Source organism: Bosea sp. 685, assembly GCF_031884435.1.
Taxonomy (GTDB): domain Bacteria; phylum Pseudomonadota; class Alphaproteobacteria; order Rhizobiales; family Beijerinckiaceae; genus Allobosea.
Genome location: NZ_CP134779.1, coordinates 2,349,096 through 2,404,534 on the forward strand (window position 1 = coordinate 2,349,096; position 55,439 = coordinate 2,404,534).

Sequence of the window (55,439 nt, forward strand, 5' to 3'; positions counted from 1 at the left end):
AAGCCCTTCCTCCGCTGCTCGGCATAGAGGCCAGCCTGCGCCGGAGTCGGCGCAGCTGTGGCGGCGGCGTCGATGACCTGTCCCGGGGCGTGCATGGGCGCGACCATGCCGCCGACTATCTAAAACTCCGTTTGGGCATGCAGTGGATTTGTCGGCTTTGGTTTAAGGTTTCCTCATGATACTCGCCGGATCCGGCGTGATCGGACCCATGCAGGGCGGCCGAGGGGAAGGCTTGCTGCCAGCCCATCGCGGGTCGCGCAACACCAATGTCGTGGAGCACTGGCAAGAGGGGCGTTCGGGAGGCAAGAGGGCCTTCAGGAGAATCGAACGGTGCTGAGCTACGGCTATTGCGAGCGGCTGAGCGGCGCGTTCTGGGCTGAGCCCTGGAATGCTCTGACGAACGGAGCCTTCCTGCTGGCGGCTGTCGCGGCTTTCCAACTCTGGCGGCGCAGCGGCGGTCCGGATCGGCCCACGCTGGCGCTCATCGCGCTGGTCTTTGCGATCGGGATCGGCTCCTTCCTCTACCACACCATGCCGCGGGGCTGGACGCTGGCCGCCGATGTCGTGCCGATCCAGGTCTTCGCCTTCTCCTATTTCGGGTTGGCGCTGACGCGCTTCTTCGGCTTGTCCTTGCGGGCGACAGTGCTGGGCACGCTCGCCTTCCTCGCCTTCGCTCTGCTGCTTTCGGGTGGGGTTGGCTCCTTGCTGCCGCAGCCGGCGCGCGGCTCGGCCGGCTATGCCGCCTTCCTGCTGGGGCTCATTGGCGTCACTGGAGCCTTGCTGCGCCGGCCGGACGGCCGGGAGACGGCGCGGCTGGTCGGTTCGGCGGGGCTGGCATTCGCGCTGTCATTGGCCTTTCGGACGCTGGACGGAGCGCTCTGTGGTGGCTGGAGCATGGGCACGCACTGGCTCTGGCACCTGCTCAATGCCGGCGTGCTCTATCTGCTGCTGAGGGCTGCGATCCTGCGCTAGAGCATCGGCCCGAAAAGTGGGAACCGGTTTTCGGAACAAGCCGATACAAGATCAAAACACGACAGCATCAGACCGAATACGATATTCGGTCTGATGCTGTCGTGACGGGCAACCTCGTGACGAGCAGCCGAGCTCACTTATGCGGGGCCATTTCCAGGCAGGTCAGCACCTGAACATAGCTCGGCGGGCCGCCGAGCCCCGCGCCCTCGACGCAGGTGGCGCGCTGTACGGGCGGATATTTTGTCCATTGCTGCTGCAGATCGGCCGCCGCCTTGCTTTCATCGTCGCGGCAGGCCTGGTTGGGCCGGCCGACGCCGGTCACGGGCTCGCCGGCATGGCGACAGGCCTGTTCGATGTTGAAACGGGGCGGGCTGTCGGCGACCGGCAGCACCATGCCAGACGACAGTGATAGTGCGACGAGACCGGCGATTATCATGGCATGAACCTCCGCAAAACCACGCCCCGCGCATGGAACGCAAGGTGTGCGGGGGGCGTTCCATGCGCTGGGCGTGGGGCTGCCTTGCGGCGCGAGAGTAGGCTTCAGTTCAACTTCACCAGCTCGACGCGGCGGTTCTGGCTGCGGCCCTCTTCGGCGTCGTTGCTGGCGACGGGAGCGACCATGCCGACGCCCGCCGCGCGGAAGCGCTTGGCGTCCAGTTTGTAGTCGGCCGCCAGCGCCTTGATTACGGCATCGGCGCGGCGACGCGAGAGATCGACATTGTAGTCGTAGCCGCCCTGATTGTCGGTGTGGCCGACGACGATGACGGCGAGCTTCGCGTCCGACTTCATCAGTGCGGCGATCTCCTGCAGCGTCGCGGCCGATTCCGGCTTGATCTCGGTCTTGTTGGTGTCGAACAGGATGCCGTAGAGCGCGATCCTGCCGGTCGAGCCCAGGGAGCGCGCCATCTCCTGCGCCTTCACCTCGGTCATCTTCTTTTCGCGTGATCTCGGCTCGACGATATGGACGACGGCGACTGTGCGGCCGGTCAGCGCCGTGCAGTAGGTGTTGTCGCCGAGCTGATAGGTCTGGACCGTGACATAAGCCTCACCGCCGGGGCGCGGCAGCTTGGCCGCAAAGAAGCGCTGGTCGCTGATCGTGCTGGTGACGGCGCAGGCGCCGTTCGAGAAGCTGCCATCCTTGATGTCCGCCTCGTGGAAGAAATACATCATCAGGCTGGATTCGCCGCCGCCGCCGCTCGACGAGCGGGTGTGCGCGCCGCCGCAGCCCTCGGTCTTGCAGGCAAACAGCACCGAGCCGCCGGCCGCCTCGATCTCGTCCTGGTAGTTGCGCAGCACCTCCAATGGCGAGCGATTGGCCGGCGTGACATAGACTAGGCGGGTGAAGGCGCCTTCGACCTCCTGCTCCTGCTTGGGCGCGAACAGGACATTGTTCATCGTGTCGCGCTTGTCGGTCTGCTCCAGCTTGGAGAGCGGAACCTTGAAATCGGTGAAGGCCGAGCTCGCGCCGCTGACGATGAAGGAGCCCTCATAGCGCTTCAGCATGGGGTTATCCTTCACGCCGGCGATGTCCTTGGTCGGGATCGTCGCATCCGCATGGGCTGCGCCGGCAAAAGCCATCAACGCCAACGCAACACCAGCCAGTCGAGCCCAGGACATCACCGCTTCTCCCGTTCGGATATTTGGGAGCGGGACCGTATCGACCTTTCTGGGGTGACTCAATGCCGTGTTCGCGTTGGGGAAGGTCGCTTTCCGTCTCCGCGAGAGAAGAAGGCTGCGCAGCTCGAAGTCCAGCAGGCGCGGGGAACCCGCGCCCGCTAGCTCGCGAGAATGCCCTCGACGATCTCCTGGACGTTCAGCGCCTCTGCCAGCGTCGCCAAGTGATGCGGCTGGCCCTGGGTGAGGCGCACCACGCCTTCGAGCTGGCGCTTGAGGGCGAGCGGGCGGGCCTGCTCGTTCGACATCGCGCCCGGCGCGCGCTGCCAGCTGCCATCGGGCAGGCGGCGTTCGGCGATCGACCAGTCGCAGAGCCGGACCGCGCCCTTGTCGCCTTCCAGCATCCAGATGTTGTGATCGTCCTTCGCGGTGGTGCCGACGCTGCCCTTGAGCAGGACCGGCACCTCGCCGGCGAAAAGTCGGGCCTCGATCGCGCGCTCCGCCTTGCCGGCTTCCGGGAAACTCGCGCTGGCCGAAAGCCCATGCAGCGGGCCAAGCAGCCGGCGGCTGAGGAACAGGAAATGCGACACGACCTCGCGGGTGAAACCGCCCTGGGCCGGCTTGTCGAGCCAGGCTGCGGCGTCGGCCTGCCAGGAGCGCGGCCAGGTCGCGAAGGCGACCTCGATCGTGATGCGCGAGACCTGGCCGATCTCGCCCTGCGCGACCCAGTCCCGCAGGGTCGCGACCGCAAGCGAGGAGGCGAAGGGGAAGTTGACCGCGCCCCGCTCGCCGGCGCTGGCGACGAAGGCGCGCGCATCAGTGACATCGACCGCAAGTGGCTTCTCCGCGAAGACGCTTTTGCCCGCCGCCAGCGCAGCACGGGCATGGTCGAGATGCGAGGCCGGCGGCGAGGCGATGTAGACGCAGTCGCTGGCCGCGATGACCGCGGCGGCATCAGTCAATTGTGGAACGGTGGGGAAAGTGGCGGCGATGCGCGCCATGGCGGCGGGCGCTGGGTCCCAGATGCCGCTGACCTGCAGGCTGTCGGGCGCCTGTTCGAGGATGGCGCGCAGCAGGCGCTCGCCCATGATTCCGGCGCCGATAATCCCGATCGAGAGTGTGGCCTGCGGCATGGCGGTCAAGGTCTCAAGCTGTGAGGGCAGGGCGGGATAGCAGGATTCGTGGGGGTCGGTCACTGTCCGGCGCCAGGGCGCTCCGGATCGCCGGGGGCGTCATCGTTCACGGCGTCGGCGAATTTGCGCATGAGCCGCACCAGTTCCACGACATCACGCTCATCCCAGCTGGCGAAAATGGCGCGGCCGATCCGGTCGCGTGCCTTGTCCACGGCCTCGGTCATGGCCTTGCCCTTCGGCGTCACGATCGCTTCCCGAACGCGACGGTCAGCGGCTCCGGCCTGGCGCGCGACGAGACCGAGGCTTTCCAGTTTGGCGACCTGCCGGCTGACGGTGGTGTAGTCGCGCCCGACGCGGTCGGCGAGATCGACGACCCCGATCGGGCCGCGCCGTTCGATGCCGACGAGCAGCGGGAACAGAGCGCGATCGAGCGAAATGCCGGCTTCCCGAACCATCATCTCGTCACGCTGGGGGCGGTTCATGATGCTGACGATGTCGATCAGCGCTCCGTGCAGAACCCTGAGCTGTTCAGATATATGTGTATTTTGCACATTTTGTCTTGACGGCATGCCGACCCTCCAATTATGTGCATACTACACATAAAGAGATGGCGATGACAGAGGATTTCACAGCGGAGGTGTTGATTTGTGGCGCGGGGACGGCCGGCCTCACACTCGCGATCGAACTTGCACGTCGCGGTCTATCCTTCCGCTTGATCGAGAAGATGGACGGGCCTTTCCGTGGTTCGCGCGGCAAGGGCATCCAGCCGCGAACACAGGAGGTCTTCGAGGATCTCGGCATTCTCGACCGCGTCGTCGCGGCCGGAGGCCTCTATCCGCGGCAGCGGGAATATCGCGACGACGGCAGCTATGCAGAATCCTATGTCACGGCGCATGAGGATCCGACGCCTGCCGAGCCCTACCGCCTCCCGCTCATGGTGCCGCAATTCCTGACCGAGGGCGTGATGCGCGAGCGCCTCGTCGAGCTCGGACATCGGCCTGAGTTCGGCTGCGAGCTGGTCGGATTGGAGCAGGACGAAGATGGCGTGACGGCGCGGCTGGTCTCCGGAGCCGGCGAAGAGGTCATGCGTGTGCGCTATCTCATTGGCGCGGATGGCGGCCGCAGCTTCGTGCGCCACGCGCTCGACATCGGCTTCCCGGGCAAGACGCTCGGCGTTCGGGCCGTTGTCGCCGATGTCGTCCTGACAGGCCTGGGACGCGATGCCTGGCACCGCTTCAGCGAAGGATCGATGGAGCGGCAGGTGTCGCTATGCCCGCTCGCCGGGACCGAGCTGTTCCAGCTGCAGGCGCCGATCCCGCTCGAAGGCGATGTCGATCTTTCCACTGAGGGCCTCTCCGCAATGGTGGCCGGGCGCACCGGCCGCGACGATATTCGTATCCAATCCGTGTCCTGGGCATCGGCCTTCACGATGAATGCGCGGCTGGCCGATCGCTACCGTGTCGGTCGCGTGTTCCTGGTCGGCGACGCCGCGCATATTCATCCGCCGACGGGCGGCCAGGGGCTCAATACGAGCGTCCAGGACGCCTATAATCTCGGCTGGAAACTGGCGGCGGTCGCCGCCGGCGCTCCCGACGCATTGCTCGACAGCTACGAGGAAGAACGCCGACCGATCGCAGCGGGCATGCTGGGATTGGCCACCAGATTGCTTGATGCGGCCAAGCGCGGCGAGATGCGGCGCGGCCGCGAAGTCCACCAGCTCGACCTTGGTTATGCGGGGGCGTCGCTTGCGCTGGAAAAGCCGGAACGCGGCGGCGGCCTGCTCGCGGGAGACCGCGCGCCCGATGCGCCGATCCGCGGCGCTGCCGGACAAGCGACGCGTCTGTTCGAACTGTTCAAGGGCGCGGACTGGACGCTGTTGGGCTATGAGGTCGAGCGCGATGCCGTGCCGTCGCGTCCCGGGCTCAGCATCCATATGCTGGGTCCGCGCGGCGATATCCTCGATGAGGGCGGCCATCTGCGCGACGCCTATGCTTTGACACCAGGCGACTGGGTGCTCGTGCGTCCCGACGGCTATGTCGGGGCGATCGTCTCGTCCAGCGAGGTCGGCGGGCTGGAGACCTATCTTCGGAATGTGGGTCTCGAGCGCGGCCGGTTCTAAAGCGTTTTCGAACGAAGTGGACACCGGTTCGCGTGAAGAAAACGCATTAAAACAAAGAGCTAACGCAGCCTGGCGGGTGGCGCGCCGGTCGTGTCCCTGATGACCAGTTTGGTTGGCAGCAGGACGGTCTCGACGGGCGCATCAAAAGCCTCGATCCGGCGCAGCAGCAACTGGGCGGCGGTCCGGCCCACGGTCTGCCGCGCCACGGCGACGGTGGTGAGTGCCGGACGCCACAGGGTCGCCTCGGCGATGTCGTCGAAGCCGATGACGGAGAAATCCCGCCCCGGCGTCAATTCGCGCGAGCGCAGGCCGAGCATGGCGCCAAAGGCGACGACATCGTTGAAGCAGGCGACCGCCGTGGGCGGTTCGGGCAGATCGAGCAAGGCGAGCACATGGGCCATGCCGGTGTCGCGCGTCGCCGAGCCGGAGAGCACGAGGCGCGGCTCGAGCGCGATCCCGGCATCGAACAAGGCCTGCCGATAGCCCTCGAACCGCTCGCGGCCGGTCGAGATGTTCTCGTTGAGGCCGATCATGCCGATCCGGCGATGGCCGAGCTCGATCAGGTACCTTGTGGCCTCGATCATGCCGGCGCGGTGATTGGCCTGGACGAGATCGACCTCCGCTCCCGGAACCGAGCGCGAGACCATCACGCAAGGCAAACGCCAGGATCGGAGCAGGTCGACGAAGGCGGCGTCCGTGCCCATGGCGGGCACGACAAGCAGGCCTGCTACATTATATTCGCGCACGGCCGAGACGAAGGCGCTTTGGCGCGCGACGGATTCGGCGGTGTTCGACATCAAGACGATGCGGTTCTGCTCCGTCAGCGCGTCTTCCATCGCCGCGACGATCTCGGCGAAATAAGGGTTGATCAGATCGTTGACCGCCATGGCGATCAGGCGGGACTCTGTCGAGCGCAGGCCCGCGGCGCCGCGGTTATAGACATAGCCGAGGTTTTTCGCCGCCTCGAGCACGCGCTCATGAGTGCGCTTGGGGATGGTCGGACTGTTGCGCAGCACGAGTGAGACGGTGGCCTTCGAGACGCCGGTCGCATTCGCGATATCCACCAGAGTGGGCCGCAGATTCGCTTGCGATTGCGCCTTGCGATGCTCGAAATCTGCCACGGATTCGTCTGTTTCTGCCTCTGGATGGATGATCTGATCGCGGTGGACCGGCCCGTCAAGCCTGCGGCATCAGGCGACGCCATGGAGGGCGAGGACATGCCCCATCCGCTGCGCCGCCCGGTCGGGGTCCAAGAACAGGCCGAGTGTCGCGGCGTGACGGAAGACGCGAGCGAGATGCAGCACCGAGCGGGCGCCCTGCTGGGCACCGAGCATGGTGAAATGCTCCTGATGGCCGCCGAGGTAAGCGAGCAGGACGACGCCGGTCTTGTAATACTGCGTCGGAGGCTGGAATAATTCGCGTGAGAGTTCCACGGTCGGGTCGAGGATGTCCCGGAAGGGCGCGACGCCGCCTTGCGTCAAGGCCTTGAGGGCGGCCGATGCGATGGGTGCGATCGGATCGAAGATGCCGAGCAAGGCGTGGCTGAAGCCCTGCGCGTCTCCCGTGATCAGTTCGGGATAGTTGAAGTCATCGCCGGTATACATCGCGACGCCCTCAGGGAGGCGGCGGCGCATCGCGATCTCGAGCCCCTTGTCGAGGAGCGAGATCTTGATGCCGGCGATCCTGCCGGCATTGTCGGCGATCATGCCGAGGCAGGAATCCATCGCGGCATCGATGTCGCGACCGCCCCAATAGCCGGCGAGCGCCGGATCGAACATGTCGCCGAGCCAGTGCAGGATTACCGGCTGGTCCGCCTCGGAGAGGACGCGGGCATAGACGCGGGCATAATCGGCGGGGGATCGTGCCGCCCGGGCGAGAGCCCGGCTCGCCATCAGGATGACGCGCCCGCCGAGACCCTGGACATAGGACAACTGCTCGAGATAGGCGGCGATGACGCTCTCGATCGTCGCGTCCTCGGGCGTGAGTTGTTCGGTCCCGACGCCTGAGAAGACCACTGCGTCGGGCCGCTGGCGGGCGCTAGCGAGGGTGTTGCGGATCAGGATTTTCGCGGAGGGCCAATCCAGCCCCATGCCGCGCTGGGCGGTATCCATCGCCTCGGCGACGCCGAGGCCGAGATCCCAGAGATGCTCGCGGAAGCGCTGTGTCGCGTCGAAATCGATCGCGATCTCGCGCATCGGCGCGATATCGGCCAGCGGATCGGCGACGACATGGGCGGCCGAGAGGACGGCGCGCGCCAGCGTTTCGCCGGGACGGGCGGTGTCCCAGCGGACAGGATCGGGCAGGGCGAAGCGTTCCAGAGAGCGGTCTGCGCGGGGAAGAGCGAGCGTGATCATCAGGGCGACCGTTCCGAGGCTTGAGGGCGCAGGCGGGTGAGGAGCGTGGTTTCGCCTTCCTGGGCGATCTCGCCGCCGCGTTTCACCACTTCGAAAGCCAGCGTGACGATGCCTTGGCCCTTGCTGGACAGGCGCTTGCCGGCGACGCGGATTTGCGCGCCGATGCGGTCGCCCGCGAAGATCGGGGCCCTGAAGCGCCAGTTCCAGCCGAGCGAGGCGATTGCCATGATGCGCACCGAGGCCCGGTTCTTCAGCCCGTCGGTCAGCGCCAGGCCGAGCAGGCCATGGGCGACCCTGGCCGGAAAGCCCTGCGAGCGGGCGAAGTCATCATCCATGTGGATGTCGAAGAAATCGCCGGAGAGGCCGGCAAAGGAGACGATATGCGCCTCGGTCACGACCAGGAAGCCGGTCTGGTAGCGATCGCCCTCCTCAAGGTCCTCGAACCAGTATTCGCCCGGGGGAAGCTCTCTGCCGCTCATGATCGTCACAGCCTGCGCACCGCCAGGCCGCCATCGACCCGCACCACCTCGCCGGTCGAATAGGGCAGGGAGCCTGAGGCCAGCATCGCGGCCGCCTTGCCGATATCCTCGGGCTCGCCCCAGCGGGCGAGCGGGGTGAGGCCTTCAGCGAAAAGCGCGTCATAACGCTCCTTCGCCACGGCGGTCATGTTGGTGCGGATGATACCGGGGCGGATCTCGTAGGCATTGATGCCGTCCCCGGCGAGGCGCGCCGCGAAGAGCTGCGACATCATCGCGAGCCCCGTCTTGGAAATGCAGTACTCGGCCCGGTCGGCCGAGGCGAACTCGACATTGATCGAGGAGATCGTGACGATGCTGCGGAAGCGGTCTGACGGGGCTTGCACCATCTTCCGCGCGACGGCTTGCGTCAGGAAGAAGGGGCCCCGCAGATTGACCGCCATCAAGCGGTCATAGCTCTCGGGCGTGACCTTCAGGATGTCATCGCGCCTGGCGACGGAGATGCCGGCATTGTTGACGAGGCAGTGCAAGCCGCCGAAGGCGGCCCAGGCCTCATCGACCAGGGCTTGCTGGCTGGAGAGGTCGCTGATGTCGCCAGGCAGCGCCACGGCCTTGCCGCCGCGCGCCTCGATTGTGGCGATGGTCGCGGGCAGATCATCGGATTCGGCCAAGTCGTTGGCAATGATGTTGAAACCGGCATCCGACAGGGCAAGCGCGATGGCGCGGCCGATGCCGCGGCCTGCGCCCGTGACGAGGGCGTTTCCGAGCTGTGGTCGATCCATCCCAGCGTTTCCCGGCTTCATTTTTTCAGTTGCGTGGCCTTGTTGATCCCTGTAGTAAATCGATCTACTAGAACGATCAAGTCAGTTTTTAAACTGCGTCTTTTGGGAGTGGAACGATGAGGCTCACGGTGAAACGTCGCGCCTTCGATGGCGGGGACGGCCTCGCGCTGCCTTGGCTTCGCGGGCCCATCGTCGCCTGCGCGCAGCAGCCAAATGCGGACATATCCGGCTCCGATCCGATGAGAACGCCATGATGAACAAGATCATTTCCGCGACTGAGGCGGCGCGATTCATTCCTGATGGGGCGGTTCTGGCGATCGGCTCGTCGGCGGGACTCAACTGCCCCGACCACATGCTGAGGGCGGTCGGCGAACGCTTCGCTGGGGAGGGGCATCCGCGGAATTTGACGGTGTTCTCGCCGATCGCGGCCGGCGACATGTATGGCGTCAAGGGTATCGACCATCTGGCGCGCAAGGGCCTGCTCGAAACCATCCTCGCCGGCTCCTTTCCGAGCGGGCCGTCCTCGCTGCCGTCGCCGGCGATCTGGGAGATGATCGAGCGCGACGAGGTTGCGGCCTATAATTTGCCGTCGGGCGTGATGTACGACATGGCCCGCGACGCGGCGGCCAAGCGTCCGGGCGTGCTGACCAAGGTCGGCCTCGACACCTTCGTCGATCCGCGCCTCAACGGGGGCAAGATGAACGCGGCCGCGGCGAAGCGCGGCGAGGTGGTGCAGGTCGTCGAGTTCGGCGGCGAAACCTGGCTGCATTTCCCCAATCATTTCCCGCAGGTCGCGATCATTCGCGGGACGACGGCCGATGAGCGCGGCAATATCTCGATGGAGCAGGAGGGGGCCGTGCTCGGCATGGTCGACCTCGCGCTGGCTGCCCGCAATTCAGGCGGGATCGTGATCTGCCAGGTCAAGCGAACGACGGCTGCAGGGACGATTCCCGCCCACAGAGTCCATATCCCGTCGACGCTGGTCGATTACGTCGTCGTCGACCCCGACCAGGCCCAGGCAACGGAGATCCTCTATGATCCCGCGATCAGCGGGGAAGTCCGCCGTCCGATCAGCAGCTTCAAGCCAGAGCCCTTCAGCGTCGACAAGGTGATCGCGCGGCGCGCCGCGATGGAGCTGATGGATGACGGTGCGGTCAATCTCGGCTTCGGAATCTCGGCGCTGGTGCCGCAGATCCTGATCGAGGAAGGCCAGGCCGAGGCGGTGACCTGGGTGATCGAGCAGGGCGCCGTCGGCGGCGTTCCCCTGACGGGCTTCGCCTTCGGCTGCGCCGCCAATGCGCAGGCGATCTTCCCGACCCCGCAGCAATTCACTTACTTTCAGGGCGGCGGCTTCGACTGCTCGCTGCTCTCCTTCCTCGAGGTCGACGCCTTCGGCAGCGTGAACGTCTCGCGATTGCCGTCACGGCCCTATCTCACTGCCGGTTGCGGCGGCTTCGTCGACATCACGACGCGGGCGCGCAAGATCGTCTTCAGCGGCTATTTCACGGCGGGCGGCTTGCAGGTGGCGGCCGAGGATGGCGGTTTGCGCATCCGGCAGGACGGCAAGATTTCCAAATTCGTGCCTGAGGTCGGCCACGTCACCTTCAGCGGCCGAAACGCGGTCGAGCGGGGGCAGGACATCACCTATGTCACCGAGCGCTGCGTCCTCAAGCTGCGCCGCGAGGGTTTGACCGTGGTGGAGATCGCGCCGGGCGTCGATCTCGAACGCGACATCCTCGCCCGGGCGGGCACGCCGCTGCAGGTGGCGAGCGATCTCAAGCTGATGGATGTGCGCTTGTTCCGGCCGGAGCCGATCGGGCTCAGCCTGGCCCGCAAACCCGCCCCAGTCATTCGGACCGGCCTGCAGGCTGCGTGAGGGGCAAACGATGACTGACAGCCTTCTGAAGAACGATGTTTTCGAGGCGGTGCTGGCCGCGCCCGGTGTCGTCCTCATCCGCATCATCTCCAAGCCGCTCGGCGTGTTCACCATCGCGGCGCGGCGGGCGTTGACCGCCTTTCTGGAAAGCGTGCAGCGCGATCATGGCGCCCGCTGCGTCGTGCTGATCGGCAGCGGGCAGGCCTTCTCCGTTGGCTCCAATATCCGCGAATTCGAAGCCACAGCCGCCTGGATCGAAGAGGCGCGCCTGGTGGAGACGAAGCTCAACGAGACCATCGAGCGCGGCCCGGTTCCAGTGATCGCCGCCTGCAACGGGCATACGCTGGGCGGCGGCATGGTCCTGGCGCTGGCCTGCGATTTCCGCATCGCCGGCCGCAGCGCGAGCTTCGGCGTTCCCGAGGTCAAGCTCGGCGCGATGGCGACCGCGACGGGGACGCAGCGCCTGCCGATGCTGGTGGGGCGTGGCCAGGCGCTGCGCCTGATGCTGACGGGGCAGACGATCGGCGCGGAAGAGGCCTACCGGATCGGGCTGGTCGAGGAGCTCGTTGGGGATGACGAGCTCGAAGCCCGGGCGCTCGCGGTCGCGGAGCTGATCGCCAGCCAGTCGCCCAAGGCGGTCGCGGCCTCCAGGCGCAGCGTCTCGGCCGGCCTGCGCAATGGCTATCAGGCCGGGCTTCTGATGGAGGAGGAGATCACCGTGCCGCTTGGCCTCTCCGACGACGCCATCGAAGGCAAGGCCGCCTTCGTCGAGAAGCGGCCGCCACGTTTCGTTTAGGGCTGAGAGCCCAGCGGGAAATGAACCTAGCGATTTCAAGGGCTCTGATTTGATCACCTATGCGCCGTCATTCCGGACAAGCCGCGCAGCGGCGCAGATCCGGAATCCATCGGAGGGCTCCGGAACTCTACGATGGATTCCGGATCTCCGCTTCGCTGCGTCCGGAATGACGGTGCGGGTGATGGCGAGCGATCGGAGGTCCTTGATATCGCTCGATGCATTTCAGGTTGGCCTCCTGGGATGAGGGCTCAGGGAGGCAAGAAGCCTCTCAGTTGGCTCCTCCTTTTTCGATGATGGCATGATGACGGAACGCCACGGGCTTGCGCCCTTGTCTCTGGATCGCTGCTCGATCAACACGGCGACGCTCGGCCATCGCCTGCCGATCGAGGAGGTCGTCGATCTCGTCGCGCGCTTCGGCTTCGGGGCGATCGCGCCCTGGCGGCGTGATCTCGAGGGGCGCAGCGTTGCCGCCATTGCACGGCGCATTCGTGAGGCTGGCCTTGTGCTCAGCGGCTATTGCCGCAGCACCTATCTCCCGGCCGCGACGCAGGCGCAGTTCAAGGCGAATGTCGCGGATAATCTGCGCGCGCTGGACGAAGCGGCCCTGCTCGGAGCACCCTGTTTCGTGCTTGTGGTCGGTAGCCTTCCGGCCGGCGAGCGAGATCTCGATGCGGCTCGCGCGCAGGTCGCGGAAGGGCTGGCGCTGCTCCTCGAACAGGCCCGCACTTGCGGCGTCGCCCTGGCGCTGGAGCCGCTGCACCCGATGTATGCCGGCGACCGCTCCTGCGTGACGAGCCTGGCGGAAGCGCTCGCCATCTGCGAGGCGCTCGATCCCGAGCGGCGCGGCGGCATCGGGGTCGCCATCGACGTCTACCATGTCTGGTGGGATGCGCGGCTGAGTGAGGGAATCCGCAAGGCCGGGGAGGCGGGCCGGATCAGCGCCTTCCATCTCTGCGACTGGCTGGTGCCGACGCGCGATCTCCTGCTCGATCGCGGCATGATGGGCGACGGCGTGATCGATATTCCGAAGATTCGGGGGCTCGTGGAGCGGGCGGGATATCGCGGATTCATCGAGACCGAGATCTTTTCGCGGGACTGGTGGGGGCGGCCCGAGCGTGAGATCCTGGCCACCTGCGCGGAGCGCCTGACGATCCGTTGCTGACGTCAGGAGGCGAGTAGGGGCATAACTTCCGTCCATCGGATCGACGGGCAACGTGAATGGAAAACGCGCCAGATGGTCGCCAGCCAGGGCTTCGCTGAATTCCTGCGTGAGCAGCTTGCGCCGCTCGGCCGTGTCACGCTGCGGCGCATGTTTGGCAAGACCGGTGTGTTTTGCGACCAGGTGATGTTCGCGGTGGTGGCGGAGGACACGCTCTATTTCCGGGTCGACGCTCACAACCGGGCGGAGTTCAAGGAAGCCGAAGCCTCTCCGCCGCTGAGCTATGAGAAGCAGGGGCAGGTCATAGACCTTTCCTTCTGGCGTGCGCCTGAGCGGCTGCTGGATGAGCCGGACGAGCTCGTCACTTGGGCGCGGTCGGCGCTGGCCGCGGCGCGCCGGGTCGCAGTGAAGCGTGTGTCGCCGCGCCGGGTATGATTCTGGATCGACCGCCGTCAAGCATCCCGCTGCCCTTGCGGGAGCTCCCGCGACAGGCTCGGCGCCGCGCGCTCCGCGCAGGTCGGTGCCGTGATTTTGCCGGCTTGTCTCATGTCGTGACATCCACCATGACGGACACGTCCGGGCCGTTGCGACAAAACGCCCCGGCAACGACATGAGAACACGGCGATGAATCTCAATAGTCCGGTCAGCGTCTCACAGCGCGCCGCCATGCCCGTGCTGATCGCGCTCAGCACGACCCATCTGCTCAACGACATGATGCAGTCGCTGATCCCGGCGATCTATCCGATCATCAAGACCGCCTATGCGCTGGATTTCGGGCAGATCGGGCTGATCACCCTGACCTTCCAGATCGCGGCGTCGCTGCTGCAGCCGCTCGTCGGAGCCTATACCGACAAGCACCCGATGCCCTATTCGATGGTCGCCGGCATGGGCTTCACGCTCGCCGGGCTGATCGGGCTCGCCTATGCCGGCAGCTATCCGCTGCTCCTGCTGGCGGCGGCCTGCGTCGGCATCGGCTCTTCGATCTTCCATCCCGAGGCGACGCGGATGGCACGCAGTGCGTCCGGCGGGCAGCACGGGTTGGCGCAGGGCATCTTCCAGCTCGGCGGGCAGACCGGCGGCGCGCTCGGGCCGCTGCTGGCGGCGTTCGTGATCGTGCCGCGCGGCCAGACCAGCCTCGCCTGGTTCTCGGCCGCGGCGCTCCTCGCGATGATCCTGATGACCTGGACCGCCGGGCGCCATGCTCAGTTGCGGAGCCAGCAGGCGGCCGCTCCGGTCGCGGTCAAGCTGGCGTCGGTGGCCGGGCCGCCGACCCGCCGCGTCGCGAGCGTCGTCCTGCCGATCACGATCCTGGTCATCCTGCTGTTTTCCAAGAACGCCTATTCGCAGAGCTTCAGCTCGTTCTACACCTTCTACCTGATCGGGAAGTTCGGTGTTTCCGTGCAGACCTCCCAGGTGATGCTGTTCCTCTTCCTGGTGGCCTCGGCGGCCGGGGCGGTCGGCGGCGGCATGCTGGGCGACAAGATCGGCCGTAACAAGATCATCTGGTTCTCGATCCTGGGGGCGCTGCCCTTCACGCTGATGCTGCCTTTCGCCAACCTGTTCTGGACCGGCGTGCTGACGGTTGTGATCAACCTGATCATGTCGAGCGCTTTCGCGGCGATCCTGATCTACGCGATGGAGCTTCTGCCCGGCCGCGTTGGATTGATCGGTGGCCTGTTCTACGGGCTGTCCTTCGGTCTCGGCGGAGTCGCCGCTGCCATGCTGGGCGAACTTGCCGACTGGGTCGGCATCGAGACCGTCTACCGGATCTGCGCGTTCCTGCCGGCGATCGGCCTGCTGGCCTGGTTCCTGCCGAAGATGACGGAGCATCCGGCGCGATAAGCCTGATGCCGTCATCAGGAGGGGGCTGCCTGCATGGCCGCGCCGGCGGGTGCGACCGAAACAACAAAGCCAGTTGACAAACAGTCCCCGTAATCGAACTATTCCACTATAGCGGAATTGTGGGGGCCCTTGATGGACATCCGAGACCGGTCCGGGGTTCCACGCGACGCCGCTGCGACGGCATGAACTATCGCTGGAACTGGTCCATCCTGCTGCAGGAGCCCTATACGGAGTGGCTCTGGAGCGGCTTGCAATGGACCGTTGCGATCAGCCTCGTCAGCTGGGCCATTGCGCTCTCGGTCGGCCTCGTCGTCGGCGTGGTCCGCAGCCTGCCGAGCGGCATTCTTCGGATGATCGCCGGCATCTATATCGACGTCTTCCGCAACATCCCGCCGCTGGTCCAGCTCTTCCTGTGGTATTTCGTCCTGCCGGAGATCGTGCCGGAGACCATCGGCCTCTGGATCAAGCGGGATCTACCCTATCCTGAATTCGTCACCGCCGTGGTCGCGATCGGGCTGTTTGCGGGCTCGCGGGTCGCCGAGCAGGTCCGTGCCGGCATCGAAGCCGTCGGCAATCATCTGATGCCGGCTGCGCTGGCGACGGGCTTACGTCCGATGCAGGCGTTCCGGCTGGTCGTGGTGCCGCTGGGCCTGCGCGCCATCGTCGGGCCGCTGACCTCGGAGTTCCTGGTCACGGTCAAGCTGTCGTCGCTGAGCCTGACGATCGGCGTGCTCGAACTGACGGCACAGAGCCGCCATATCGAGAACTACACCTTCCAGGGCCTGGAAGCCTTCACCGTGGCCACCATCGGCTACCTCGTCATCGGGCTCTGCGTCACCGGCCTGATGCGCCTGATCGACGACAGGGTCGGCGGCGCAGCCCTGCGCAAGGCCGGCTCATGAGCGATTTCGACTGGGGCGTCATCGCCAGATCATGGAGCTTCCTGGCCGAGGGCATGGCGCTCAGCGCCTTGCTGGTCGCGGTCGCGACCAGCGGCGGATTGGTCATCGGCTTTGGCCTTGCCTTGATGCGATTGTCGTCGAACCGGCTGATCGCGGGGCCGGCCGCGGCTTACGTCACGGTGATGCGCTCGCTACCGCTCGTCCTGGTGCTGTTCTGGTTCTATTTCCTGGTGCCGCTGGCGATCGGCCGGCCAATCGGCTCGCTCGCCTCGGCGCTGATCGCCTTCGTGATGTTCGAGGCGGCGTTCTACTGCGAGATCATTCGCGCCGGCATCAACAATGTCCGCCAGGGTCAGGCCGAGGCCGGGCTGGCGACGGGCCTGCGGCGCTCGCAGGTGATGCGCCATATCGTCATGCCGCAGGCGTTGAAGGCGATGACGCCGCTGGTGCTGAACCAGATCATCATCGTCTTCCAGGACACCTCGCTCGTCTATGTCGTGGCGCTGCATGATTTCCTGACGACGGCGAGCATCGTGGCCGCACGCGATGGGCGGCCGACGGAAATGTATACGCTCGTCGCCGTGGTCTACCTGATCATCTGCCTGTCATCGACCAAGGCGCTGGAATTCTACCGGAAAGGCCGCGCGGGATGATCGTTCTCGAGGACGTGCACAAATCCTATGGCAAGCAGAAGATCCTGCGCGGCTGCTCGGCTTCGGTGAAGCTCGGCGAGGTCGTGGTGGTCTGCGGCCCGTCGGGCTCCGGCAAGAGCACGCTGATCAAATGCGTCAACGGTCTCGTGCCGTTCGAGCAGGGCTCGATCACGGTCGATGGCGTCTCGGTCTCGGACAAGAAGACCGATCTTCCGATGCTGCGCGCGCGGATCGGCATGGTCTTCCAGAATTTCGAGCTCTACCCGCATATGACCGCGCTCGAGAATGTCAGCCTGGCGCAGATCCATGTGCTGAAGCGCTCGCGTGCCGAAGCCGACGCCCGCTCGGAGAAGCTCCTGGCCCGGGTCGGGCTCGGCGGCAAGCTGGCGAGCCGCCCGAGCCAGCTATCGGGAGGCCAGCAGCAGCGCGTCTCGATCGCTCGCGCTTTGGCGATGGACCCCAAGGCGATGCTGTTCGACGAGCCGACCTCGGCGCTCGACCCCGAGATGATCAACGAGGTGCTGGAGGTGATGCAGGCGCTGGCGCTGGAAGGCATGACCATGATGGTGGTGACGCATGAGATGGGCTTCGCCCAGCGCGTGGCCGACCGGGTGCTGTTCATGGATGGCGGCGAGATTCTCGAGGACTCGCCCAAAGCGCAGTTCTTCACCACCCCTGCGACGGAGCGCGCCAAGCAGTTCCTGACCAAGGTCCTGACCCACTAGAATCGATGTGATGACCGAGCTCAGCGCCCCGCAGATCGGCCCGATCATCCAGCGCCAGCGCAAGGCGCGCGGGCTGACGCTGCTGCAGCTTTCGGGCCTCTCGGGCGTGTCAAAATCGATGCTGTCGCAGATCGAGCGCGGGCAGGCCAACCCGACCTTCGCCGTGCTGTGGGGCCTGACGCAGGGGTTGAAGATCGATTTCGCGGCGCTGCTGCAAGGTGGGCAGGCGGTGCCAAGCGATACGACGATCGAGATCGTCCCGTCCGAGCACACGCCGGAGATCCGCAGCACTGACGGCTCCTGCCGGCTGCGCATCCTCAGCCCTCCAAGCCTGGCGGGCACGACCGAATGGTACGATGTCGAGATCGCCGGCGGCGGCAGGCTCGACAGCGCGCCACATGCGGCGGGCGCGTGCGAGCACTTCACGGCGCTGTCGGGGCAGTTCCTGATCACGAGCGGCGCATCGACCTATCCGGTCAAGGCGGGCGAGACGGCGCGCTATCCCGTCGACGTTCCCCATTCCATCAGCAATGCCTCGCACCGGCCGGCCCGCGGCCTGATGGTGCTGCTCTACGGCAAAACCGGACAGGGCAGGCCAGCTTGACTCATTTCCGCTATAACGGATCATCTCTGCAAGCGGAGATGTCCGCACCGCCCAAGGCATTCACCACTGCCAAGGGATTCACGGCCGCGCGGCTTCGTTGCGACCGTTCTTCCCCTCAGGATCGAGCAAAGGCATCTTTCCCATGCGCGTAAGCATTCTCGGCGCTGGCGGCGCGGCCTATGGCGCTGCTGCCCAACTCTTCGTCGGCGGTCACGACCCGATGCTGTGGTCGCCGTCAGGCCAGAGCACCCGCGAACTGGCGACTGGGGCTCCGTTGCGGGCGACGACTGCGATCGAGACGAGCTTTCAGCCCCGGATCGCCTCCAGCGCCAAGGAGGCGGTGACCGAGTCCGACGTGGTGATGCTGGTGATGCCCGGCAATGCCCATAAGATGGCGCTGGAAGCCACGGCCGCGCATCTGCGCGAGGGGCAGCCCGTCATCATCAGCTCGCACGCCTCGTTCGGCGCGCTCTATCTCTCGAAGCTGCTCGCAGCCCGTGGCGTTCGCGCGCCGATCATCGCCTGGGGCACGACGCTGACGACCGGCCGCAAGACCAGCCCGACCGTGGTCGGCGTCAACTCGCTGCGCTCCAAGATCGATATCGCGACGGTGCCTGAAGCGGGGCTCGATGAGGGCCATGCGCTTTGCACGGCCCTGTTCGGCGAGCGTTTCGTCAAGCGCGACGGGCTCCTGGCGATCGCGCTCAGCAATCTCAACCCGCAGAATCATCTTGCGATTGCGCTGTTCAACCTGACGCGGATGGAGCGCGGCGAGAGCTGGGGCCAGGCCGAGAACGTCACCCCGGCTGTCGGCCGCGTGATGGAGGCGCTCGACGCCGAGCGGCTGGCGATCGCCGAAGCCTTCGGGCTTTCGGTGCGAACGATCAAGGAGCACTATGCCTTCTCCTATCAATTGCCGGTCGCCAGCATCGCGGAGATGAACGCCAATCTTCATGGCCAGGGGCGCGGCGGCTTCGGTCCGACGACGCTGGAGAGCCGCTATGTGCTGGAGGACGCGCCCTTCGGCCTGTTGCCGACGGTTCTGCTCGGCCGGCTCGTGGGCCGTCCGGCGGTGCTGCACGAGGCTGGGTTGACCATGCTTTCGGGCGCCTATGGCCGTGATTTTGCTGATGACAACGACCTGCTGCCGTCTCTCGACTTCGCGCAGATGACGCGCGAGGAGCTGCAGGAACGGGCGCGCCTTGGATTTTGACGGCTCCCCGCCGGGCGGGGCGACGAACTGAACGATCACGGCAAACGGGAGAAGACCATGCGACTAAACCTTGTCACCGTCACAAGCGCGCTGCTGGCGCTCGGCATGGCGGCCTCCGCCCAGGCGCAGGAGGTCGATGCGATCGTCAAGAAGTTGCGCGACACCAAGACGATCACCATGGGCATCCGCGAGACGCTCTACCCTTACGGCTATCTCGACAATGACAAGAAGCCGGCCGGCTACGCAGTCGAGTTCTGCCAGCGCATCATCGAGGAGATCAAGGCCGAGCTGAAGCTGCCGGAGATCCAGGTCAAATACGTGCCGGTCAACATCCAGAACCGTCAGGCGCTGGTCGCCAACGGCACGGTCGATCTCGAATGCGGCGGCACGGTCAATACCTTCGGCCGCAACAAGCAGGTCGATTTTTCCTCCGTCTCCTATGTCTCGACGAGCCAGCTTCTGGTTCTCAAGGCCTCGGGCATCACCAAATACGAGGATCTGAACGGCAAGGTCGTCGCCGTCGCCACCGGCGGCAGCAGCGAACCCGACCTCAAGAAGCTCATCGCCGATAAGAAGCTCAATATCCGCATCCAGAACGTTGACGACCATGCGGCTGCGCTGATTTCGGTCGAGACCCGGCGCGCGGACGCCTATTTCAGCGACAACGGGGCGTTCTACAGCCTGATCAAGCAGTCGAAGAACCCTGATGCCTTGACCATCGTCGGCGAGGAATACGGCTATGCGCCGCAAGGCTTCATGGTGCCCAAGCTCAATCCGACGATCCTGTGGATCGTCAATCACGCCATGGCGAAGATGTTCAAATCCGGTGAGGCCGAGGCCCTGTTCGACAAATGGTTCGGGCCGTTCGGCGTCCATGTCGGGCCGAGGTTGCGGGCGGCCTGGGCGACGCAATCCTACGCTGAATGAGGACTACGGACCGGCGGGAGAGGTGGCGTTCCAGCGTCTCTCCCGCTGGCATGGGTTTGGTCAGTTCGTGCCGTATCCGGCTGCGATCCGGGCGTCGATGATGTAGCGACCGCCGACTGCTACGATGCGCGCGCCCTCGTTCAGGCGCTCCAGCAAGGCCGCGACCGATCCCGCGGGCTCGCCGCCGGCAAAACCCTGGGCGCGCGCGAGGCCGATGATATCGGCGGCGGGATCGTCGAGGCGCTGGCCGATGCCCTTGTTCTCGACCGGGCGGCCGCGCTGCAGGGCGACCCGTTCCTGATGGACCTCATCGTTGAAATAGGAGCGATTGTTCATCACCACGATCATGAGCGGCACCTTGACATGCGAGGCGCTCCAGAGCGCGTTCACGCCCATCAGATAGTCGCCGTCGCCGATGACCCCGACGGTGAGGCGCCCGCTCTCGCGCAGCGCGATCGCCGCGCCGATGCTGTGTCCGGGGCCGGTTCCGACGGCGCCGCCGCCATCCTTGCCGAGGAAATCGAGCGGCGTGCGGAAGCGGCTGGCTGAACGCGGCCAGCCGAAGGAGAGGCGCGCGAAGGTCACCTCATGCTCGCGCGCAAAGGCTGCGAGTGTGAAGGCCGCCTGCTCGGCGTCGAAGACTGCGTTAGGGTCCGCAGCCAGCGGGGCGTTGCGAGCCCAATGGTTCGTGTCCGGGACAAGTGGCGCTGGTTTTTGCCAATGCGCTTCCTCATCGAGTGCGCGCAGCAGCTGCGCGGTGAAGCGGTCGGGGTCGGCGAGGACGGGGAGGTCGGCTGCAGGCAGGGCCTGATGATCCATGCTCCAGCCATTGGCGAGATAGGAATCGAGCGAGCAGTGGATGATCCTGGCCTCGGCCGGCATTTGCGTCTGGGCTTCGCCGAGCCTGGCGCGCAAGAGCCCGGCGAGATCGTGCCAGTCGAAGCTGACGATCAGGTCGGCGCGTCTGAGAAGATCGCTTTCGGCCGGGGTGGGCCTCTCGCCGATCGGCGCGAGCGGATGCATGGCATGCTCGGTCGGGAAGCAGGAGGCGTTGTGCAATGTGGTCAGGACCGTTGCGCCCAGCGTCTCGGCCAGCCTGACGCGGCGGTTCCAATCCTCGCCATCCCGTGAGACCCGGCCGAAGAGCAGCACGGGGCTCTTCGCCGCCCGCAGCATCGCGAGGGTTTCCGCCACCGTCTCGGGTGCGGCGGCTGGAGGCGCAGGCGGGCGGAAGCGCGCGACATCGGGCACGCGGACCGGCCGGTCGAGCCTGGCCTCCTGCATTTCCGTCTCGAGGCAGACATAGGCCGGCCCCATCGGCGCGGTGCGCAGGATCTGGTTGGCGCGCAGCACCGATTCCACCGCGGCTTCCGCCGAGACCGGCTGATCGTCCCATTTGACGTAAGCCCGCACCAGGGCGCCCTGGTCCTTCGCAGTATGGATCCAGTCGATCCAGGGGCGGCGAGCATGGGCGTCGATCGGCCCGGTCGCGCCGATGATCAGTATGGGGCGACGGTCGCACCAGGCGTTGAAGATCGTCATCACCGCATGCATCAGGCCGACATTGGCGTGAAGCGCGACCGCCATCGGCTCGTTGGCGACGCGCGAGAAGCCGTCGGCGATTGCGACCGCATGTTCCTCATGCAGGCAGACGATCATCGCCGGGTCTGCATTGCCGAGATGGTTGACGAGGCTGTCATGCAGGCCGCGGAAGCTCGAGCCGGGCACCAGGGCGATGTAGCGGTAGCCCAGCGCGCGGATGGTCTCGGCGACGACGTCGCTGCCCCAGCGCGTCTGATTGGATGCCTGATCGCTCATCGCGCCGGCCGCTTCAGATTGACGTGGATGTGCTTCTCCTGGGTGTAGCTGATGAGCTCATCAAGGCATTCCTCGCGGCCCAGGCCCGACTGCTTGACGCCGCCGAAGGGCGTGCCGAGGAAGTGGCGCGCCACCTCGTTGATCCAGACGAAGCCAGCCTCGACCTCGCCGGCGAGACGATGGGCGGTGCGAATGTCATTGGTCCAGATCGAGCAGGTGAGGCCGAAGGGCACGCTGTTGACCAGCCTGAGCATCTCGGTCTCGTCCGACCAGCGCATCACGGCCAGCACCGGGCCGAATACCTCCTCGCGGGCCAGGCGCATCTGCGCGGTGACGCCTGTGTAGATCGTCGGTTCGACGAAGAAGCCGCCAGCGAGCGCGGGATCGCCCGTCCGCTTGCCGCCGCAGAGCAGCGTTGCACCCTCGCGATTGGCATCAGCGATGAAGCCCAGCACCTTGTCGCATTGTTCGCGGCTGATGAGCGCGCCCATGGTGGTCGCGGGGTCGGCAGGATCGCCCGGCTTGAACGCCCTGACCCGCTCGGCCAGTCTGTCGACGACGGCGTCGTGGATGGCGTCATGCAGGATCGCGCGGCTGGTCGAGCCGCAGGATTGGCCGCACCAGGTGAAGTTCATGCCGGCGATGATGCCGGCGGCGACCTCGTCGGGATCGGAATCGGGCAGCGCGATCAGGGCGTTCTTGCCGCCGAGTTCGAGCAGCACCGGCTTGATTGTCTCCGACGCCGCCCGCATCACGGCGCGGCCCGCATTGACGCTGCCGATCAGCGCGACCATGGCGACATCGGGATGGCCAGCAAGTGCTGCCCCGACCTCGCGCCCGCCCGGCACGACGTTGAACACGCCCGGCGGCAGCACGCCCTCGATCAGCTCGGCGAAGCGCAACGCACTCAATGGCGCCTGATCCGGCGGCTTGACGATGACGCTGTTGCCGGCGGCGAGCGGCGCCGCCGATTTGGCGGCGCAGAACATGAAGGGGTGGTTGAAGGGAATGATGCGGGCGACGACGCCGCGCGGCTCGCGCACCGAGAAATTGACCGAGTCCGGGCCGAGCGGAACGGAACTGCCCTTCATCTCGGTGACGAGGCCGGCAAAGAAGTCGAGCTGGGCTGCGGCGTTGGCGACATCGCCGGCCATCTCATGCAGCGGATTGCCGCCATCGACGGCGTCGATCCAGGCAAGCTCGCGGGCATGCTCGCGCACGATCCCGGCGATGTGCCGCAGCAGCCGGGCCCGCTCTGCCGGGCGGACGCGCTTCCATTCGTGGAACGCCGTCCGCGCGGCCGCGACGGCGAGGTCGACATCGGCGACTCCGGCCTGCGCGACCTGGCCGAGCGAGCCGCCGGTGGCGGGGTTGACAAGTTCCGCTACCCCGCCAGCGACAGGCTCGCGCCAGGCGCCGCCGAAATACAGGGAACGGCGCTGCGGCAGCTCGAAGGCGGGGGCCGTCTTGGCGTGCAGTGTCATGAAGGGAGCTCCGAAGGCGGGAGGGCGGACCGCTGTCAGCTGCGCGGCGGAATGCGGAGCAGGTCCTTGAGCTGGCCGGCGCTCAAGGGCTGATTGAGCGACTTGAACTTCACGGCGTCGGCCATGAGTGCGTCCATGCCGAACATCTGGTCGGGCAGCATCAGCGACTTCGGGAAGAATTCGTCGCGCACGCGCTTGGCGATCTCGGGCGTCTGCTTGGTGAATTCGGCATAGGCCTTGATCGCGTCGTCGCTGGTGTACATCCAGTCCAGCGTTTCCCTGTAGGCGGCCATGAATTTGTCGAGCACCGGCTTGCGGCTCTCGATGAAGCGGAGATTGGCGATCAGGGTCCGGATGCTCTGGTCGCGGATGGCGGGCACGTCGTTGGCGCGCGCGATGATGCGGATCTTGTTGCCATCGATCGCCTCGAGGCCGAAGGGCGGCGACGACCAGCCGACATCGACCTGGCCCGACATCACGGCGGTGAAGGTGCCCGGCGGTCCGCCTGTCGGCACGAGCTTCGATTTCAGGCCGAAGGCGTCGACGAAGCCCAGCACGATCGAATGCGTCGAGGAGCCGTTGGTCGAATAGGCGATCGTGGTGTCGGGGCCGGCATCCCTTATCGACTGCAATTTGCTGTCGGCGCGCGCATACCAGAAATCGGAAGCGCCGGTCGCCTGCGCACCGACGATGCGCACCGGCGCGCCCTTGGAGAAGGCGCCGAGCACGCCGAGCGTGCCGGCCGCGACACCGATATCGGCGCTGCCGGCGATGACCGCCTGCTGGGTCTCGCCGCCGCCTTGGGTGTAGAGGAGGTCGAGTTCGAGCCCATGCTTCTTGAAGATGCCGGCCTGCTTGCCGAGCTCGGGCACCGAGGTGTCCCAGTTGCCGCGCTGGCCGATGGCGATCTTGATCGCCTCCTGGGCGCTTGCCGCCAGCGGCAAGGCACTGGCGAGCAGGGCGGCGAGGATCGTGCGTCTCAACATGAGCGTTCTCCCGTTGGTTCTCGTTGTTCTCTCGCGTTCAGCGCAGCGGGCGGGCCAGCCTGCTGACCAGGGCGTTGAGCGCGACGGCGAGGCCGAAGATGATGATCAGGAGCGCGTACATGCCGGGCATGTCGAAGCGCTGGTAGTTCTGGATCACGAGGAAGCCGAGGCCCTGGTTCGAGAGCTTGGTCTCGGCCAGCAAGGTGCCGATCGTCGCGACGCCCAGGCCCAGCCGCACGCCGTTGAGAGTGGGCTCGCGCATGCCCGGCAGATAGACCTTGGTGACCATCTGCAGGGTCGAGGCGCGGAAGCTCTGGCCGACGCGGATCAGTACGGGGTTGATCTGGCGCATCCCGGCCGCGGCGCTCAGCGCGACCGGGAAGAAGCAGGAGAGCGCTCCCATCGCTATCTTCGAGCCCGGACCGACGCCGAACATCATGATCATGACCGGGAAGAAGATGATCTTGGGCGTCGGACCGAGATAATAGAGATAGGGCTCGAAGGCCCGCGACAGGAACCGGCTCGCGCCCAGCGCGATCCCGCAAGCGAGGCCAAGCCCGCCGCCGACCGCCAATCCAAGAATGATCTCGAAGCCGGTGACGGCGAGGTTGCGATAGAAGGCGGCGTCGGCAAGCGTCAGTGCGAGCGCCCGCGTGATCGCCAGGAGAGAGGGCACGACATCGCGATAGAGCAGCCCCGAGGCCGAGAGCGCCTCCCACAGCAGCAGCACGGTGGCGATGATGGCGATACGCAGCATCGTCACCGGTGACAGCAGGCTGCCGGCTCGCGGCCCGGTCACGTGGTCGATCGCAGCCATCGCTCGACCCTTTCCAGGCTGACGAAGACAACGACGCTGATCAGGATGACGAAGCAGATCGCGGCATAGGTTCCAGGCAGATCGTAGCGCTCGGCCAGCTCGTTGATCAGCGGCCCGAGCCCGCCGAAATTGATCAGGAACTCGACCCCGACGATGTTGATCAGGGCAAAGATCAGCCCCAGCCGCAATCCGACGAAGATCGTCGGCAAGGCCGCCGGCAGCAGGACGCGCCAGAACATCTGGGACGGGGTCAGCTTGAAGGAGCGGCCGACATCGACCAGCACCGGTCTGATGCCGCTCAGCCCCTCCAGCGTCTTGAGGATGACCGGCGCCAGGCCCGAGACGAAGCCCATCGCCACGATGGTCGAGGCGTTACGGCCGAAGATCACCAGGAAGAGCGGGTAGGCCAGCACCAGCGGGGCGGCGGCGAAAGCGGCGATCCAGGTTTCCGTCGCGGCCCGCAGCAGCTGGAAGCGGTAGAGCAACAGGCCTGCGGGCACGCCGACCAGAGTGAGGAGCAGGCCCGCCGCCAGCGCCTCTCCGCCCGTGATCAGGAAGCGGGAGAGTACGCCTTCCTCCAGCACCACGCGCTCGAAGGCGAGCGCGATCTGCGAGGGTGGCGGCACGACATAACGGCTGAGAATGTCGAGGCGGATCAAGAGCTCCAGGGTAAGAAGCCCGGCCAGCAGCAGGCCGAATCCGGCAATTGCCGGGCCGAGATCACGTTTGGCACGGGGGGCTGCGGCGTTCGCCATCTCAGCCTCGCGCCTTCTCGGATTCGGCGAGGCCGCGGCTCGCCTCCTCGCGCAGGTCGCTCCAGATCTGGGCGACATAGCGGCCGAAGGCCTCGCTGCCGACGATCTCGGAATTGCGCGGGCGCGGCAGGTCGATGTCGATGACGCGCTTCACCCGTCCGGGCCGGTAGCTCATGACGATGATGCGGTCGGAGAGCTGCACGGCCTCGGTGATATTGTGCGTGATCAGCAGCACCGTCTGCTTCAGCTCCTGCTGGATCTCGATGACCTTGTCGCCGAGCAGCAGGCGCGTCTGCTCATCGAGCGCTGCGAAGGGCTCGTCCATCAGGAGCAGCGTCGGCTCGGAAGCGAGCGTACGCGCGATCGCGACGCGCTGGCGCATGCCGCCGGACAGCTCGGCGGGACGGCGCCGTTCAAAACCTCGCAGCCCGACGAGATTGACGAAATGCTGAGCCCTCTCCAGCCGCTCGGTCTTGGCCATGCCCTTGATCTCGAGCGGGAAGGCGATGTTCTCGACCACGGAGCGCCAGGGAAAGGTCGATTCCTCCTGGAAGACGATGCCGATACTCGGATGGGGGCCGGCGACGGTCTCGCCATCGATCAGGACGCTACCCTCACTCGCGGGCAGCAGGCCGCCGATGATGTTGAACAAGGTGGATTTGCCGCAGCCGGAGGGGCCGATGATGGTGACGAACTCGGTCCGCGCCACCTCGAAGGACATCGCCTCGACGGCGACCACGGCGCCGTCCGAAGTCTCGAAGCGTTTCGAGACGCCCTGAACCTCAAGTGTCGGCCGGGTCTTGGCCACGGTATTATGGCCCGCGCCGTTCATGAGGGCTGCGTTGCTGGCCGCATCGGCCAGATGGCCCGCGCGCGCATCGATCGAGACCGCTGCCGTCATCACAGTCCTTGTCGCGTCGGCGGCGGATAGCGGCGCTTTGGCGACCTGCTGTCCGCTCCTCCTCCAGAAAGAGCCTCTGCGGACCCTTGAGCGCATTTGAGGCCAGCAGGGGCGCTGATGTCCAAGACATTGTTCGATGGTCTGCCCATATCAAATCGATTGGCCTTGCCGGGCGGCTTTGCGCTAATGCTTCGCTGCGTCGCGCCTGCATGGGCGGACGCCATCGAGCGGAGACGGCCCCATCAACCTGCGGCAGCTGCGTTACTTCACCAGGGTTGTCGAGGCCGGGAACATCACCCGCGCCTCCGAATTGCTGTTCGTGGCGCAGCCGGCGCTGGGTCTCCAGATTCGCCAGCTCGAGGAGGAGCTCGGCACGGCGCTGCTGCTGCGCCATTCGCGCGGCGTCGCGCCGACGCCGGCCGGGCAACTGCTCTATGACGGGGCGCGCGACCTGCTCCAGCGGGCCGAGGCGCTGAAGGCGCAGGTCAAGGGGCTCGACGCCAGCACGGCCGAGACCTTGATCCTGGGTCTGTCTCCGAGCGTCAGTGTCCTGCTGGGCCAGGACATCATGCTCGAGGCGCGCGGGCGTCTGCCGAATGTGTTCCTGAGCCTGTTCGAGGCGATGAGCATCGGGCTGATCGAGGCGATGGACCGGCAGGAGGTCGATGTCGCCTTCGCTTATGATTATTCCGACCGGCCGAGCCTGAGCGGAACCCCGCTCTTCGACGAGGAGCTGCTGTTCGTGAGCGCGCCAGGCGGCGATTCGGAGCAGCCGATCGCGCTGACTGAGGCCCTGGCGCGCGATCTCGTCCTGGCGAGCGAGCGCGACCCGATTCGCCGCACGGTCGAGGCGCGGGCCCAGAAGCTCGGCATTCGCCCGCATATCGTCTTCGAGGCGCAGTCGGTCGCGCTGATGAAGAGCGTCGTCGCGGCGGGGCATGCGGCGACGATCATGCCCTATGGCATCGCGACCGAGGAGTTGCGGCGCGGCGAGCTGATCGGGCGGCGCATTGAGCAGCCGCTGCTGCGCCGGCTCTATCTGGTCAAGCAGTCGCAGCGCGTGCCGTTGCGGGCGGAGGCCGAGATCGATGCGTTCCTGGGCGAGATGGCGCAGCGGCTTCGCCTGGCGCTTGGGCCACTGGCGCGCCCCTTCACAGCTTGAAGCCGTCCAGTGTCGAGGGGTGGAACAGCTCTTCTGGCCTGACGCGCCGCTTCGACAGCCCCTGGCGGTGGTGGTGCTCCAGGAAATTGTCGAGCCCGGCCTTGTTCGGCGCAAAACCATAAGACCAGAAATCCGGCCCCATCAGATCGCGCGCGGCGGCCAGTTGCTCCTCGACGAAGGGCAAGGTGACCTTGGTTGCCGAGGTGTCGGCGAGTTTTGCCAGCGCCATGGCCTTGGACTGCTCGAAGGCCTTCAGCACCGTCGCCGGCAGCCAGGGATGGGCCTCGACCAGGGATCGGCGCACGCCGATGAGGTGCATGATCGGAAAAATGCCGGTGCGCCGATAGTAGTCCTGGGCGAGCGCGGTCGGGTCGGCGAAAAGCCGCGCGACCTCCGGATGGCCACGCTCGAAGCAGGGCGGGGCGCGCGGGCCGATATAGGCGTCGATCTCGCCGTCCTGGAGCAGCATGTCGAGAGACTTGCCGGCAGGGGCGGCCTCCAGCCTGATCTCCGGCGGCAATTCGATCGCGATCTTCTCGACCCTACTCGGGTCCACGATGCCGCCGCGCACCCAGGTGACGTCGCTTGGCCTGACGCCATAGTCCTCGTCGAGCAGCGCGCGGACCCAGACGCAGGCCGTGAGCTGATACTCTGGCAGGCCGATCCGGCGCCCCTTCAGATCCTGCGGCGTGCGGATGCCGCGATCGGTGCGGATATAGATCGAGGTGTGCCGGAAGGCTCGCGAGACGAAGGCGGGAACGCCGACATAAGCAGGCGTACCCTGCGCCGTCTTCAGGCTCATGCTGCTGAGCGACAATTCGCAGATGTCGAAGGCCTCGTCGCGGAAGGAGCGGAAGAAGATCTCCTCCGGCGTCAGCATCATCGGAACGATCTCGACCCCGTCGATGCGAACCGCGCCGTCGAGGAGCGGCCGGTTGCGATCATAGTCCCCGATCGCCAGGGACAAGCTCAAGCGTGACATGCGGACAGGCCCTTTGACCGGCCGCCCAGATGTTCGCGGCCGCATGCCATCTGCGGAGGACCTGGGCGCCAAATCCAGAATTGAATCGACAGCGCTGCCATATGGCGAATGTCTCGGTGCGCCGGCAGCCGGGTGCAATCAGCGCCGTAAGGCTTTGATCTGGCATCGGCTTCTCCCGAAAACCGGTTCCCACTTTTTCGCATCCTGCTCTAGCGCTTGCCCAATTCGATGTCGGGCATGGTCGGCGGCGTGAGGCCCCGCTCGCTTTCAGGGATGACGGGCGAGGGGTTGCGCGAGATGCGCAGTGCGAGATAGGCGGCCGTTGCGATCGACAGCACGACGAGATAGGCGAGCAGCCCCTGTGGGCCGAGAAACTGCATGAACAGCGTCGCCGCGAGCGGCCCGATGGCCGAACCGACGCCCCAGAGAAAGAGCAGCCGGGCCGAAAGCCCGACCGCCTGCTCCTGTCCCAGGCGAAAATAGGCGTGCGCAACGGCGACCGTGTAGAGCGGGATGCCGCAGCCGCCGATCAGGGTGAACAGGCTGAACAGCCATATCCGGTCATGCGCCGTACCCAATTGCAGCAGCACCCCGAGCAGGGTCGCAGCCAATGCGACCGCGCTCGCGGCGGTCAGCATGATGACGCGGCTGGCAATGCGGTCCGCGAGCAGGCTCAGCGGCCATTGCAGCATGAGCGCGCCGATCTGGATCGCGGCGGTCAGCAGGATCGTCGCTCTCTGGTCGAGGCCGATCAGGATGCCGTAGGCAGGCGCGACATTGGTCAAGGGACCGCCGACCAAGCCGACATAAAGGCAGCCGATGACGGCGGCCGGCGCATGCCGCCACAAGGTCCGCAACCTGACCGAGACGACCTCGCTCGATTCAGGGCCGCGAGCCCGGGTGAGCGCCACGGGAATCAGCGCGAACGAGAACGCCATGCTGGCGTAGAGAAAGACGTCATGCGCCTGGATCGCGACATAGCCGACGCCGATCTGGGAGCCGATCAAAGCAAGGCGATTGAGGATCTGGTAGATACCGAAGATGCGGCCGCGATTGCTGCCCTTGGCCTGGCCGCTGATCCAGCTCTCGATGCAGATGGCATGGCCGGCGGCCGACAGGCCCATGACGAGCCGCGCCACGCCCCACAAGGCCTCGGGAATCATTGGAAAGCTCAAGGTCGAGGCGGCCTGAAGCGCGGCGAAGACGGCAAAGCCGCGAATATGGCCAATGCGGCGCACCAGCGAGGGAATCGCGAAGCAGCCGACGAGAAAGCCGATCGAGTAGGCCGAGCCGACCAGACCGATCAGGAGCGGAGGCTGGCCCGCGACCGCCATCCGCAAAGGCACGACCGTGTTCACGATCGTGCCGGCCACCTGCAGGATCAGCGCTCCGGCAACGATCGCGCCAAGCGCAGCGACCGAACCGCTATGGGCCTTTTCTGTCACGGCTCCAGATATCCAGGACGCTTCCCCAGGAACCCATCTGCCCGGCTTCCCGGGGAAAAGCCAGATGAAATATCCCGCCTCGCGCGGATGCGGGCCTACTGCATTAAAGCGAGGCGCCTCCGCAGATGACGATCTGCTGCCCAGTGATGCTTGCGGCCGGGTCCGAGAGCAGGAAGCCGGTCAGGGCCGCGACTTCCTCTGGCTTCACCAGGCGGCCCATCGGCGGCATCTTGGGTGCGACGGAGGCGCGCTTGGGGTCCTTCAGCATCGGCGTGTCGGTCGCGCCAGGTGCGACGACATTGACCGTGATCCGGCGCGGCGCGAGCTCGATGGCGAAGGAGCGCGCCATGCCGACGAGCGCGGCCTTGGTCGCGGCATATTGCGCCCGCCCGGCCGAGCCTGCCGCCGTGCGGCTGCCGATGAGGACGATGCGGCCTCCATCGGGCAGGCGCGGCACGAGATGCTCGACCATCTGTTCGGCGGCATCCACGTGCAATCGCCACATCGCCCGGCCATTTTCTGGGTCGAGCTGGCCAAGCGTGCCGACGCGCAGGATGCCGGCGGCATGGACCAGCGCATCGACCGGACCGAGGCCCGCGAGAGCGGCATCGAGCGCCGCTCTGTCGGCGATATCGACGGAGACGGCCGAAAAGCGTTCATGCGTCAGATCGGGCGCGCTGCGGCTGAAGCCGATGACGCTCCAGCCGAGATCGAGCAGATGGCGCACGGTCGCCGCGCCGATGCCGGAGCTGGCGCCGGTGACGAGCGCGCGTTTCGCGCGCCCGTCCTGTGTCGAGAGCGCCGGCGTCATCCGGTGAAGGACCGCGCCTGCGCCCTGATCTTCTCGACATCGAAGTCGTTGATCTTGTCGATGAGGTCATTGGTGTAGATCTTTGTGAAATCAGCGATGGTCCAGTCGTTCATCTTCGCCTCGGTGACGAATTCGTCGACCCGGATACTGCCCATCTTGGCGCCGGCATAGGGCGGCTCATAGAGCTTGATGCGCCGGCTGATCGCCTCCAGCACCGACTTCACCGCCTGCTCCTCGCTTGAGCCGCGCGGGGCGGTCTCTGGATAGAGCTTGAGGAAGGCTTTCGCGCCGGCGGCAGGGTTCTCCAGGATGAAGCGCGAAGCCTTGGCGGTCGAGCGGCCGAAGCCGATGAAGAGATCGCGCTCGGCCTGGATCCTCTGGCGTAGGCCCATCAGGAACTGGCCGCCGATCATCGGCAGGTTGCTGGGGCGCGCCAGCAGCTCCAGCGGGATGCCGGCGCCGTCGATGATGCCGAAGCCGGTGTCGTAATAGGCGAGGGCGTCGATGGCGCCGCGCTGCAGGGCCACGCCGGCTGGAACGCCGGCGCCGACGGCCGTCCATTTCACATCCTTGTCGGGATCGACGCCGAGCGATTTCAGTACGTTGCGGGTGACCGGATATTCGGTGCCGCCGAAATCGGAGACGCCGATGTTCTTGCCCTTGAGGTCGGTATAGGCCTTGGCGGTCGAGCCCGGCTTGACCGCAATGTCCCATTTATAGGGGTAGGTGTACTGGTAGAACCATTGCGAGTTGCCCCACTCGTTGCGGGCCAGGATCGGCAAGGCATAGGAGGGCACGCCGATGCCGACATCGACGTCGCCCTTATCGGTCGCGACCTGGACGTTGGCGTTGCCTCCGAGCGCCAGCCCCTGGACCGTGAAGCCCTCCTCGGCATTGTAGCCGAGCGCCTCGCCGATCAACAGATTGATGACGCTGGAGTTGAGCGATTTTAGCCCGACGCCGACCTTCACGGTCCGCGTCGCCTGCGCGAAGGACGAGCGTGGTCCCAGCGCGAGGGCCGCTGCGAAGACGCTGCTGGCCTGAAGCCATTGCCTGCGATTGATCATGACGTTCTCCCAGAGTTGGTTGTTGGTTTTGCTTGGTCAGTTTTGCTTGGTTACTTGCGGCCGCGATCGCCCCAATGGACGACCTTCTTTTCCAGCCCGCGTACGATGGAGTGGAGCGTGATTCCCATGGCGCCGAGGATGACGAGGGCGGCGAAGACGCCGGCCACGTCGGTGACCGCCTGCGCCTGGGTGATGACGACGCCCATGCCTTGCTGGGCGCCGAGGAATTCCGCGACGATGGTGCCGAGCAGCGCATAGACCACCGCCATGTCGAGCCCGGCGAAGATGAAGGGCGCCGCATTGGGCAGCTTGACGATGCGGTAAGTCTCGAAGCGCGTGGCCGAGAGCGAGCGCATCAAGTCGATGCGCTCGGGCTCGACGGCGCGCAGGCCCGTGAAGCTGTTGATCAGCATCGGGAAGAAGGCGAGCAGCGCCGAGATCGCGATCTTGGAGCCGTCGCCGAAGCCGAACCAGATCACGATCAGGGGCGCGATCGCGACCTTGGGCAGGCTCTGAAGCGCGAAGGCATAGGGCATGACCAATTTCTCGATCAAGCGGCTCTCGGCCATCAGCGAGCCGAGCGTCAGGCCCAGCCCCGAGCCGATCGCCAGCCCGATCGCGGCGTTCTTCAGCGTGCCCCAGAGTGGCAGGTAGTAGCCAAGCGGGCTCGACGGGTTGACCGCGATGCCCGACCACAGCGCCTTCCACACAGCCAGCGGCGTCGGCAGGATGTAGGAGGGCACTTCGAGATATTTCACCGCGAGCGCCCAACCGCCAAACAGGACGACGAGGCCGATCAGCGTGATCGCGGTGCCGTTGACGCCGTTGCCGTCCTTGGCTTTGGTCTTGGGCTTCGGGGGGCGCGCTCGATCGCGACGCTGTCTGCAATGATGGTGGTCTGTGCTTGGCTCATCACTCGTCTCCCGATGCGTTCAGAAGCCCGCGGATTTCCTTGGCCAGCGCCGGATAGGCGGGATGGCTGATGATAGTGTCGTTGCTGCGCGGGCGCGGGATCGGCACCTCAAGTTCGCGGATGACGCGGCCCGGCCTTGCCGACATCACCACGACGCGGTCGGCGAGGAAAATCGCCTCCGAGATCGAATGGGTGATCAGCAGCACGGTCTTGCGGCTGGCCTGCCAGATGCGCTGCAGTTCGAGGTTCATGCGCTCGCGGGTGAGCGCATCGAGCGCGCCGAAAGGCTCGTCCATCAAGAGGACGCGGGGTGAGCGCACCAGGGCGCGGCAGATGCCGGCGCGCTGCTGCATGCCGCCCGAGAGCTCATAGGGGAAGCGCTCGCCGAAATCCTTGAGGCCGGCGACATCGAGCAACCGGTCGATATCCTCGGCCTGCCCGACTTGCTTGCCGCCGACGCGCAGCGGCAAGGCGATGTTCTCGCGCACGGTCAGCCAGGGCAGGAGGTTGGCCGCCTGGAAGACGACGCCGACATCGCGCGAGGGGCCGGAGATCGTCTTGCCGTCGAGTGCGGCCGTGCCGGTGTCGTAATCGTCGAGCCCGGCGAGGATGCGCAGCAAGGTCGACTTGCCGCAGCCCGAGGGGCCGACGACGCAGACGAATTCGCCATCCTTGATGTCGAGATCGATCGCCGACAGCGCATGCACGCTGCCGCCGGCATAGGTCTTGTCGAGGCCGCGGATGCGGATGAGGTCCCTCTGAGGCGAGGACGCGGCGTTAAGCGGATGGACTTGAGCGAGTGCAGGCATCTGCGGTCTCCCTGTTCTTGGTCTTGCTGTTCTTGGTCTTGTTCAGGCTCGGATTTGTTCAGCTTTTGGCCGCCCAATCGGGCGCGACGCGGACGTATTTGATGGCGCGGCGGAAATAGGTGAAGGCGATGTGCAGCGCCCCGTCCGGCGTCTGTGTGATCGACGGGTAGGAGAATTCGCGGTTGAGCTGGTCCTTGGAGTTGTTGGTCATGCAGAAGCCGTCGCCGGTTTCGAGGTCGCGCATCGCGGGCCAGCTCCGGCCGCCATCGGAGGACAGCGCCAGCGTCATCGGCGCGCGCGGCGCGCCCCAGAAGGCGGTGCGATGAGGCTCGACCGGGGCAGGGGCGGCCTCGGCTTGTGGCGCGCCTGCCTCCTCATCCTCGATGTCGTCATAGAGGCCGGTGCGCCGGTCGGTCGCGTCGGCTGCGCTGGAGTGATTGAAGACGAGCGCGATGCGGCCGTCGGCGAGCACGGTCGCCTGGATCGAGGAGTTGTTGTTGGGCAGCGCGGTCGGCTCGGGCGCCGTCCAGATGCGGCCGTCGGTCGAGCGGCTGGCATAGATGAAATCGGCCCAGCGGCTGCGATAGAACGCGACGAGCCCGTCCTTGGTCTTCAGCACGTTCATGTGCACGCAGCCGATCGAGCCGGGCACGGCATGCTCAACCCAGCTCTTGCCGGCGTCGGAAGAGACGCGCACCGCGCTGATGTCGTGGTCGCCGACCCATTTGGCGCCGGGCACGCTGACGCAATGGAAGACCGGGATCACCCAATCGCCATTGTCGAGCACCAGGGGAGGCTGGCGCACGAACAGGCCATGGCCTTTGGGCGCGTCGAACAGGATCTCGATCGGCCCCCATGTCAGGCCATGGTCATGCGAGACGCGCTTGCGCACCAGCGCCGTGTCCTGGTTGCCGGAGATCTGCGCGGTCCAGATCAGCCAGAGCTCGCCACGCGGCGTGGTGAACAGCACCGGGTTCTGCTCGGAGCGCGCCGGATCGTCGGAGAGCTTGACCGGGGCCGACCAGCGCTCGCCGCCCTTGGGCAATCGCGAGACATAGGCCGAGATGTCCGGGATGCCTTCCTGCGTGCCGCCGAACCAGACGATGGCGAGATCGCCATTGCCGAGCGCGGCGATGTTGGCCGCGTGGTTCTGGACGCAAGGCGAGGGCAGATAGGCCTCGATGCACTGCGCATCGCCCTCGCGCGGATGCAGGATGCCGCTGCGCTCGGAGAGGCCGGCGGGTGCGATATCGGTCGAATGGGCTCCCATTTCGGAAGGCCTCCTTCTGGTCTGCGCGGGCATCTCGCCCCGTGGCTCGGCGCCGCTGTGGATGCGGCTCAGTCGATCTTGATGGCCGCCGCTTCGATGACTGCCTTCCAACGGGTGGTCTCGGAGGCGATGTAGGCGGCGAATTCGTCGGGGCCGAGCGCAACCGCGATGGCACCGACCTCGTCCATCTTTTTGGCCGTCTCGGGCTTCTGCATGAAGCTGCGGATCTCGGCCGAGAGCTTGTCGATCACAGGCTTGGGCGTGCCCGCGGGGGCGACGAAGCCGTGCCAGGCGACGGCCTCGAAGCCAGGCAGGTATTCCGACAGCGCCGGCAGGTTGGGGTCGAAGGCCGCGCGCTTGGCGGTTGCGGTCGCGATCAGGGCGAGCTTGCCGCCCGCCGCCTGCGGCAGCAGCAGCGGCACATTGTCGAAGGCGAGATCGATATTGCCGCTGATGAGGTCAGTGACCATCTGGCTCGAGCCGCGATAGGGCACATGTGTCATCTGCGTGCCGGTCATCTGCTTGAACAGCTCGGCCGCCAGATGCTGCGAGGTGCCGACGCCGGCCGAGCCGAAGGAGACCTTGTCCGGATTGGCCTTGAGATGGGCGATCAGCTCCGGGACGGTGCGGGCCTTGATCTTGTCGGGGTTCACCACGAGCACGTTCGGAACCATGCTGATCTGGGCGATGGGCAGGAGGTCCTGCGCCGGGCGATAGGACAGCTTCGCCCCATAAAGCGTCGGGTTGATCGAGAGGCCCGAGGTCGAGGCGAGGCCGAGGATGCTGCCGTCCGGCGTCCCGCGCGCGATCCGCGTGATCCCGACGATCGAGCCGGCGCCGCCGACATTCTCGGTCACGAAGGGCTGGCCCCAGCTCTTCTGCAGATGCTCGCCGACCATGCGGGCGAAGATGTCGGCGGTGCCGCCGGCCGAGAAGGGCACGATCATGCTGACCGGCTTCGACGGGTAGCCAGCGCCTTGCGCGAAGGCGGGAGCCGGGCCGAGCAGGAGGCTCAGTGCAGCCAGGACATCGCGTCGGTTCATCTCTACTCTCCCTTGCATCGCTTTTTTGTTCGTATGGCGTCGTTCAGACACCCAAGATCGACGCCCAAGATCTCGTCAGTCGCTGAGGACCTTGCCCGGATTCATCAGCCCCTGCGGATCGAGCAGCCCTTTGACCTGCCGCAGCAGGGCCATTTCGAGCGGCGCCGTCACGTGGTTGAGGCGCTCCTTATTGGCGATGCCGATGCCGTGCTCGGCGCTGATGCTACCGCCGAGCGCCGCCGTCTCCTCGTCGACGGCTTGGTTGATCGCGCTGACGACGGGGGCGAGCGTCTTGCGCTGGTCGGCGGCGATGCCGGGCAGGATGGCGAGCACATGGATGTTGCCGTCGCCGAGATGGCCATGCATGACGATGCGCGCCTCGGGCTGGATTGCCGCGATGCGCGCCTCGACCCGGCGCACGAATTCGGCCTGATGTTCGAGCGGCACGGCGCTGTCATGCGAGACGACGTAGCCGGCGCGCTTGGAGCCTTCCGAGACGCTGTGGCGGATAGCCCAGAGCGCAGCGGCCTGGGCTTCGCTCGAAGCGACGAGGGCGTCGCCGATCAGCCCGCGCTCGAAGGCCGAGGCCAGCATCGCTTCCATCTCGGCGGGGAGGTCGATGCCCCGCAGCGTGTCGACGAGCTCAATCAGCACGAACCAGGGCGCGTCGAGCGCGAAGGGGATTGCGACATGGGGCACGTGCTCGGCGATGACCTCAACCTGTCCGCGCGACATCACCTCAAAAGCGCCGAGCCGGTCGCCGAGCTCGGTGCGGGCCAACGCGAGAAGATCGAGCATCGCCTCGATATCCTCGGCCTTGGCGAGGGCGACGCTGCGCTGGCGCGGGCGGGGGAAGAGTTTAAGTACCGCGCCGGTGATGATGCCGAGCGTGCCCTCGGCGCCGATGAAGAGCTGCTTGAGATCGACCCCGGTGGAATCCTTGCGCAGGCTCGTCATCAAATCGAGCACGGAACCGTCCGGCAGCACGGCTTCGATCCCGAGGGTGAGCTCGCGCGTCGTGCCGTAGCGCAGCACGGCCGTGCCGCCGGCATTGGTCGAGAGGTTGCCGCCGATCTGGCAGGAGCCCTCGGCGCCGAGGCTCAAGGGGAACAGGCGGTCGGCCGTCTCGGCCGCCTTCTGGACATCGGCGAGGATGCAACCGGCATCGACCGCGATGGAATCGCCGAGCCGGCTGATGGCGCGGATCTTGTTCATGCGGTCGAGCCGCAGCACGACATTCGGGCGCCCACTGAGCGGGGTCGCCGCGCCGCACATGCCGGTATTGCCGCCTTGCGGGACGATGGCGAAGCCGAGTTCGGCACAGAGCTTGACGATGGCCGCGACCTCAGCGGTGCTCGCCGGCTTCACGATCGCCTCGGCCGTGCCGCGATAGCGCCCGCGCCAGTCGACGAGATAAGGCTCCTGGTCGCCGTCGGGGCCGATGACATGCCGCGCCCCGACGATCGCCGCGAGGCGCTCGACGATCATGGGCGTGGCATGGACTGTCATCGCTTCTCTCCCTGTTCGCGTCTGGCGAGCGGCGCTCAGTAGGCGGCTTCGTAGAGGGCCAGGATCTCGTCGCGGCTGATGTCGCGCGGGTTGTTGTCGAGCAGGCGGCGAATGGCGTGAGCCTCGCTCGCCATGACCGGGAGGTCGTCGCGCGGCACGGAGAGACGCGACAGCTTCATCTCGCAGCCGAGTTCGGCGCAGTAGCGGTGGGCGCCCTCGAAGACCTCCTCCTGTCGGGCCGAGGCTTTCAGGCCGAGCGCGGCGAGGATCGCGGCGGTCTTCTCCGGCACGGCCGGCGCGTTGAAGGCGAGCGTATGCGGGAAGATCAGCGCGTTGGCCGCGCCATGGGCGATATGGTGGCGCGTGCCGAGCGGATAGGCGACGGCGTGGCCGGCGGCCGTGTTGACCGGGCCGAGGCAGTAGCCGCCATAGAGCGAGGCGAGCGACAGGCCGGCGCGGGCCTCGATGTCGGAACCGTCGGCGATGGCGCGGCCGAGGAAGCGTCCGACCAGACGCACGCCCTCGAGCGCATACATGTCGATCAACGGATGCGCCTTCAGGCTGGTGAAGGCCTCGACGCAATGGGCCATGGCGTCGACGCCGGTCGCAGCGGTGACCGCCGGCGGCAGGGTCAGCGTCAGGTCGGGGTCGATCACCGCGATGTCGGCAAGCATGTGCAGGCTCTGCACGGCGAGCTTGTTCTGAGTCTTGGGGTCGGTGACCAGGGCGCGCGTGCCGGCCTCGCTGCCGGTGCCCGAGGTGGTCGGCACCTGCATCAGGGCCGAGCGCTTGCCGGCGACCTTCTCGGGGCCGACGACGTCATGGAGAGACTGGCCGGAGCCCGGCAGGACCGCGACGAGCTTGGCGAGGTCCATGGCGCTGCCGCCACCGAAGCCGATGACGAGATCGGGCTTCACCCGTTCGGCGACGGCCAGCACCGCTTCGAGATTGGGAACGTCAGGCTCGGGGCGGACCTCGCCGAAGATCGTGACCTCGCCGGTCAGGCCGAGCAGATCGACGCGAGCGGCGTTGAAGGCATCCGCCACGACGAGGATGCGAGAGAGCCCCTGGGCCGCAGCCCAACGCCCGGCGAGCGGGGCCGTGCCGGAGCCGAACTCGATGATCTTCGGCCGGGTGATCGTGATCGGCGTGGCGAGGCTCGCGAGGGCGATCTGGCTGGGCGCGTGGATGTTCATAGTCGCCTCCCTTGGTGCTTTTAGCTTTTGGCGCTTTCAGGTGTGGCGCTATCAGGCCGCGCGGTCGGCGGTGAGGCCGCGCGCCGCCGCCAGTTTTTCGGCGTATTCGATCGCTTCGATCAGGCTGAGCTCGTTGGCGATGCCTTTGCCGGCAATGTCGAAGGCGGTGCCATGGTCGACGGAGGTCCGCACGATCGGCAGGCCGAGCGTGATGTTGACGCCCGAGAGCGAATCCCAGGTGCCGGTCTCGGGGTTCACGTGGAAACCCAGGAGCTTCACCGGGATGTGGCCCTGGTCGTGATACATCGCGACGACGGCGTCGTACTGGCCGGCGCGCAGCTTGACGAAGACCGTGTCGCCCGGCACCGGTCCGACCACGTCGAGACCATCAGTGATCGCCTTGGCGATGGTCGGCGCCGAGACCTCGTCGTCCTCACGGCCGAACAATCCGCCTTCGCCGGCATGGGGGTTGAGCGCCGCGACGGCGATCTTGCGCCGGCCGAGATCGAGCGCGGAGAGCGCCTCGTCGGTGCGGTCGAGCACATAGCGCAGCCGCTCCGGCGTCAGCTTGGCGGGCACATCCTTGAGCGCGACATGGGTGGTGACATGGCTCACCCGCATGCCGCCATGAGCGAGCATCATCACCGAGCCCTTGGCGCCGGTCAGCGTCGCCAGCATGTCGGTATGGCCGGCGAATTTGTAGCCGGCCTTGTTCAGCGCCTCCTTGTTCAGCGGCGCCGTCACGATGCCGCCGATGCGGCCGGCCTGGGCGAGCTTCACGCCCTTCTCGACCGCGAGATAGGCGAAACGGCCGCCATCGGAGGAGAGCACGCCCGGGCGGATCGGTTCGCCCTCGGGCCCCGCCTGCAGACAGGCGAGATGTGGCCAGACCTCGCTCTCGGAGACCTCGGGAATGGCGATGTCGGCGCCGAGCAGGCGGCGCGCCTCGGCAAGCGCCGGATTGCTGCCGATGACGAGCAGGCGCAGATCGCCGCTCGCCAGCCTGTCCTTGAGGGCGAGGCAGGCCTTGACGATGATCTCGGGACCGACGCCTGCGGGATCGCCCATGGTGATGGCAAGGTGAGGTTTCATGCTGCCGCTCCGGCAAAGGCCGCGATCCGGGGCGCGGCGAGCTGTTGAAGAAGGTCCGGAGCGCCGAAGGCGCCCGATTTCGAGATCACGGCGACGCCGTCCCAGCGGCCGCCGCGCATGATCGAGCGGGGCACGCCCGGCATGATCTCGCCGGTGACGTCGAGGCGCTCAGTGCCGAGGCTCTCGCAGATGCCGCGCAAGGTCTCGCCGCCGGCGGCGAAGAGCGTGTCCGGGCGGTCGAAGTCCTGCAGGAGGGCGGCCAGCCGCGCGTCGATCAGTGCGGCGGCGTCGCGGCGCGAGGTGCCGTCCGGCAACGCGACGCTTGCGAAGACGATGCCGTCATGAGTGAGGCGCCGGGCGATTTCGGCATTGCAGGCAGGATCCAGAACGATGTGAAGCGGGCCGAGCCGGTCGAGTTGCTCGCCGATCGCCGCATGGTCCGAGCCGATGAGCCCGAGAACCTTGCCTGCGAGCGGGCGGTCATCGATCCCACGGGTGATGCCGGTTGCCCGCGCGAGCGCCGCCGCCAGCCCCGCGCTTCCGACCCAGAGCACGTCGTCGAGTCCGGTGGCGGCCGCGATGACGGCGTCGAGATCGGCGTCGGTCTCGACATCCCAGAGGCTGATGCCCGGGGGCAGGGCATCTCCCGGAACGGCTTGCGTGACGGCATGCCCCGCCACTGCGAGCCCGGCGGCGAGGTCGGCGGGCACCGGGCGCCATTCACCATTTGCCCAGGCGCATTGCTGCCCGGCGCGCGTGATCCGGCGCTGTGCCGGGAAGGCCGGAGCGATGATGCAATGGGCCGGGCGCAGCAGGCCGAGGATCGTGGCGATCTCGGCGACCTCCTGGCCACGCAACAGGCTGTCGATCTTCTTATAGGCGAGGCCCGAGCCGCGCGCCCATAAGGCGGGAGCGATCATGGCGACGGCGCTGCGGGCTTCCTCCGCTGAGATCTCGCGACTGCGGCTGTCCATGGCGATGGCGCCCTCCGCGGGAGCTTCGCCGCGCCAGCACACCGCGACCGGCTCGGCGGGCGAGCCGAACGCGGCTGCGCTGTCGAGCGCACCGGTCAGGTCGTCGGCCAGGAGCCGGAGCGGGCCCATCTCAGCTCGCCTTCACCGCCGAGAGCAGCGCCTTGGAGCCGCGCACCACGATCGTGGTGTCATTGGCGACGCCGACGAAATCGATGCCTTGCGCGACGCGCCGCACGGCCTCGGCCTCGTTATTGGTGAGGTAGCCGGCGGGCTTGCCGATGGCCTTCAGGCGGCGGAAGCCGTCATCGATCGCGGCCTGGACCTCGGGATGTTGCGTGTTGCCGAGATGGCCCATCGAGGCGGCAAGATCGGCGGGGCCGATGAAGACGGCGTCGACGCCGTCGACCGCCGCGATCTTTTCGATATCGGCCAGCGCCTCGATCGTCTCGATCTGCACGATGACGCAGATCTCCTGCTGCACCTTGGCGAAATAGTCGGGAATCAGGCCATAGGCCGCCGCGCGCGAGCTGCCGGAGACGCCACGCACGCCATGGGGCGGATAGCGGGTGTAGCTGACGGCGCGGGCCGCTTCCTCGGCATTCTGGACATAAGGGAAGAGCAGGGTCTGGGCGCCGAGATCGAGCACGCGCTTGACCAGCACCAGGTCGTTCCAGGCCGGCCGGATGATCGCTTCGGCGGGCAAGGCCGACATCGCCTGCAACTGGGCGACGACATCGCCGGGCTCATTGGGGCTGTGCTCGGTGTCGATCAGGATCCAGTCGAAGCCGACCTGCGCGAAGAGCTCGGTGAGGGTGGGGCTGGCCAGCGTCGAGAAGATGCCGAGCATCTGCCGCTTGCCGAGATCGCGCTTGAAACCGTTCGTCCTGACGTCAGCCATCATCCACCTGCTGAAAGACACCCATCGGGGCAGCGGATCACGGAAGGCGGGCGGTTGCGCCGTAGCGCGCGGTCCTTGGGATGCCTCCATGAGCCGGCCTCTTCGGGCCTTGACGGGGTTGAACATCATCCGGCCAGATATGTCAACATGTTGTAATTTGTCTGTCGATATGGGCCTTCCGCGGCGTTTTGACCGAGCGATTGACTGATTTGTAAATAGTTGTAAGCATGCGGCCATGGATCAGACTTTAGGCAAGCCAGCGCGTTCCGCGGACGCCATTCCGCCCTCGCCATTGGTGCAGCGCGTGCATCATCAATTGCGCGCCCGGATCGCCTCGGGCGAATACGCCAGCCATTCGCGGCTGCCCGGCGAGCACGACCTGTCGGCGATCTACGGCGTGTCGCGGCCGGTGGTGCGCGAGGCGCTGCGCCGCCTGCGCGAGGACGGGCTGATCTTTTCCCGCCAGGGCGCGGGCACCTTCGTGCGCGGGAGCGAGGCGGAGCAGGGCAGGGCGCTGGCCTTCGCGCCGGTCGGCACGATCGCCGATGTGCAGCGCTGCTACGAGTTCCGGCTCGAGGTCGAGCCGGCCAATGCTTTCTATGCCGCCAAGCGCCATAATGTGGCGGCGCTGGAGGCCATCGGCAGTGCTTTCGAGCTGCTGCGCGACACCACCCATGCGCATCGCCATCGCGAGGATGCCGATTACGCCTTCCACATCGCCATCGCGGAGGCGGCGAACAACTACTTCTTCCTGTCGTCGATGCAGGCGCTGAAGGACCACATCAATGTCGGCATGAAGCTGCACGGGCTTTCGCTGCTCGGACCGGCGGGGGGCCTTGCCGGTGTGCTGGACGAGCATGCACGCATCTTTGCGGCAATCCGCGCCCGTGACGCCGAAGTGGCGCGGGATGCGATGCGCATGCACATCAAGGGCTCTTATGACCGGCTCTTCGAAGGGCGGGTCCTGGATCTCGCCCTTTAGAGCAATGTCCGATCCAATCGGATCGGACATTGCTCTAGCTCTTTGTTTTAACGCGTTTTCTTCACGCGAACCGGTGGCCACTTCGCTCGAAAACGCTCTGGCTCAGCGCTCGCGCGTGCTGTCCCTCATGACGATCTCGGCCGGCAGATGGACCTCGCGGCTGGCGGGCTGGCGGCCTTCGATCAGATCGATCAGCATCGTGGTCGCGCGCGATCCGATCTCGCTGCGGGCCTGATGCATGGTGGTGAGGGCGGGGTTGTAGGCGCCGGCGAATTCGATGTCGTCGAAGCCGGCGATCGAGACCGCCTCTGGTACCGAGAGCCCGGCGGCGGAAAAGCCCCGGATCAGGCCCATCGCCATGGCGTCGTTGCTGGCGAAGACCGCGTCGGGAAGCTCGGCAAGCGCCAGATAGGCGGTCGCTGCGGCCTCGCCCGCGGCCAGCGTGTAGTCGCCCGGGCGCACCAGCGCGGGGTCGGGGACGAGGCCCCGCGCCGCCAGCGCATCCCGATAACCGGCAAAACGGTCATGCTCCAGGATGTTGTTGGGCGGGCCGGAGACATAGCCGATGCGGCGATGTCCCAATTGCAGCAGGCGCTCCGTCATCGCGCGCGCCGCCTCGCGGTTCGCGGTCTCGACATAGGGGATGTCGGAGCCCGGGATGCGCTCGCACAGGCTGACCGTCGGCACGGCCAGGCGGCGGCACCCTCCCGCTGGGGTGGGCAGAAGACGCCCGTTCAGCAGCAGCAGGCCGTCGACCCAGCCGGCCTGGGCGAATTCGGCATGGTCGCGCTCGCGCTCGGGATCATTGCCGGTATCGGCGATCACCAGCCGGTAGCCATGCTGGTGCAAGGTGTCGGAGATGCCGCGCAGCACCTGCGAGAAGAAGATGTTGGCAACGTCAGGCACCACGGCGAGCACCGCATGGGTGCGGTTGGTGCGCAGATTGCGGGCCGCGACATTGAGGACGTAACCCGTCTCCAGCACCGCCTTTTCCACGGCTTCGCGCGTTTTCGGCTTCACCTGCTCGGGGGTGGCGAGGGCGCGGCTCACAGTGGCGGTCGAGACGCCCGCCCGCTTGGCGACGTCGTCGATCCTTGGTTTGCGCAGCCGTTCGTCCATCGCGGTTCCCAGAGCGTTTTCGAGCGAAGCAGATACCGGTTCGCGTGAAGAAAGCGCGTTAAAACAATAACCTAGAGCAATTGAACGATCCAACTGGATCGGACATTGCGCTGGCCTCAATCTGCCCTATCGTTATCCCGGTGGCCTGCCAAGACGCCGTCTCGGAACGGCTTGACAGGCGTCATTCCTGTGGCAGTATAGAAAAAAATGTAATCGATTACAAATCGAAATCGCAGCGCGCCCGGACACGGGTTCAACGACGATGCGAATACAGGGAGGACAGGATCATGAAGCTCAAGCCTTGCTTGACGGCTCTCGCCTTGGCGTGCGCGGCCGGTGTCTCGTTCCAGGCGAATGCACAGGAGATGAAGGCTGAGGTCATCCATTGGTGGACCTCAGGCGGCGAGTCTGCGGCGGTGAAGGTCTTCGCCGAACAGTTCGCGAAAGCGGGCGGCACCTGGGTCGACACGGCGATCGCCGGGGGCGTCAATGCCCGCACCGCCGCCATCAACCGCGTCGTCGGCGGTACGCCGCCCACCGCCATGCAGTTCAACACCGGCAAGCAGTTCGACGAGCTGGTCGAGAACGATCTGCTGCGCGATGTCGACCAGATCGCGACCGAGCAGAAGTGGAAGAGCGTCATGCCTCAGGCGATCATCGACGCCACCAGCCGCAACGGCAAGATGTATGCGGTGCCGGTCAATATCCACGGGCAGAACTGGTTGTGGCTGTCCAAGGCCGCGCTCGAGAAGGCCGGCGCCTCCGAGCCGGCGAACTGGGACGAGGCGCTGGTCGCACTTGAGAAACTCAAGGCTGCGGGCCTGATCCCGCTCGCCTTCAGCGGCCAGAAGGTCTGGGAGCGCGGCCTCTTCAACGCCGTGCTGGTCGGCAAGGGCGGTACCGCGCTCTGGGCGTCGATCCATGGCAAGCGCGACCCGGCCGCGGCCAGGAGCCCCGAATTCAGAGCGGTCGCCGAGACCTATGGCAAGCTGCGCGGCTATATCGACGCGGGCGCACCCGGACGGAACTGGAACGACGCCACCAATCTGGTGATCCAGGGCAAGGCCGGCATGCAGATCATGGGCGACTGGGCCAAGGGCGAGTTCGCCGCGGCGGGCCAGACGGCAGGCAAGGAGTTCGGCTGCGCCATTCTCTCGAATGAGGGCGGCTATGTGATGGGCGGCGACGTCTTCGCCTTTCCCAAGCTTAAGGACCCGGCCCAGCAGAAGGCGCAATTGGTGCTCGCCAAGGTGATGCTCGAGCCGGAAACGCAGATCCGCTTCGCTCAGAAGAAGGGATCGATCCCGGTCCGGCTCGATCTCGATGTCAGCTCCCTCGACGCCTGCGCCCAGAAGGCGGTGAAGCTCCTGGCGGACAAGAAGCATCAGGTCGCCTCCCAGGAGATGCTCTCGCCACCCGCCCTGACCGGCGCGATGGAAGACGTGATCTCGCAATATTGGAACACGCCGGCGATGAGCGCCGACGCCTTCATGGCGAAGGTCGCCGACGTGCTGAAGCAGCCCTTCTGAGCGGCTGCCCGGATTTTCGCTCTCCTCATCGCCCTCGCCTCGACAGGCGAGGGCCGTTCCGGGGCCTCTCCGGAGCATCACCCGACCCTTTGGATCGCTCTACGGCGGAGCTATGCCATGCCCTTCGTGAGACACCGAACCGCGTCCCGGCTCGCAGCGGGCCTCGCCTTGTCGCCGGCGCTATTGGTCCTCGTCGTGGTCTATCTCGGCTGCACGGTCTGGACCGTGTGGATCTCGCTGACATCGTCGCGGATGCTGCCGAATTCCACCTTCGTGGGCTTGCGCCAATACGCCTCCCTGATGGGTAACGAGCGCTGGCAGGTCTCGGTCGCCAATCTCGCCGTATTCGGCTCGCTGTTCCTGATCGCGAGCCTGGCGCTGGGCTTCCTGCTGGCGGTGGCGATTGACCAGCGCGTGCGGGCCGAGAACACGCTGCGCTCGATCTTCCTCTACCCCTATTCGATGTCGTTCATCGTCACCGGCCTGGTCTGGCAGTGGCTGCTGAATCCGAGCTTCGGCATCGAGAAGATGGTCCGGGATTTCGGCTTCCCGTCCTTCCGCTTCGACTGGATCGTGCGCCAGGACATGGTGATCTACACGCTCGTCTTCGCCGCCGTCTGGCATGCGGCGGGCCTCGTCATGGCGATCATGCTGGCGGGCCTGCGCGGCATCGACGAGGATATCTGGAAGGCGACCAGGATCGACGGCCTGCCGGCCTGGCGGGTCTATCTCTCGATCGTGATCCCGATGCTCGGCGCGAGCTTCGCCACCGCCGCCGTCCTGCTCGCGACCAGCGTGGTGCGCCTCTACGACCTCTCCGTCGCAATGACCAATGGCGGTCCCGGCGTCGCCTCTGAGGTGCCGGCCAAATTCGTCATGGACCACCTGTTCGAGCGCGGCAATCTCGGCCTCGCCACAGCGGCCGCGACCTCGATGCTGATCACGGTTGCGGCCGTGGTCGCGCCCTGGCTGGTCTGGCAGAGCCGCCGGGCCCGGAGGGCGCACGCATGACCGCGATCGCCACGATCACGCCTGCGATCACCCAACCCGCTGGCATGCGACCACGCCGGCTGACGCCCGCCCGCATCGGCGTCTACGCCTTCCTGATCGTGACGGCGCTGTTCTTCCTGACGCCGCTCTATGTGATGCTCGTCACTTCGCTCAAGCCGATGGAGGAGATCCGCCTCGGGGCGATCCTGGCTCTGCCGCGCGCGCCGACCCTGGAGCCCTGGGTCAAGGCCTGGTCGGCGGCCTGCACCGGCTTGAGATGCGACGGCATCAGCGTCGGCTTCATGAATTCGGTGAAGATCCTGGTGCCGTCCGTCGTCGCCTCGATCGCGGTGGGTTCGCTCACCGGCTACGCTCTGTCGTTCTGGAAGGTGCGCGGCGCGGGCCTGCTCTTCGGTGCCCTGATGATCGTGGCCTTCGTGCCCTACCAGATCTTCATCTACCCGCTGGTGCGCGTCTTCGCCTTTGCCGGGATCAACAACTCGATCCTCGGCATCGTGCTGATCCACACCATCTTCGGCCTGCCGACGATGACGCTCTTGTTCCGCAACTACTTCGCCTCGCTGCCGCAGGAGTTGTTCAAGGCGGCGCGTGTCGACGGGGCGGGCTTCTTCCGCATCTTCTGGTCGGTGATGCTGCCGATGGCGACGCCGATGCTGATCGTCGCCGTCATCCTGCAGGTCACGGGCATCTGGAACGATTTCATTCTCGGGTTGATCTTCGCCGGCCGCGAGAACCTGCCGATGACGGTGCAGCTCAACAACATCGTCAACTCCACCCAGGGCGAGCGCGCCTACAACGTCGACATGGCCGCCACCATTCTCACGGCGCTCGTCCCGCTCGCCGTCTATTTCGCCTCCGGGCGCTGGTTCGTGCGCGGCATCGCCGCCGGCGCGGTGAAAGGCTGACCATGGGCAAGCTTTGCGACGTCTCCATCCGCGGGGTCGAGATCTCCTTCGGCGCGGTGCGCGTGCTGGAGAAGCTCGATCTCGACGTGGCGCAATCGGAGTTCATCGTCCTGCTCGGCCCTTCCGGCTGCGGGAAGTCGACGCTGCTGAACGCGGTCGCAGGCCTCATCGACGTGCAGGCCGGGCAGATCTGGATCGGCGGCAAGAACGTTACCTGGGAAGAGCCGAAGGACCGTGGCATCGCCATGGTGTTCCAGTCCTATGCGCTCTATCCGCGCATGACCGTGCGCGGCAACATGTCCTTCGGCCTCAAGGTCGCCGGCATGCCGAAGCCCGAGATCGAGAGGCGGGTCAACGCTGCCGCCGCGACGCTGCAGATCACCGAATTGCTCGATCGCCGCCCGGCCGAGCTCTCGGGCGGCCAGCGCCAGCGCGTCGCCATTGGCCGCGCCCTGGTGCGCGATGCCGGCGTCTATCTGTTCGACGAGCCGCTCTCCAATCTCGACGCCCAGCTTCGCGCCGAATTGCGGGTCGAGATCAAGCGCCTGCACCAGCGCCTGGCGGCGACGATGATCTACGTCACCCACGACCAGATCGAAGCGCTGACGCTGGCCGACCGCATCGCGGTGATGAAGGACCGGGTGATCCAGCAGCTTGGCACGCCCAACGAGATCTACCGCCGGCCGGCGAACCGGTTTGTGGCCTCCTTCGTCGGCTCGCCGGCAATGAACTTCCTGCCCGGCGCCTTAGCGGTGAAAGAGGGCGTGCCCTGCTTCCTGACCGAGGGCATCGCCATCCCGCTGAACGGCTATGCTTTCGAGGCCCCGCCGCAAGAGGGCGCGCCTGTCGAACTCGGCATCCGCCCCGAGCATGTCGAGGCCGGCGGCGAGGTTCCAGCCAAAATCGAGATGGTCGAACCGATGGGCAGCGATCAGCTCGCCTGGCTGCGGGTCGGTGGCCATCCGCTCTCGATGCGCCTGCCGGCCGAGGCCTGCACCGTCGCGGGCGAGGCGATGCAGCTCAGGCTGCCGTCCGACAAGCTCAACCTGTTCGACGCCGCCACCGGCCGGCGTCTCTGATTGTCCCTGCACCGAAAGGAAATCCCATGACGCCGCTTGATGGTCTTTCGTTCCAGCTCTACTCGGCCAGGATGCTCGAGCCGCTGGAGAAGCAATTCGAATTGCTGGCGGGCCTCGGCTATCGCAAGGTCGAGCCCTTCGGCGGGCTCCTGAACGAGCCGGACAGGCTGAAGGGGCTACTGGAGCATTACGGCATCGCGGCGCCGACAGCGCATGTCGGCCTGGACCGCCTGCGGGCGGACCCGGTGGCGGCGGTCAAGCTTTGTCGCGATCTCGGCATCGGCACGATCTACGCACCCGCGCCGCCGCTCGGCGAGCGCGAGGGCGGCGAGGCCGAATGGAAGGCCATTGGCCAAGAGCTCAACCGGATCGGCAAGGTCGTTATCGGTGAGGGGCTGAACTTCGGCTGGCACAACCATCATTGGGAATATGGCAAGGCGGCCGATGGCCGGCGCTTCCTCGACATCATGCTGCAGGAGGCGCCCGATACTCTTTGGGAGGCGGATCTTGCCTGGATCGTGCGCGGCGGGGCCGATCCCGCAGCCGAGGTCAGGCGCTATGCCGGCCGTGTCAAAGCCGTCCATGTCAAGGACATCGCCCCTGCCGGCCAATGCCTGGACGAAGATGGCTGGGCTGACCCCGGCCATGGCGTGCTCGATTGGGGAAAGCTCCTGCCGGTGCTGCAGGAGATCGGCGTGACGTTGTTCGTTGCCGAGCACGACAAGCCCAACGACGTCGCCCGCTTTGCCCGGCGCGCCTTCGCCACCGTCGCGTCCTGGCGCTGAGGAGGCGAACATGACCGAACTTGGTGTTGGAATCGTCGGTTGCGGAGTCATTTCAACCATCTACATGCAGAACCTCGCGCTGTTTCGAGGCGTACGCCTCGTCGCCTGCGCCGATCTGCTCGCCGAGAGCGCGCGTGCCCAGGCTGAAAAATTCGGCATCCGGGCGCTTACGATCGACGAATTGCTGCGTGATCCGGAGGTCGATATCGTCGTCAATCTGACGACGCCGAACGCTCATTTCACGGTGAGCCATGCCGCGCTCACGGCGGGCAAGCACGTCTTCTCGGAAAAGCCGCTCTGTGTCTCGGCGGAAGATGGCTTGCGGCTGGTGCGGGAGGCCGATCGGCGCGGATTGAAGCTCGGCTGCGCGCCAGACACCTTTCTCGGCGCGGGCGGGCGGCTCGCCCGGGAGACGATCGACAGCGGCAAGGTCGGGCGCGTCCTGGCGGGTTCCTGCTTCCTGATGTCCCATGGCATGGAGCATTGGCACCCGAATCCGGAGTTCTTCTTCAAGCCCGGCGGTGGGCCGATCCTCGACATCGGGCCCTATTATCTCGGCGCGCTGTGCAACCTGCTCGGGCCGATCGAGAGCGTGCAGGCCCGCGCCTCGATCGGATTCGCGGAGCGGGTGGTCACAGCCGAGGGAGCGCGCAAAGGCGACCGCATCACGGTCGAGACACCGACGACCGTGATGGCGCTGCTGCATTTCGCTGCGGGCGCCGACATCGTGCTGTCGATGAGCTGGGACGTGTGGAAGCACGGCCATCCGCCGATCGAGCTCTACGGCACCGAGGGCTCGCTGCGCGCGCCCGATCCGAATTTCTTCGGCGGCACGGTCGAGATCACCGCGCGCGGCGAGGACTGGCAGGTGCTCGATTCCGCTGATCGGCTCTATGGCAAGCCGAATTGGCGCTCGCCGAACTGGCCCGCCAGCGCACCCGACCGGGCGAATTACCGCTGCCTTGGCATCGCCGAGCTGGCAAGCGCTGTCCTGCACGGAACGCCGCATCGCGCCTCGGGCGCCTTCGCGGCCCATGTGCTGGAAGCGATGCATGCGATCCTGCGGGCCGGCGAGCATGGCGGCACGATCGCAGTGGAGTCGCGCATAGAGCGACCCGCGCCGCTCTCGGATGTGGAGGCCGCCTCCTATTGGCGCGCTGCGGCGGGCTGAACGGGGCCGGCAATTCACCGCCTATTCCTCCGGGGTGGACGCTCCGGAGGCCAATTCGGGACCAGCTGGAGAGCTGGTCCGCAGCATCAACCAGAGACGCTGGACGCGCAGGAGAGATCGATGCCCGCTACGATGAAAGGACCGGCGCTCTTCCTGGCGCAGTTCGCCGGAGACGCTGCGCCGTTCAACAGTTTCGACGGGATCTGCGGCTGGGCGGCCGGGCTCGGCTATAAGGGCGTGCAGATTCCAACCTTCGATGCCCGCCTGTTCGATCTCGACAAGGCGGCGGGCTCGCAGAGCTATTGCGACGAAGTTGCCGGGGTGGCGGCGAGCCATGGCCTCGCGATCACCGAACTCTCGACCCATCTCCAGGGCCAGCTCGTCGCCGTCCACCCCGCCTATGACGAGGCCTTCGACGCCTTCGCGCCGGTGGCCCTCAGAGGCAAGCCGCAGGCGCGTCAGGCCTGGGCCGTCGACCAACTCATGAAGGCTGCGCAAGCCTCGCGCCGGCTCGGACTCAGCGGCAGCGTCAGCTTCACCGGGGCGCTTGCCTGGCCCTTCCTCTATCCCTGGCCGCAGCGTGCGCCCGGGCTGATCGAGACCGCCTTCGATGAACTTGGCCGGCGCTGGCGGCCGATCCTCGACGCCTATGAGGAGGCTGGTGTCGACCTCTGCTACGAGATCCATCCCGGCGAGGATGTCTTCGACGGCGCGACCTTCGAGATGTTCCTGGAGCGCGTCGGCAACCATCCGCGCTGCGCGATCAATTACGATCCGTCGCATTTCCTGCTGCAGCAGCTCGATTATCTCGCCTTCATCGACATCTATGCCGAGCGCATCCGGGCCTTCCACGTCAAGGATGCGGAGTTCAATCCGAGTGGCCGGCAAGGCGTTTATTCCGGCTTCCAGCCCTGGCTCAACCGCGCCGGCCGTTTCCGCTCGCTGGGCGACGGGCAGGTCGATTTCAAGGCGATCTTCTCCAGGCTCGCCGCCATCGGCTATGACCGTTGGGCGGTGCTGGAATGGGAATGCTGCCTGAAACATCCCGAGGACGGCGCACGCGAGGGCGCGGCCTTCATCGCCGACCAGATCATCCGCGTCACCGACAAGGCGTTCGATGATTTCGCCGGCGCCGGCAGCGATGATGCGCAATTGCGCCGCATGCTGGGCCTGAGCTGAACGAGGAGACGCGAGATGGCCGAGCCACGCATTCGACTGGGGATGGTAGGGGGCGGCGAAGGCGCGTTCATCGGCGCCGTCCACCGCATCGCCGCCCGCCTCGACGATCGCTACGAATTGGTCGCAGGCGCGCTCTCCGCCTCGCCCGACAAGGCGCGGCGTTCGGCTGAGGCGATCGGGCTTCCGCCCGGGCGCTCCTATCCCGACTATCGCAGCATGGCCCAGGCCGAGGCCGCGCGCCCCGACGGCATCGAGGTGGTCGCGATCGTCACGCCCAACCATCTGCACGCGCCGGTGGCCGAGGCGTTCCTGGATGCGGGCCTGCATGTGATCTGCGACAAGCCGCTGACGGCGACTTTGGCGGAGGCGCGCCTCCTGCGCGACAAGGCGCGGGCGAGCGGTTTGATCTTCGCCGTCACCTATAATTATTCGGGCTATCCGCTGGTCCGGCATGCCCGTGCCATGGTGCAGGCAGGCGAGCTCGGTGCGATCCGGGTCGTGCAGATGGAATATCCGCAGGACTGGCTCGCCGAGCCGCTCGAGGCCAGCGGCCAGAAGCAGGCGGAATGGCGCACCGACCCGGCGCGTTCGGGCGCGGGCGGTTGTGTCGGCGATATCGGCACCCATGCCTACCAGCTTGCGCATTTCGTCACCGGCATGGCTCCCGAGCAGATCCTGGCCGAGTTGACCAGCTTCGTGCCGGGACGCCGGCTCGACGACAACGCCCAGATCCTGCTGCGCTACGGCAATGGCGGGCGCGGCGCGCTCTGGGCGAGCCAGGTCGCGCCGGGCTGCGACAACGGCCTGCGGCTGCGGGTTTTCGGTGAGAAAGGTGGCCTCGACTGGTCTCAGGAGGAACCCAATCAGCTTGTCTGGTCGCCGCTCGGGGAGGCGCCGCGCCTCATCCGCCGCGGCACGGCGGCGGTGAACGCTGCCGGGCAGCGGGTCAGCCGCATTCCCTCGGGCCATCCGGAAGGCTATCTGGAGGCCTTCGCGACGATCTATGCGGAGGTGGCCGAGGCGATCCTGGCCCGGCGCAAAGGTGCGCCGCTCGATCCGATGGTCAGCTTCCCGACGATCGAGGACGGCTTTGCCGGGGTCGCCATGGTCGATGCCGCGCTGCGCTCCCACGCTGCGGGCGGGCTCTGGGTGACGGCGGAGCCGTGAGGGCTGCCGCTTTGTCTTAGCGGGCCGATGAGGGTTGCGCGGGATGGTCGCGACAGCCGTTCAGGAACAGGTTGACCGCAGCGGTGACACGCTCGCGCAGCGCTTTTTCCGATGTCGCGGCCTCGCCCTCGAAAGCCAGAACCCGGGCCGGCCCCTCGATCACGACGTATAGAAACTGCTCGGCCAGGAAGTCGGCGTCTGCCGGCTTGATCTGGCCGTTGTGTATGGCGTTGGAGAATATTCCGGCGATCAGCCCGCGCGAGCGGACGCCGCTTTCGCGATAGGCGAGGGCAAGCTCCGGGAATTGATGCGCCTCGGAGGCGATAAGCCGGTAGAGTGCGAGCGCCGCAGGCCCGAAGGCACGCCTGGACAAATCGAGGCCGATCCGGATGAGGGTCGCGTCGATCGGGCCGTTGCGGTCCACCTCGCCGGCGGCGAGCTTGGGGAGGTCGTTCATCCCTTTGCGGACGACGGCGGCGAACAGCGCCTCCTTGGAGGCGAAGCGGGCATAGAAGGTCTGTTTCGAGATCCGAGCCTTCGCCACGATCAGGTCGACGCTGGTCGCCTCGAAATTGGCTTCCAGGAAGAGCTCTGTCGCGACCTCGACGATGTGCTCGGTGATGCGCCCGGCCTGCTCCTTTGTCGGCCGCCCGCTGCGTTTTGGCGCGCTCTTGTCCGGATCGGCCTTGGCGACATCCATCTGGTTTTTCTCCGAACCGTCCCCGCGGCGTCCGTCGGCCTGATTGGTCAGCGTCGGCCCACGGCTCCGATCGTTCGATGCCCCGCTTATAGGCTTGCGGCGGGCTAAGGTAGCGTGTAAATAGTACGATATAGTTTGATTAATGACGCAGGGCCATTCCGGCGCGGCAGCTCTTTCCGGGTTGCCGGCTGCTTTCGTCTTTCGTGTCGCGAAGGAGCTGCAAGACCCCCGCTGAATGGCCGCTGCGCAGCGTCAGACTCTGTCGCGTACCAGTCCGATTTCCCCCGTTACCGCTTCCATAGATCCAAACAGGAGTTTGAAATGCCCATGAATTCGCAGGCGAACCGCCTGGCGTTGCTGATGTTCTGCGCCTCGCTGGCGGGATGCGCCGGCGTGCAGCCGGTGCCCTATTCCGAGGTCGCCTCGTCGGCCCATCTGGCGCCGAACCCGTCCGACAGCTCCGGACGCGTGCCCTATCGCTATTCCTCCGGAGCGGATTGGCGCGGCTACAGCAAGGTCATCGTCGAGCCGGTCGTGGTCTATCGGGGACGCGACCAGCAGTTCGGCGACATGTCGGAGGCCGACAAGGCGTCGCTGGCGAGCTACATGCAGCGGCGCTTCACGGAGAGGCTGAGCGGCCGCTTCGCGCTGACGAACCAGAGCGCACCCAACACGCTGCGGGTGAGGGTGACATTGACGGGCGCGGTGACCACCACCCCGGTCCTCGGCACCTTCTCGCGCCTCGACGTTGCAGGCGCCGTCTATAACGGCGTGCAGACTGTCCGCGACGGCGAGGGTTCGCTGACCGGCTCGGTCATCTACGCGGTTGAGATCTTCGACGCTCCGAGTTCGCGCCTGCTCAGCGCCTTCGTCTCCAAGCAGTATCCGAGCGCCTACGACATCAAGGCCAGCGTCGGAGCGCTGACCGCCGCCGAAGTCGGGATCGACAAGGGTGCGGATGCGCTGATGACGCAATTGCGGTGACCAAAGTCCCGAACAGCTTCCAGGCTGTGAAGGTGCCGGATGCCTTTGCCCGGTCCATACCGGACAGGCGAGGGCATCCGGTGACGCATTCCCGGACGGTTCGCTATCTGGCGGGTCGAGAGCAGATGGTCTCCATCGTTTTCAGGAATTGATCGAGACCCGCTTCGCGCGAATACATATGGGGCGCTACTCTGTTGACGGCCGCCAGCCCGCGCGCCTCGAAATCGAGCCTCGCATAAGCGCGGTCGACGATCGCCGCTGCTATCCCGGCCTGGGCGAGCCTTTGGTTCAACTCGCCTGGCGGCAGGCTGTCGGCGACGAAGGTGAGGAACAGGGGCTCTGCGTCCAATGGCTCGAAGAGCTGGATGCCTGGCAGCGTCGACAGGCCTTCATGCAGATGCGCCAGGCGCGCCCCGATGCCCTCGCGGATGTCCGCAATGCCTTGCGCCAGCGCGTGATCGATGGCGGCGCCCAGACCGAGGCGGCTCGCGGCGGAGAACTCATAGGTTTCAAAGCGGCGGGCATCGTCGAGGCTTCTATAGGTCCATGCATCGGTCCAGGGCGACCCGGTCTGGTCGAGGAGTGGTGGGTCGCCGAGTTGCCTCAGGGCGCGCTCGGACAGCGCCATCATCGCCTCGCCGCGCGGGCCGCGCAGCCATTTTCGGCCCGGCGTCACCAGCACATCGATCTCCGTCCCATCGAGGCCGATCGAGAGCTGCCCGACCGCCTGGGCCGCATCGACGAACAGC

Annotated in this window: 55 protein-coding genes (2 of these 55 cut by a window edge); 24 read left to right on the forward strand and 31 right to left on the reverse strand. The window is 66.4% G+C overall.

Features of this window, described 5'->3' with window-relative positions:
* Positions 1–107, reverse strand: partial view of a GGDEF domain-containing protein gene (locus RMR04_RS12530; RefSeq protein ID WP_311914944.1) — the 5' portion only. Its footprint begins 1,192 nt before the window's first position; the window shows 107 of its 1,299 coding nt (coding positions 1–107); the start codon lies at positions 105–107; its stop codon lies beyond the left edge, outside the window.
* A 223-nt stretch (positions 108–330) separates the two neighbouring features.
* Here RMR04_RS12530 and RMR04_RS12535 point away from each other — a divergent pair, with 223 nt between their 5' ends.
* Entirely contained in the window at positions 331–972 is a 642-nt protein-coding gene (locus RMR04_RS12535) for a ceramidase domain-containing protein (protein ID WP_311914945.1), read from the forward strand.
* Positions 973–1,105: 133 nt separating this feature from the next.
* On the opposite strand, the gene RMR04_RS12540 is transcribed toward RMR04_RS12535, so the two are convergent.
* From RMR04_RS12540 to RMR04_RS12555, 4 genes are all read right to left on the reverse strand, one after another.
* A complete protein-coding gene (locus RMR04_RS12540; RefSeq protein WP_311914946.1) occupies positions 1,106–1,408 on the reverse strand; it encodes a hypothetical protein in 303 nt (100 codons plus the stop codon).
* A 104-nt stretch (positions 1,409–1,512) separates the two neighbouring features.
* Complete coding sequence (locus tag RMR04_RS12545; protein ID WP_311914947.1) at positions 1,513–2,589, reverse strand: OmpA family protein; 1,077 nt, start codon at positions 2,587–2,589, stop codon at positions 1,513–1,515.
* Positions 2,590–2,747: 158 nt separating this feature from the next.
* Entirely contained in the window at positions 2,748–3,782 is a 1,035-nt protein-coding gene (locus RMR04_RS12550; protein WP_311914948.1) for a Gfo/Idh/MocA family protein, read from the reverse strand.
* On the reverse strand, positions 3,779–4,288 hold the full coding sequence (locus RMR04_RS12555; protein ID WP_311914949.1) for a MarR family winged helix-turn-helix transcriptional regulator: 510 nt from the start codon (positions 4,286–4,288) through the stop codon (positions 3,779–3,781). Before RMR04_RS12555 ends, RMR04_RS12550 begins: the two co-directional genes overlap by 4 nt.
* A gap of 44 nt (positions 4,289–4,332) precedes the next feature.
* On the opposite strand from RMR04_RS12555, the gene RMR04_RS12560 reads away from it, so the two are divergent.
* On the forward strand, positions 4,333–5,838 hold the full coding sequence (locus RMR04_RS12560; RefSeq protein ID WP_311915818.1) for an FAD-dependent oxidoreductase: 1,506 nt from the start codon (positions 4,333–4,335) through the stop codon (positions 5,836–5,838).
* Between the two features lie 59 nt (positions 5,839–5,897).
* Here RMR04_RS12560 and RMR04_RS12565 read toward each other — a convergent pair whose 3' ends face one another.
* The 4 genes from RMR04_RS12565 to RMR04_RS12580 form a co-directional block, all read right to left on the reverse strand.
* Complete coding sequence (locus RMR04_RS12565) at positions 5,898–6,959, reverse strand: LacI family DNA-binding transcriptional regulator (RefSeq protein WP_311914950.1); 1,062 nt, start codon at positions 6,957–6,959, stop codon at positions 5,898–5,900.
* A gap of 69 nt (positions 6,960–7,028) precedes the next feature.
* Complete coding sequence (locus RMR04_RS12570) at positions 7,029–8,192, reverse strand: dihydrodipicolinate synthase family protein (protein ID WP_311914951.1); 1,164 nt, start codon at positions 8,190–8,192, stop codon at positions 7,029–7,031.
* On the reverse strand, positions 8,192–8,671 hold the full coding sequence (locus tag RMR04_RS12575) for a MaoC family dehydratase (RefSeq protein WP_311914952.1): 480 nt from the start codon (positions 8,669–8,671) through the stop codon (positions 8,192–8,194). The genes RMR04_RS12570 and RMR04_RS12575 overlap by 1 nt, the downstream gene beginning before the upstream one ends.
* A gap of 5 nt (positions 8,672–8,676) precedes the next feature.
* Positions 8,677–9,450, reverse strand: a complete 774-nt coding sequence (locus tag RMR04_RS12580; protein ID WP_311914953.1) for a 3-ketoacyl-ACP reductase — start codon at positions 9,448–9,450, stop codon at positions 8,677–8,679.
* Positions 9,451–9,703: 253 nt separating this feature from the next.
* Between RMR04_RS12580 and RMR04_RS12585 the strand changes: the two genes are divergently transcribed.
* From RMR04_RS12585 to RMR04_RS12635, 11 genes are all read left to right on the forward strand, one after another.
* Positions 9,704–11,326, forward strand: coding sequence for an acyl CoA:acetate/3-ketoacid CoA transferase (locus tag RMR04_RS12585; protein WP_311915819.1), 1,623 nt, complete (start codon positions 9,704–9,706; stop codon positions 11,324–11,326).
* A 10-nt stretch (positions 11,327–11,336) separates the two neighbouring features.
* Positions 11,337–12,122, forward strand: a complete 786-nt coding sequence (locus RMR04_RS12590) for an enoyl-CoA hydratase/isomerase family protein (protein WP_311914954.1) — start codon at positions 11,337–11,339, stop codon at positions 12,120–12,122.
* Between the two features lie 328 nt (positions 12,123–12,450).
* Positions 12,451–13,284: a sugar phosphate isomerase/epimerase family protein gene (locus RMR04_RS12595; protein ID WP_311915820.1), complete on the forward strand. Its 834-nt coding sequence runs from the start codon at positions 12,451–12,453 to the stop codon at positions 13,282–13,284.
* A 72-nt stretch (positions 13,285–13,356) separates the two neighbouring features.
* On the forward strand, positions 13,357–13,716 hold the full coding sequence (locus tag RMR04_RS12600; RefSeq protein WP_311914955.1) for a TfoX/Sxy family protein: 360 nt from the start codon (positions 13,357–13,359) through the stop codon (positions 13,714–13,716).
* 189 nt (positions 13,717–13,905) lie between these two features.
* Positions 13,906–15,123 carry an MFS transporter gene (locus RMR04_RS12605; protein WP_311914956.1) on the forward strand — a complete coding sequence of 406 codons (1,218 nt, stop codon included), beginning with the start codon at positions 13,906–13,908 and terminating at the stop codon, positions 15,121–15,123.
* Between the two features lie 182 nt (positions 15,124–15,305).
* Positions 15,306–16,025, forward strand: coding sequence for an amino acid ABC transporter permease (locus RMR04_RS12610; RefSeq protein WP_311914957.1), 720 nt, complete (start codon positions 15,306–15,308; stop codon positions 16,023–16,025).
* Positions 16,022–16,678, forward strand: coding sequence for an amino acid ABC transporter permease (locus RMR04_RS12615; protein ID WP_311914958.1), 657 nt, complete (start codon positions 16,022–16,024; stop codon positions 16,676–16,678). The genes RMR04_RS12610 and RMR04_RS12615 overlap by 4 nt, the downstream gene beginning before the upstream one ends.
* On the forward strand, positions 16,675–17,403 hold the full coding sequence (locus tag RMR04_RS12620; protein ID WP_311914959.1) for an amino acid ABC transporter ATP-binding protein: 729 nt from the start codon (positions 16,675–16,677) through the stop codon (positions 17,401–17,403). The genes RMR04_RS12615 and RMR04_RS12620 overlap by 4 nt, the downstream gene beginning before the upstream one ends.
* A 10-nt stretch (positions 17,404–17,413) precedes the next feature.
* Entirely contained in the window at positions 17,414–18,007 is a 594-nt protein-coding gene (locus RMR04_RS12625) for a helix-turn-helix domain-containing protein (RefSeq protein WP_311914960.1), read from the forward strand.
* Positions 18,008–18,149: 142 nt separating this feature from the next.
* A complete protein-coding gene (locus RMR04_RS12630; protein ID WP_311914961.1) occupies positions 18,150–19,220 on the forward strand; it encodes an NAD/NADP octopine/nopaline dehydrogenase family protein in 1,071 nt (356 codons plus the stop codon).
* A gap of 57 nt (positions 19,221–19,277) precedes the next feature.
* Positions 19,278–20,147, forward strand: coding sequence for an amino acid ABC transporter substrate-binding protein (locus tag RMR04_RS12635; protein WP_311914962.1), 870 nt, complete (start codon positions 19,278–19,280; stop codon positions 20,145–20,147).
* A 60-nt stretch (positions 20,148–20,207) separates the two neighbouring features.
* On the opposite strand, the gene RMR04_RS12640 is transcribed toward RMR04_RS12635, so the two are convergent.
* Genes RMR04_RS12640 through RMR04_RS12665 form a run of 6 tightly spaced genes read right to left on the reverse strand, consistent with a single transcriptional unit; the run spans position 20,208 to position 26,908 of the window.
* Positions 20,208–21,965, reverse strand: coding sequence for a thiamine pyrophosphate-binding protein (locus RMR04_RS12640; protein ID WP_311914963.1), 1,758 nt, complete (start codon positions 21,963–21,965; stop codon positions 20,208–20,210).
* Positions 21,962–23,449 carry an aldehyde dehydrogenase family protein gene (locus RMR04_RS12645; RefSeq protein WP_311914964.1) on the reverse strand — a complete coding sequence of 496 codons (1,488 nt, stop codon included), beginning with the start codon at positions 23,447–23,449 and terminating at the stop codon, positions 21,962–21,964. The genes RMR04_RS12640 and RMR04_RS12645 overlap by 4 nt, the downstream gene beginning before the upstream one ends.
* A 35-nt stretch (positions 23,450–23,484) precedes the next feature.
* Entirely contained in the window at positions 23,485–24,435 is a 951-nt protein-coding gene (locus tag RMR04_RS12650) for an ABC transporter substrate-binding protein (RefSeq protein ID WP_311914965.1), read from the reverse strand.
* 37 nt (positions 24,436–24,472) lie between these two features.
* Positions 24,473–25,252: an ABC transporter permease gene (locus RMR04_RS12655; RefSeq protein ID WP_311914966.1), complete on the reverse strand. Its 780-nt coding sequence runs from the start codon at positions 25,250–25,252 to the stop codon at positions 24,473–24,475.
* The gene (locus RMR04_RS12660; RefSeq protein ID WP_311914967.1) at positions 25,231–26,007 is read right to left on the reverse strand and encodes an ABC transporter permease; all 777 of its coding nucleotides are present in this window, start codon (positions 26,005–26,007) and stop codon (positions 25,231–25,233) included. Before RMR04_RS12660 ends, RMR04_RS12655 begins: the two co-directional genes overlap by 22 nt.
* A 1-nt stretch (position 26,008) precedes the next feature.
* Complete coding sequence (locus RMR04_RS12665) at positions 26,009–26,908, reverse strand: ABC transporter ATP-binding protein (RefSeq protein WP_311914968.1); 900 nt, start codon at positions 26,906–26,908, stop codon at positions 26,009–26,011.
* Positions 26,909–27,200: 292 nt separating this feature from the next.
* On the opposite strand from RMR04_RS12665, the gene RMR04_RS12670 reads away from it, so the two are divergent.
* Positions 27,201–28,070, forward strand: a complete 870-nt coding sequence (locus RMR04_RS12670) for a LysR family transcriptional regulator (protein WP_311915821.1) — start codon at positions 27,201–27,203, stop codon at positions 28,068–28,070.
* On the opposite strand, the gene RMR04_RS12675 is transcribed toward RMR04_RS12670, so the two are convergent.
* The 13 genes from RMR04_RS12675 to RMR04_RS12735 all read right to left on the reverse strand — a co-directional run bounded on the left by RMR04_RS12675 (position 28,060) and on the right by RMR04_RS12735 (position 42,079).
* Positions 28,060–29,052: an ABC transporter substrate-binding protein gene (locus RMR04_RS12675; RefSeq protein WP_311914969.1), complete on the reverse strand. Its 993-nt coding sequence runs from the start codon at positions 29,050–29,052 to the stop codon at positions 28,060–28,062. The genes RMR04_RS12670 and RMR04_RS12675 overlap by 11 nt on opposite strands.
* Positions 29,053–29,261: 209 nt before the next feature.
* On the reverse strand, positions 29,262–30,497 hold the full coding sequence (locus RMR04_RS12680; protein WP_311914970.1) for an MFS transporter: 1,236 nt from the start codon (positions 30,495–30,497) through the stop codon (positions 29,262–29,264).
* Between the two features lie 103 nt (positions 30,498–30,600).
* Positions 30,601–31,308 carry an SDR family NAD(P)-dependent oxidoreductase gene (locus RMR04_RS12685; protein ID WP_311914971.1) on the reverse strand — a complete coding sequence of 236 codons (708 nt, stop codon included), beginning with the start codon at positions 31,306–31,308 and terminating at the stop codon, positions 30,601–30,603.
* Complete coding sequence (locus RMR04_RS12690; protein ID WP_311914972.1) at positions 31,305–32,375, reverse strand: ABC transporter substrate-binding protein; 1,071 nt, start codon at positions 32,373–32,375, stop codon at positions 31,305–31,307. Before RMR04_RS12690 ends, RMR04_RS12685 begins: the two co-directional genes overlap by 4 nt.
* Positions 32,376–32,425: 50 nt before the next feature.
* Positions 32,426–33,133 (reverse strand): ABC transporter permease, encoded by a 708-nt coding sequence (locus RMR04_RS12695; protein WP_311914973.1) that lies wholly within the window; start codon positions 33,131–33,133, stop codon positions 32,426–32,428.
* A gap of 154 nt (positions 33,134–33,287) precedes the next feature.
* A complete protein-coding gene (locus RMR04_RS12700) occupies positions 33,288–34,097 on the reverse strand; it encodes an ABC transporter ATP-binding protein (protein WP_311914974.1) in 810 nt (269 codons plus the stop codon).
* Positions 34,098–34,155: 58 nt separating this feature from the next.
* Positions 34,156–35,367 (reverse strand): sialidase family protein, encoded by a 1,212-nt coding sequence (locus RMR04_RS12705; RefSeq protein WP_311914975.1) that lies wholly within the window; start codon positions 35,365–35,367, stop codon positions 34,156–34,158.
* 68 nt (positions 35,368–35,435) lie between these two features.
* Positions 35,436–36,410: a Bug family tripartite tricarboxylate transporter substrate binding protein gene (locus tag RMR04_RS12710; RefSeq protein WP_311914976.1), complete on the reverse strand. Its 975-nt coding sequence runs from the start codon at positions 36,408–36,410 to the stop codon at positions 35,436–35,438.
* A gap of 75 nt (positions 36,411–36,485) precedes the next feature.
* Entirely contained in the window at positions 36,486–37,919 is a 1,434-nt protein-coding gene (locus RMR04_RS12715) for an FAD-binding oxidoreductase (RefSeq protein WP_311914977.1), read from the reverse strand.
* 35 nt (positions 37,920–37,954) lie between these two features.
* Positions 37,955–39,115, reverse strand: coding sequence for an iron-containing alcohol dehydrogenase (locus RMR04_RS12720; protein WP_311914978.1), 1,161 nt, complete (start codon positions 39,113–39,115; stop codon positions 37,955–37,957).
* A gap of 51 nt (positions 39,116–39,166) precedes the next feature.
* Positions 39,167–40,207, reverse strand: coding sequence for a 4-hydroxythreonine-4-phosphate dehydrogenase PdxA (gene pdxA, locus RMR04_RS12725; protein WP_311914979.1), 1,041 nt, complete (start codon positions 40,205–40,207; stop codon positions 39,167–39,169).
* Positions 40,204–41,310 (reverse strand): four-carbon acid sugar kinase family protein, encoded by a 1,107-nt coding sequence (locus RMR04_RS12730; protein WP_311914980.1) that lies wholly within the window; start codon positions 41,308–41,310, stop codon positions 40,204–40,206. Before RMR04_RS12730 ends, pdxA begins: the two co-directional genes overlap by 4 nt.
* Position 41,311: 1 nt before the next feature.
* Positions 41,312–42,079 (reverse strand): HpcH/HpaI aldolase family protein, encoded by a 768-nt coding sequence (locus RMR04_RS12735; protein WP_311914981.1) that lies wholly within the window; start codon positions 42,077–42,079, stop codon positions 41,312–41,314.
* Between the two features lie 235 nt (positions 42,080–42,314).
* On the opposite strand from RMR04_RS12735, the gene RMR04_RS12740 reads away from it, so the two are divergent.
* A complete protein-coding gene (locus tag RMR04_RS12740) occupies positions 42,315–43,061 on the forward strand; it encodes a FadR/GntR family transcriptional regulator (protein ID WP_311914982.1) in 747 nt (248 codons plus the stop codon).
* A 102-nt stretch (positions 43,062–43,163) separates the two neighbouring features.
* Here the strand turns inward: RMR04_RS12740 and RMR04_RS12745 are convergent, their stop codons facing one another.
* A complete protein-coding gene (locus tag RMR04_RS12745; RefSeq protein ID WP_311914983.1) occupies positions 43,164–44,180 on the reverse strand; it encodes a LacI family DNA-binding transcriptional regulator in 1,017 nt (338 codons plus the stop codon).
* A 287-nt stretch (positions 44,181–44,467) separates the two neighbouring features.
* Between RMR04_RS12745 and RMR04_RS12750 the strand changes: the two genes are divergently transcribed.
* From RMR04_RS12750 to RMR04_RS12785, 8 genes are all read left to right on the forward strand, one after another.
* Positions 44,468–45,709: an ABC transporter substrate-binding protein gene (locus tag RMR04_RS12750; protein ID WP_311914984.1), complete on the forward strand. Its 1,242-nt coding sequence runs from the start codon at positions 44,468–44,470 to the stop codon at positions 45,707–45,709.
* 117 nt (positions 45,710–45,826) lie between these two features.
* The gene (locus RMR04_RS12755) at positions 45,827–46,720 is read left to right on the forward strand and encodes a carbohydrate ABC transporter permease (RefSeq protein WP_311914985.1); all 894 of its coding nucleotides are present in this window, start codon (positions 45,827–45,829) and stop codon (positions 46,718–46,720) included.
* Positions 46,717–47,625: a carbohydrate ABC transporter permease gene (locus tag RMR04_RS12760; protein WP_311914986.1), complete on the forward strand. Its 909-nt coding sequence runs from the start codon at positions 46,717–46,719 to the stop codon at positions 47,623–47,625. Before RMR04_RS12755 ends, RMR04_RS12760 begins: the two co-directional genes overlap by 4 nt.
* Before the next feature lie 2 nt (positions 47,626–47,627).
* Positions 47,628–48,704 carry an ABC transporter ATP-binding protein gene (locus RMR04_RS12765; RefSeq protein ID WP_311914987.1) on the forward strand — a complete coding sequence of 359 codons (1,077 nt, stop codon included), beginning with the start codon at positions 47,628–47,630 and terminating at the stop codon, positions 48,702–48,704.
* A 26-nt stretch (positions 48,705–48,730) separates the two neighbouring features.
* Positions 48,731–49,489, forward strand: coding sequence for a sugar phosphate isomerase/epimerase family protein (locus RMR04_RS12770; protein ID WP_311914988.1), 759 nt, complete (start codon positions 48,731–48,733; stop codon positions 49,487–49,489).
* Positions 49,490–49,499: 10 nt separating this feature from the next.
* Positions 49,500–50,660 (forward strand): Gfo/Idh/MocA family protein, encoded by a 1,161-nt coding sequence (locus tag RMR04_RS12775; protein WP_311914989.1) that lies wholly within the window; start codon positions 49,500–49,502, stop codon positions 50,658–50,660.
* A 120-nt stretch (positions 50,661–50,780) separates the two neighbouring features.
* Positions 50,781–51,839, forward strand: a complete 1,059-nt coding sequence (locus RMR04_RS12780; RefSeq protein WP_311914990.1) for a sugar phosphate isomerase/epimerase family protein — start codon at positions 50,781–50,783, stop codon at positions 51,837–51,839.
* A gap of 15 nt (positions 51,840–51,854) precedes the next feature.
* Positions 51,855–53,006 carry a Gfo/Idh/MocA family protein gene (locus RMR04_RS12785; protein WP_311914991.1) on the forward strand — a complete coding sequence of 384 codons (1,152 nt, stop codon included), beginning with the start codon at positions 51,855–51,857 and terminating at the stop codon, positions 53,004–53,006.
* 16 nt (positions 53,007–53,022) lie between these two features.
* Here the strand turns inward: RMR04_RS12785 and RMR04_RS12790 are convergent, their stop codons facing one another.
* On the reverse strand, positions 53,023–53,706 hold the full coding sequence (locus RMR04_RS12790; RefSeq protein ID WP_311914992.1) for a TetR/AcrR family transcriptional regulator: 684 nt from the start codon (positions 53,704–53,706) through the stop codon (positions 53,023–53,025).
* 321 nt (positions 53,707–54,027) lie between these two features.
* Here RMR04_RS12790 and RMR04_RS12795 point away from each other — a divergent pair, with 321 nt between their 5' ends.
* Complete coding sequence (locus RMR04_RS12795; RefSeq protein ID WP_311914993.1) at positions 54,028–54,690, forward strand: DUF3313 domain-containing protein; 663 nt, start codon at positions 54,028–54,030, stop codon at positions 54,688–54,690.
* Positions 54,691–54,793: 103 nt separating this feature from the next.
* On the opposite strand, the gene RMR04_RS12800 is transcribed toward RMR04_RS12795, so the two are convergent.
* A protein-coding gene (locus tag RMR04_RS12800; RefSeq protein ID WP_311914994.1) for an aminotransferase class V-fold PLP-dependent enzyme crosses the window boundary here: on the reverse strand, positions 54,794–55,439 show its 3' portion. 497 nt of this gene lie beyond the right edge of the window; 646 of the gene's 1,143 nt are visible here — the last part of the coding sequence; its start codon lies beyond the right edge, outside the window; the stop codon is at positions 54,794–54,796.

Excerpts from the sequence above, each read along its gene's own strand:
- RMR04_RS12620 (WP_311914959.1), top strand. The coding sequence starts at position 16,675 with ATGATCGTTCTCGAGGACGTGCACAAATCCTATGGCAAGCAGAAGATC.
- RMR04_RS12785 (WP_311914991.1), top strand. The coding sequence starts at position 51,855 with ATGGCCGAGCCACGCATTCGACTGGGGATGGTAGGGGGCGGCGAAGGC.
- RMR04_RS12645 (WP_311914964.1), bottom strand. The coding sequence starts at position 23,449 with ATGACACTGCACGCCAAGACGGCCCCCGCCTTCGAGCTGCCGCAGCGC.
- RMR04_RS12615 (WP_311914958.1), top strand. The coding sequence starts at position 16,022 with ATGAGCGATTTCGACTGGGGCGTCATCGCCAGATCATGGAGCTTCCTG.
- RMR04_RS12685 (WP_311914971.1), bottom strand. The coding sequence starts at position 31,308 with ATGACGCCGGCGCTCTCGACACAGGACGGGCGCGCGAAACGCGCGCTC.
- RMR04_RS12590 (WP_311914954.1), top strand. The coding sequence starts at position 11,337 with ATGACTGACAGCCTTCTGAAGAACGATGTTTTCGAGGCGGTGCTGGCC.
- RMR04_RS12760 (WP_311914986.1), top strand. The coding sequence starts at position 46,717 with ATGACCGCGATCGCCACGATCACGCCTGCGATCACCCAACCCGCTGGC.
- RMR04_RS12570 (WP_311914951.1), bottom strand. The coding sequence starts at position 8,192 with ATGATCACGCTCGCTCTTCCCCGCGCAGACCGCTCTCTGGAACGCTTC.
- RMR04_RS12705 (WP_311914975.1), bottom strand. The coding sequence starts at position 35,367 with ATGGGAGCCCATTCGACCGATATCGCACCCGCCGGCCTCTCCGAGCGC.
- RMR04_RS12650 (WP_311914965.1), bottom strand. The coding sequence starts at position 24,435 with ATGTTGAGACGCACGATCCTCGCCGCCCTGCTCGCCAGTGCCTTGCCG.
- RMR04_RS12675 (WP_311914969.1), bottom strand. The coding sequence starts at position 29,052 with ATGTCACGCTTGAGCTTGTCCCTGGCGATCGGGGACTATGATCGCAAC.
- RMR04_RS12720 (WP_311914978.1), bottom strand. The coding sequence starts at position 39,115 with ATGAACATCCACGCGCCCAGCCAGATCGCCCTCGCGAGCCTCGCCACG.
- RMR04_RS12775 (WP_311914989.1), top strand. The coding sequence starts at position 49,500 with ATGACCGAACTTGGTGTTGGAATCGTCGGTTGCGGAGTCATTTCAACC.
- pdxA (WP_311914979.1), bottom strand. The coding sequence starts at position 40,207 with ATGAAACCTCACCTTGCCATCACCATGGGCGATCCCGCAGGCGTCGGT.
- RMR04_RS12755 (WP_311914985.1), top strand. The coding sequence starts at position 45,827 with ATGCCCTTCGTGAGACACCGAACCGCGTCCCGGCTCGCAGCGGGCCTC.
- RMR04_RS12540 (WP_311914946.1), bottom strand. The coding sequence starts at position 1,408 with ATGATAATCGCCGGTCTCGTCGCACTATCACTGTCGTCTGGCATGGTG.
- RMR04_RS12660 (WP_311914967.1), bottom strand. The coding sequence starts at position 26,007 with ATGGCGAACGCCGCAGCCCCCCGTGCCAAACGTGATCTCGGCCCGGCA.
- RMR04_RS12630 (WP_311914961.1), top strand. The coding sequence starts at position 18,150 with ATGCGCGTAAGCATTCTCGGCGCTGGCGGCGCGGCCTATGGCGCTGCT.
- RMR04_RS12625 (WP_311914960.1), top strand. The coding sequence starts at position 17,414 with ATGACCGAGCTCAGCGCCCCGCAGATCGGCCCGATCATCCAGCGCCAG.
- RMR04_RS12770 (WP_311914988.1), top strand. The coding sequence starts at position 48,731 with ATGACGCCGCTTGATGGTCTTTCGTTCCAGCTCTACTCGGCCAGGATG.
- RMR04_RS12585 (WP_311915819.1), top strand. The coding sequence starts at position 9,704 with ATGAACAAGATCATTTCCGCGACTGAGGCGGCGCGATTCATTCCTGAT.
- RMR04_RS12610 (WP_311914957.1), top strand. The coding sequence starts at position 15,306 with ATGAACTATCGCTGGAACTGGTCCATCCTGCTGCAGGAGCCCTATACG.
- RMR04_RS12600 (WP_311914955.1), top strand. The coding sequence starts at position 13,357 with ATGGTCGCCAGCCAGGGCTTCGCTGAATTCCTGCGTGAGCAGCTTGCG.
- RMR04_RS12655 (WP_311914966.1), bottom strand. The coding sequence starts at position 25,252 with ATGGCTGCGATCGACCACGTGACCGGGCCGCGAGCCGGCAGCCTGCTG.
- RMR04_RS12710 (WP_311914976.1), bottom strand. The coding sequence starts at position 36,410 with ATGAACCGACGCGATGTCCTGGCTGCACTGAGCCTCCTGCTCGGCCCG.
- RMR04_RS12700 (WP_311914974.1), bottom strand. The coding sequence starts at position 34,097 with ATGCCTGCACTCGCTCAAGTCCATCCGCTTAACGCCGCGTCCTCGCCT.
- RMR04_RS12575 (WP_311914952.1), bottom strand. The coding sequence starts at position 8,671 with ATGAGCGGCAGAGAGCTTCCCCCGGGCGAATACTGGTTCGAGGACCTT.
- RMR04_RS12665 (WP_311914968.1), bottom strand. The coding sequence starts at position 26,908 with ATGACGGCAGCGGTCTCGATCGATGCGCGCGCGGGCCATCTGGCCGAT.
- RMR04_RS12545 (WP_311914947.1), bottom strand. The coding sequence starts at position 2,589 with ATGTCCTGGGCTCGACTGGCTGGTGTTGCGTTGGCGTTGATGGCTTTT.
- RMR04_RS12605 (WP_311914956.1), top strand. The coding sequence starts at position 13,906 with ATGAATCTCAATAGTCCGGTCAGCGTCTCACAGCGCGCCGCCATGCCC.
- RMR04_RS12790 (WP_311914992.1), bottom strand. The coding sequence starts at position 53,706 with ATGGATGTCGCCAAGGCCGATCCGGACAAGAGCGCGCCAAAACGCAGC.
- RMR04_RS12635 (WP_311914962.1), top strand. The coding sequence starts at position 19,278 with ATGCGACTAAACCTTGTCACCGTCACAAGCGCGCTGCTGGCGCTCGGC.
- RMR04_RS12640 (WP_311914963.1), bottom strand. The coding sequence starts at position 21,965 with ATGAGCGATCAGGCATCCAATCAGACGCGCTGGGGCAGCGACGTCGTC.
- RMR04_RS12765 (WP_311914987.1), top strand. The coding sequence starts at position 47,628 with ATGGGCAAGCTTTGCGACGTCTCCATCCGCGGGGTCGAGATCTCCTTC.
- RMR04_RS12795 (WP_311914993.1), top strand. The coding sequence starts at position 54,028 with ATGCCCATGAATTCGCAGGCGAACCGCCTGGCGTTGCTGATGTTCTGC.
- RMR04_RS12560 (WP_311915818.1), top strand. The coding sequence starts at position 4,333 with ATGACAGAGGATTTCACAGCGGAGGTGTTGATTTGTGGCGCGGGGACG.
- RMR04_RS12750 (WP_311914984.1), top strand. The coding sequence starts at position 44,468 with ATGAAGCTCAAGCCTTGCTTGACGGCTCTCGCCTTGGCGTGCGCGGCC.
- RMR04_RS12740 (WP_311914982.1), top strand. The coding sequence starts at position 42,315 with ATGGATCAGACTTTAGGCAAGCCAGCGCGTTCCGCGGACGCCATTCCG.
- RMR04_RS12735 (WP_311914981.1), bottom strand. The coding sequence starts at position 42,079 with ATGGCTGACGTCAGGACGAACGGTTTCAAGCGCGATCTCGGCAAGCGG.
- RMR04_RS12580 (WP_311914953.1), bottom strand. The coding sequence starts at position 9,450 with ATGGATCGACCACAGCTCGGAAACGCCCTCGTCACGGGCGCAGGCCGC.
- RMR04_RS12780 (WP_311914990.1), top strand. The coding sequence starts at position 50,781 with ATGCCCGCTACGATGAAAGGACCGGCGCTCTTCCTGGCGCAGTTCGCC.
- RMR04_RS12730 (WP_311914980.1), bottom strand. The coding sequence starts at position 41,310 with ATGGGCCCGCTCCGGCTCCTGGCCGACGACCTGACCGGTGCGCTCGAC.
- RMR04_RS12555 (WP_311914949.1), bottom strand. The coding sequence starts at position 4,288 with ATGCCGTCAAGACAAAATGTGCAAAATACACATATATCTGAACAGCTC.
- RMR04_RS12715 (WP_311914977.1), bottom strand. The coding sequence starts at position 37,919 with ATGACAGTCCATGCCACGCCCATGATCGTCGAGCGCCTCGCGGCGATC.
- RMR04_RS12690 (WP_311914972.1), bottom strand. The coding sequence starts at position 32,375 with ATGATCAATCGCAGGCAATGGCTTCAGGCCAGCAGCGTCTTCGCAGCG.
- RMR04_RS12745 (WP_311914983.1), bottom strand. The coding sequence starts at position 44,180 with ATGGACGAACGGCTGCGCAAACCAAGGATCGACGACGTCGCCAAGCGG.